The 55,544-nt window shown below is 27.2% G+C and carries 58 protein-coding genes, 2 pseudogenes and 2 riboswitches; of the genes and pseudogenes, 5 read left to right on the top strand and 55 right to left on the bottom strand.

The genetic code is table 11. From position 1 onward, the window contains the following. The 10 genes from JWF52_RS11470 to JWF52_RS11425 form a co-directional block, all read right to left on the bottom strand. Positions 1–395: S-adenosylmethionine synthetase N-terminal domain-containing protein (locus JWF52_RS11470; RefSeq protein ID WP_286184121.1), on the bottom strand; the 395-nt coding region annotated here is incomplete at its 3' end. A gap of 18 nt (positions 396–413) precedes the next feature. Beyond that, positions 414–1,298 carry an agmatinase gene (speB, locus tag JWF52_RS11465; RefSeq protein WP_208333698.1) on the bottom strand — a complete coding sequence of 295 codons (885 nt, stop codon included), beginning with the start codon at positions 1,296–1,298 and terminating at the stop codon, positions 414–416. Beyond that, on the bottom strand, positions 1,285–2,139 hold the full coding sequence (speE, locus tag JWF52_RS11460) for a polyamine aminopropyltransferase (protein ID WP_208333697.1): 855 nt from the start codon (positions 2,137–2,139) through the stop codon (positions 1,285–1,287). The genes speB and speE overlap by 14 nt, the downstream gene beginning before the upstream one ends. Positions 2,140–2,416: 277 nt before the next feature. Further along, the gene (gene speD / locus JWF52_RS11455; RefSeq protein ID WP_042275290.1) at positions 2,417–2,830 is read right to left on the bottom strand and encodes an adenosylmethionine decarboxylase; all 414 of its coding nucleotides are present in this window, start codon (positions 2,828–2,830) and stop codon (positions 2,417–2,419) included. Positions 2,831–2,857: 27 nt separating this feature from the next. Further along, positions 2,858–4,309, bottom strand: coding sequence for an aminotransferase class I/II-fold pyridoxal phosphate-dependent enzyme (locus JWF52_RS11450; RefSeq protein ID WP_208333696.1), 1,452 nt, complete (start codon positions 4,307–4,309; stop codon positions 2,858–2,860). A gap of 413 nt (positions 4,310–4,722) precedes the next feature. Next, a complete protein-coding gene (locus JWF52_RS11445; RefSeq protein WP_208333695.1) occupies positions 4,723–5,214 on the bottom strand; it encodes a hypothetical protein in 492 nt (163 codons plus the stop codon). Continuing rightward, complete coding sequence (locus JWF52_RS11440) at positions 5,202–6,725, bottom strand: TrkH family potassium uptake protein (RefSeq protein ID WP_208333694.1); 1,524 nt, start codon at positions 6,723–6,725, stop codon at positions 5,202–5,204. The genes JWF52_RS11445 and JWF52_RS11440 overlap by 13 nt, the downstream gene beginning before the upstream one ends. A 123-nt stretch (positions 6,726–6,848) precedes the next feature. Further along, positions 6,849–7,529, bottom strand: a complete 681-nt coding sequence (locus JWF52_RS11435; RefSeq protein WP_208333693.1) for a potassium channel family protein — start codon at positions 7,527–7,529, stop codon at positions 6,849–6,851. A 10-nt stretch (positions 7,530–7,539) separates the two neighbouring features. Further along, positions 7,540–7,932, bottom strand: a complete 393-nt coding sequence (locus tag JWF52_RS11430; RefSeq protein WP_208333692.1) for a potassium channel family protein — start codon at positions 7,930–7,932, stop codon at positions 7,540–7,542. 138 nt (positions 7,933–8,070) lie between these two features. Further along, positions 8,071–8,781, bottom strand: a complete 711-nt coding sequence (locus JWF52_RS11425) for a hypothetical protein (RefSeq protein ID WP_208333691.1) — start codon at positions 8,779–8,781, stop codon at positions 8,071–8,073. An 85-nt stretch (positions 8,782–8,866) separates the two neighbouring features. On the opposite strand from JWF52_RS11425, the gene JWF52_RS11420 reads away from it, so the two are divergent. Beyond that, positions 8,867–9,595, top strand: coding sequence for a M48 family metallopeptidase (locus tag JWF52_RS11420; RefSeq protein ID WP_208333690.1), 729 nt, complete (start codon positions 8,867–8,869; stop codon positions 9,593–9,595). A gap of 151 nt (positions 9,596–9,746) precedes the next feature. Next, entirely contained in the window at positions 9,747–10,661 is a 915-nt protein-coding gene (locus tag JWF52_RS11415) for a DUF2935 domain-containing protein (RefSeq protein ID WP_208333689.1), read from the top strand. 43 nt (positions 10,662–10,704) lie between these two features. On the opposite strand, the gene JWF52_RS11410 is transcribed toward JWF52_RS11415, so the two are convergent. The 7 genes from JWF52_RS11410 to JWF52_RS11380 form a co-directional block, all read right to left on the bottom strand. Further along, complete coding sequence (locus tag JWF52_RS11410) at positions 10,705–12,030, bottom strand: hemolysin family protein (RefSeq protein WP_208333688.1); 1,326 nt, start codon at positions 12,028–12,030, stop codon at positions 10,705–10,707. A 289-nt stretch (positions 12,031–12,319) separates the two neighbouring features. After that, positions 12,320–13,120, bottom strand: coding sequence for a PIG-L deacetylase family protein (locus JWF52_RS11405; RefSeq protein WP_208333687.1), 801 nt, complete (start codon positions 13,118–13,120; stop codon positions 12,320–12,322). Between the two features lie 147 nt (positions 13,121–13,267). After that, positions 13,268–13,786, bottom strand: a complete 519-nt coding sequence (locus JWF52_RS11400; protein ID WP_208333686.1) for an ECF transporter S component — start codon at positions 13,784–13,786, stop codon at positions 13,268–13,270. 28 nt (positions 13,787–13,814) lie between these two features. Then, complete coding sequence (locus JWF52_RS11395; RefSeq protein ID WP_208333685.1) at positions 13,815–14,405, bottom strand: class I SAM-dependent methyltransferase; 591 nt, start codon at positions 14,403–14,405, stop codon at positions 13,815–13,817. 236 nt (positions 14,406–14,641) lie between these two features. After that, on the bottom strand, positions 14,642–15,088 hold the full coding sequence (locus JWF52_RS11390) for a YrvL family regulatory protein (RefSeq protein WP_208333684.1): 447 nt from the start codon (positions 15,086–15,088) through the stop codon (positions 14,642–14,644). 181 nt (positions 15,089–15,269) lie between these two features. After that, the gene (locus tag JWF52_RS11385) at positions 15,270–15,944 is read right to left on the bottom strand and encodes an ABC transporter ATP-binding protein (protein WP_208333683.1); all 675 of its coding nucleotides are present in this window, start codon (positions 15,942–15,944) and stop codon (positions 15,270–15,272) included. Positions 15,945–15,954: 10 nt separating this feature from the next. Beyond that, positions 15,955–18,522, bottom strand: coding sequence for an ABC transporter permease (locus JWF52_RS11380; protein ID WP_208333682.1), 2,568 nt, complete (start codon positions 18,520–18,522; stop codon positions 15,955–15,957). Positions 18,523–18,731: 209 nt separating this feature from the next. Here JWF52_RS11380 and JWF52_RS11375 point away from each other — a divergent pair, with 209 nt between their 5' ends. Beyond that, positions 18,732–19,664: a sensor histidine kinase gene (locus tag JWF52_RS11375; RefSeq protein ID WP_208333681.1), complete on the top strand. Its 933-nt coding sequence runs from the start codon at positions 18,732–18,734 to the stop codon at positions 19,662–19,664. A 15-nt stretch (positions 19,665–19,679) separates the two neighbouring features. Next, complete coding sequence (locus tag JWF52_RS11370) at positions 19,680–20,417, top strand: LytR/AlgR family response regulator transcription factor (protein ID WP_208333680.1); 738 nt, start codon at positions 19,680–19,682, stop codon at positions 20,415–20,417. Between the two features lie 36 nt (positions 20,418–20,453). Here the strand turns inward: JWF52_RS11370 and JWF52_RS11365 are convergent, their stop codons facing one another. The 10 genes from JWF52_RS11365 to JWF52_RS11320 form a co-directional block, all read right to left on the bottom strand. Beyond that, complete coding sequence (locus JWF52_RS11365) at positions 20,454–21,869, bottom strand: spore germination protein (RefSeq protein WP_208333679.1); 1,416 nt, start codon at positions 21,867–21,869, stop codon at positions 20,454–20,456. Between the two features lie 155 nt (positions 21,870–22,024). Continuing rightward, positions 22,025–22,804, bottom strand: coding sequence for a putative ABC transporter permease (locus JWF52_RS11360; protein ID WP_208333678.1), 780 nt, complete (start codon positions 22,802–22,804; stop codon positions 22,025–22,027). Positions 22,805–22,867: 63 nt separating this feature from the next. Further along, positions 22,868–23,893 carry a DUF4097 family beta strand repeat-containing protein gene (locus JWF52_RS11355; protein WP_208333677.1) on the bottom strand — a complete coding sequence of 342 codons (1,026 nt, stop codon included), beginning with the start codon at positions 23,891–23,893 and terminating at the stop codon, positions 22,868–22,870. A gap of 17 nt (positions 23,894–23,910) precedes the next feature. Then, positions 23,911–24,501 (bottom strand): DUF1700 domain-containing protein, encoded by a 591-nt coding sequence (locus JWF52_RS11350; RefSeq protein ID WP_208333676.1) that lies wholly within the window; start codon positions 24,499–24,501, stop codon positions 23,911–23,913. Beyond that, positions 24,494–24,814 carry a PadR family transcriptional regulator gene (locus JWF52_RS11345; RefSeq protein ID WP_208333675.1) on the bottom strand — a complete coding sequence of 107 codons (321 nt, stop codon included), beginning with the start codon at positions 24,812–24,814 and terminating at the stop codon, positions 24,494–24,496. The genes JWF52_RS11350 and JWF52_RS11345 overlap by 8 nt, the downstream gene beginning before the upstream one ends. A gap of 220 nt (positions 24,815–25,034) precedes the next feature. Next, entirely contained in the window at positions 25,035–25,304 is a 270-nt protein-coding gene (locus tag JWF52_RS11340; RefSeq protein ID WP_208333674.1) for a cyclase family protein, read from the bottom strand. A gap of 106 nt (positions 25,305–25,410) precedes the next feature. Further along, entirely contained in the window at positions 25,411–25,869 is a 459-nt protein-coding gene (locus JWF52_RS11335; protein WP_208333673.1) for a GNAT family N-acetyltransferase, read from the bottom strand. A 169-nt stretch (positions 25,870–26,038) separates the two neighbouring features. Beyond that, positions 26,039–26,623, bottom strand: coding sequence for an ECF transporter S component (locus JWF52_RS11330; protein WP_208333672.1), 585 nt, complete (start codon positions 26,621–26,623; stop codon positions 26,039–26,041). A 131-nt stretch (positions 26,624–26,754) separates the two neighbouring features. After that, positions 26,755–26,873: riboswitch (FMN riboswitch) on the bottom strand. Between the two features lie 43 nt (positions 26,874–26,916). Further along, positions 26,917–29,064 (bottom strand): HAMP domain-containing sensor histidine kinase, encoded by a 2,148-nt coding sequence (locus JWF52_RS11325; protein WP_208333671.1) that lies wholly within the window; start codon positions 29,062–29,064, stop codon positions 26,917–26,919. A 245-nt stretch (positions 29,065–29,309) separates the two neighbouring features. Continuing rightward, a complete protein-coding gene (locus JWF52_RS11320; RefSeq protein WP_208333670.1) occupies positions 29,310–30,002 on the bottom strand; it encodes a response regulator transcription factor in 693 nt (230 codons plus the stop codon). A 333-nt stretch (positions 30,003–30,335) separates the two neighbouring features. On the opposite strand from JWF52_RS11320, the gene JWF52_RS11315 reads away from it, so the two are divergent. Continuing rightward, on the top strand, positions 30,336–30,746 hold the full coding sequence (locus JWF52_RS11315) for a GtrA family protein (RefSeq protein ID WP_208333669.1): 411 nt from the start codon (positions 30,336–30,338) through the stop codon (positions 30,744–30,746). A gap of 36 nt (positions 30,747–30,782) precedes the next feature. On the opposite strand, the gene JWF52_RS11310 is transcribed toward JWF52_RS11315, so the two are convergent. The 28 genes and pseudogenes from JWF52_RS11310 to flgL (JWF52_RS11175) form a co-directional block, all read right to left on the bottom strand. Next, entirely contained in the window at positions 30,783–31,400 is a 618-nt protein-coding gene (locus JWF52_RS11310; RefSeq protein ID WP_208333668.1) for a manganese efflux pump MntP, read from the bottom strand. Positions 31,401–31,614: 214 nt separating this feature from the next. Next, positions 31,615–32,424 carry an HAD family hydrolase gene (locus tag JWF52_RS11305; protein WP_208333667.1) on the bottom strand — a complete coding sequence of 270 codons (810 nt, stop codon included), beginning with the start codon at positions 32,422–32,424 and terminating at the stop codon, positions 31,615–31,617. 105 nt (positions 32,425–32,529) lie between these two features. Next, positions 32,530–33,648 (bottom strand): YeeR family protein, encoded by a 1,119-nt coding sequence (locus JWF52_RS11300; protein ID WP_208333666.1) that lies wholly within the window; start codon positions 33,646–33,648, stop codon positions 32,530–32,532. 36 nt (positions 33,649–33,684) lie between these two features. Further along, complete coding sequence (locus tag JWF52_RS11295; RefSeq protein WP_208333665.1) at positions 33,685–33,948, bottom strand: FliM/FliN family flagellar motor switch protein; 264 nt, start codon at positions 33,946–33,948, stop codon at positions 33,685–33,687. 227 nt (positions 33,949–34,175) lie between these two features. Beyond that, the gene (locus JWF52_RS11290) at positions 34,176–34,934 is read right to left on the bottom strand and encodes a flagellar hook-basal body complex protein (protein WP_208333664.1); all 759 of its coding nucleotides are present in this window, start codon (positions 34,932–34,934) and stop codon (positions 34,176–34,178) included. 13 nt (positions 34,935–34,947) lie between these two features. Beyond that, positions 34,948–35,721 (bottom strand): flagellar hook-basal body complex protein, encoded by a 774-nt coding sequence (locus tag JWF52_RS11285; RefSeq protein WP_208333663.1) that lies wholly within the window; start codon positions 35,719–35,721, stop codon positions 34,948–34,950. 14 nt (positions 35,722–35,735) lie between these two features. Next, positions 35,736–36,449: pseudogene (locus JWF52_RS11280) on the bottom strand (sigma-70 family RNA polymerase sigma factor). Between the two features lie 16 nt (positions 36,450–36,465). Next, complete coding sequence (gene flhA, locus JWF52_RS11275) at positions 36,466–38,523, bottom strand: flagellar biosynthesis protein FlhA (protein WP_208333662.1); 2,058 nt, start codon at positions 38,521–38,523, stop codon at positions 36,466–36,468. Between the two features lie 14 nt (positions 38,524–38,537). Then, complete coding sequence (locus tag JWF52_RS11270; protein WP_208333661.1) at positions 38,538–40,358, bottom strand: fused FliR family export protein/FlhB family type III secretion system protein; 1,821 nt, start codon at positions 40,356–40,358, stop codon at positions 38,538–38,540. Positions 40,359–40,366: 8 nt separating this feature from the next. Continuing rightward, positions 40,367–40,636: a flagellar biosynthesis protein FliQ gene (gene fliQ / locus JWF52_RS11265; RefSeq protein ID WP_208333660.1), complete on the bottom strand. Its 270-nt coding sequence runs from the start codon at positions 40,634–40,636 to the stop codon at positions 40,367–40,369. Positions 40,637–40,650: 14 nt separating this feature from the next. Further along, positions 40,651–41,207 (bottom strand): annotated as a pseudogene (gene fliP / locus JWF52_RS11260) (flagellar type III secretion system pore protein FliP). Between the two features lie 91 nt (positions 41,208–41,298). Further along, positions 41,299–41,508, bottom strand: coding sequence for a hypothetical protein (locus JWF52_RS11255; RefSeq protein ID WP_208333659.1), 210 nt, complete (start codon positions 41,506–41,508; stop codon positions 41,299–41,301). Between the two features lie 14 nt (positions 41,509–41,522). Continuing rightward, complete coding sequence (locus JWF52_RS11250) at positions 41,523–41,705, bottom strand: hypothetical protein (protein WP_208333658.1); 183 nt, start codon at positions 41,703–41,705, stop codon at positions 41,523–41,525. A 7-nt stretch (positions 41,706–41,712) separates the two neighbouring features. Further along, entirely contained in the window at positions 41,713–42,474 is a 762-nt protein-coding gene (locus tag JWF52_RS11245) for a flagellar motor protein MotB (RefSeq protein ID WP_208333657.1), read from the bottom strand. After that, complete coding sequence (locus JWF52_RS11240) at positions 42,464–43,282, bottom strand: motility protein A (RefSeq protein WP_208333656.1); 819 nt, start codon at positions 43,280–43,282, stop codon at positions 42,464–42,466. Before JWF52_RS11240 ends, JWF52_RS11245 begins: the two co-directional genes overlap by 11 nt. Before the next feature lie 15 nt (positions 43,283–43,297). Beyond that, on the bottom strand, positions 43,298–44,146 hold the full coding sequence (locus tag JWF52_RS11235; protein WP_208333655.1) for a flagellar hook-basal body protein: 849 nt from the start codon (positions 44,144–44,146) through the stop codon (positions 43,298–43,300). Positions 44,147–44,150: 4 nt separating this feature from the next. Beyond that, positions 44,151–44,675: a flagellar hook assembly protein FlgD gene (locus JWF52_RS11230; RefSeq protein WP_208333654.1), complete on the bottom strand. Its 525-nt coding sequence runs from the start codon at positions 44,673–44,675 to the stop codon at positions 44,151–44,153. A 10-nt stretch (positions 44,676–44,685) separates the two neighbouring features. After that, positions 44,686–45,894, bottom strand: coding sequence for a flagellar hook-length control protein FliK (locus JWF52_RS11225; protein WP_208333653.1), 1,209 nt, complete (start codon positions 45,892–45,894; stop codon positions 44,686–44,688). A gap of 13 nt (positions 45,895–45,907) precedes the next feature. Continuing rightward, positions 45,908–46,348: a flagellar export protein FliJ gene (gene fliJ, locus JWF52_RS11220; protein WP_208333652.1), complete on the bottom strand. Its 441-nt coding sequence runs from the start codon at positions 46,346–46,348 to the stop codon at positions 45,908–45,910. A gap of 15 nt (positions 46,349–46,363) precedes the next feature. Continuing rightward, complete coding sequence (fliI, locus tag JWF52_RS11215; protein ID WP_208333651.1) at positions 46,364–47,671, bottom strand: flagellar protein export ATPase FliI; 1,308 nt, start codon at positions 47,669–47,671, stop codon at positions 46,364–46,366. Further along, positions 47,668–48,444 carry a FliH/SctL family protein gene (locus JWF52_RS11210; RefSeq protein WP_208333650.1) on the bottom strand — a complete coding sequence of 259 codons (777 nt, stop codon included), beginning with the start codon at positions 48,442–48,444 and terminating at the stop codon, positions 47,668–47,670. The genes fliI and JWF52_RS11210 overlap by 4 nt, the downstream gene beginning before the upstream one ends. Next, positions 48,428–49,486, bottom strand: a complete 1,059-nt coding sequence (gene fliG / locus JWF52_RS11205) for a flagellar motor switch protein FliG (protein WP_208333649.1) — start codon at positions 49,484–49,486, stop codon at positions 48,428–48,430. Before fliG ends, JWF52_RS11210 begins: the two co-directional genes overlap by 17 nt. Positions 49,487–49,502: 16 nt before the next feature. After that, a complete protein-coding gene (gene fliF / locus JWF52_RS11200) occupies positions 49,503–51,062 on the bottom strand; it encodes a flagellar basal-body MS-ring/collar protein FliF (RefSeq protein ID WP_208333648.1) in 1,560 nt (519 codons plus the stop codon). A gap of 22 nt (positions 51,063–51,084) precedes the next feature. Next, positions 51,085–51,387 carry a flagellar hook-basal body complex protein FliE gene (gene fliE, locus JWF52_RS11195; RefSeq protein WP_208333647.1) on the bottom strand — a complete coding sequence of 101 codons (303 nt, stop codon included), beginning with the start codon at positions 51,385–51,387 and terminating at the stop codon, positions 51,085–51,087. A gap of 20 nt (positions 51,388–51,407) precedes the next feature. After that, positions 51,408–51,812 (bottom strand): flagellar basal body rod protein FlgC, encoded by a 405-nt coding sequence (flgC, locus tag JWF52_RS11190; RefSeq protein WP_208333646.1) that lies wholly within the window; start codon positions 51,810–51,812, stop codon positions 51,408–51,410. A 4-nt stretch (positions 51,813–51,816) separates the two neighbouring features. Further along, positions 51,817–52,143 carry a flagellar basal body protein gene (locus JWF52_RS11185; RefSeq protein ID WP_208333645.1) on the bottom strand — a complete coding sequence of 109 codons (327 nt, stop codon included), beginning with the start codon at positions 52,141–52,143 and terminating at the stop codon, positions 51,817–51,819. A 495-nt stretch (positions 52,144–52,638) separates the two neighbouring features. Then, positions 52,639–52,722, bottom strand: a riboswitch (cyclic di-GMP riboswitch). 199 nt (positions 52,723–52,921) lie between these two features. Next, a complete protein-coding gene (flgL, locus tag JWF52_RS11180) occupies positions 52,922–54,103 on the bottom strand; it encodes a flagellar hook-associated protein FlgL (protein WP_208333644.1) in 1,182 nt (393 codons plus the stop codon). 209 nt (positions 54,104–54,312) lie between these two features. Then, a complete protein-coding gene (flgL, locus tag JWF52_RS11175; protein ID WP_208333643.1) occupies positions 54,313–55,521 on the bottom strand; it encodes a flagellar hook-associated protein FlgL in 1,209 nt (402 codons plus the stop codon). Between the last annotated feature and the right edge of the window lie 23 nt (positions 55,522–55,544).

Raw genomic sequence — 55,544 nt, 5'->3', positions numbered from 1 at the left:
CCTTGGTCACCTGCACCTACCTTTTCTATTTCATCTTCTGCTGTTTGTCCATCTCTATTTTCTAATGCTTCATCAACACCCATAGCTATATCCCCTGATTGTTCATCTATAGAAGTTATAACCGCACAAGTGTCACAGTCAAATCCATATTTTGCTCTATCATATCCTATTTCTCTTACTGTTTCTCTTACTATTTTAGGTATATCAGCATACGCTTTTGTTGTTATTTCTCCCGCTACTAATACAAGCCCCGTTGTTACTGTAGTCTCACAAGCAACTCTTGATAGTGGATCTTGCTTTAATAATTCATCTAATATTGCATCTGATATTTGGTCACATATTTTATCTGGATGCCCTTCTGTTACTGATTCTGATGTAAATAAATGTCTTGCCATATTAACCACCATCCTTATCTATTTGTTTATATTATCACATAATACAAGTGATAACTCTCTTAATATCTTACATGCTGTTACCGTAGATACGTTAGTATTATCATAGTCTGGACTAAGCTCTACAATATCACATCCCACTAAGTTTATATTTCCATTTTTTAATATACTAAACACATTTTGAAACTCTCGATATGTTATTCCTCCAGGTTCCGGAGTTCCAGTACCTGGGAATATTGACGGATCTAATACATCTAAATCTATTGTTAAATAAACTCTCTTTCCATTTAAGCTATCTACTATATCTTTAAATGTATCTATACTTCCAACTTCCATATAAGTGTGATTTTGTTTTAACGCAAAGTCAAACTCCTCTTTAGTTCCAGATCTTATTCCAAATTGATAAATTCTATTATCTCCAACTAAATCCCATACTCTTTTTATTACTGTTGCATGTGAATTTTTGTTATTGTTATATTCTTCTCTAAGGTCTGTATGGGCATCGAAATGAAGTACACATACATCTTCATATTTCTCATAAACTGCCTTAAAAGCAGGTAGTGTAACTAAGTGTTCTCCGCCTATCATAAAAGGTATTTTTTCATCATTTACTATTTCTTTAGTACTTTCATATATTTCATCTAATACTTTTTTAGTATCTCCAATACTTAATTCTAAATCTCCAATATCACAGATTTTGAAATCTTCCAGATCTAAATCTAGCATTGGAGAATATGTTTCAAGCCCATAAAATTCAGGTCTCATAGAGCTACTTGCAAATCTTGTTCCCGGTCTATTAGAAGTAGTTCCATCAAATCCAACTCCATAAACTACTACATCAGCTTCATCATAACTTGAATCCATTCCCATAAAAGTGTTTATATGAGAAAAATTATTTACTTTCATTTAACATATCCTTCACATATTGAGGTAACATAAATGCACCTACATGTATATCGCTATTATAGTATTTAGTTTTTAAGTTTAATTTTTCCCATGCTTCTCTATTTTGATTTTTTATCGGGTCAAACTTTTTAGATGCAAATCCAAATAACCAATGTCCTGATGGATAGGTTGGTATATGAGCTTGATAAACTTTAGCTATTGGGAATAAATTAGTTATTTTTTCATTTGCTCTTTTCATTTCTTTAGCATTAAAGTCAAAATAAGGACTTTCATTTTGATTTACAAGTATTCCGTCTTCACTTAACACTCTATAGCAATCATTATAGAAATCAATTGAGAATAATCCTTCTCCAGGTCCTATTGGATCAGTTGAATCTACTATTATTAAATCATAAGATGCATCTTTTGAATTTTTAACAAATGCTACACCATCTTCGTAGTAAAGATTCACTCTTTTATCATTTAATTTACATGCACATATATCTATAAATTTTCTAGATACATCTACAACCATTTTATCTATTTCAACCATATCTATCTTTTCTATTTGTGGATAACGAGTAAGTTCTCTTACCGTACCTCCATCTCCTCCACCTATAACTAATACATTTTTTATATTCATATTAGTCGCCATAGGTGTATGAACTATCATATCATGGTATATAAATTCATCTTTATAATTAACCATCATAAGCCCATCAAGTGTTAAAAATTTTCCAAATTCTTTACTTTCAAACACATCTACTTGTTGAAAATCAGATTTATCACTAAATAAATGCTTATCTACTTTTATTGAAAAACGTACATTATCAGTCCACTCTTCTGTGTACCAAAGTTCCATAATAGTTCCTCCAAATTTATTTATATTTTCTATTTTTAAGCGTCATTTTTATCAAAACAATTATCAATATGAATGTGAATCTAATCGTTTCTATGATGTGAACGCAGTGAATTTTACCTGCACTTATTTGCGCGATTTATATATATATGGTAAAATATAAGTCCAAATTTATTTTTATTTTTTATCGCTTACTTATTTTGAGCAACGGAATAGATTGAACGTATATGAATATCTATTCGTTGGCGAAATGAGCAGAGCGAATTTTAGGTATTTTTATTTATATAGCTTCCGGCTTATGAGTAATTGTGCCTAAATCTTTTTTTGCAAATTTTTGTATCTTAGTCGTTAATCCTCTAGGTATTTCAGTTGATTCGCTTCTTTCTGCTTTTAAAAGTTCTTCTAACAATTCAAAACTTTTCCACGGATCTATATCTCCACAAGTAAAGAAGTCTGCTGATGCGTATCCATATTCTGGCCATGTATGTATTGTTAAATGGGACTCAGCTATTATTACCGCACCTGATACTCCCCATGGATTAAAATGATGGAAAACTGAATCTACTATAGTTGCCTTTGCATTTAATGCTGACTTATTCATAAACTCTTCTATTAGTTTTGGATCTCTTAAAATCTCTTCATCACAATTATAGTATTCAACTAATATATGACGTCCTAATGTTTCAAATTTCATAACTCTCACTCTCCTAAATATCTAATCTTAATTTATAACTAAAATTGTTTCTAAATTTTTGTCTTTCATATCGCATAAGTATGCATTACTATCTTTAAGTAGTTTTATATAGTCAATAATTTCTTTTGTAATTAGCTCTCCTGGTGCAACTACTGGGATTCCTGGAGGGTAAGCCATTATACTTTCACCGCTTATTCTATTAACACAATCATCAATATTTACACTTTCTTTTTTTGAATAAAAAGCTTCTCTTGGATTTATCTTTATAATTGGATTTATTTGTTTTATTTTAATCGCACCTTTACTTACATTTTTTGAACTTATTAAAGCAATTATTTCTATTGCATTTATAAGTTTATCTACGTCTTCTTTTGTAGTTCCAAGCGATATAAGTACTAGTATATTATTTATATCTCCCAGTTCCACTTGAATATCAAATCCTTTGTAAAGTAAGTCATAAACTTCAAATCCAGTTAAACTTAAATTCGATACATTTATACATAATTTCGTTTCATCAATATAATCTACACCTTTGTTTTTTAATAGTTCTTTTGATAAAACTTTTATATTATTAATTTTATTTAACCTAGACTTTGCATATCTAGCTAGTTTTATTGCATTTAGTAATTGACTTTGACCATTTTTAACTAAATTATGTCTTGCACCATCAATACTTGACATAAGCAAATAAGATGCTGACGTTGATTGAAGCATATTTATAGTTTGCTGAATTTTATCTGCATCAATATCCTTATTTATTAAAAGCATTGATGCTTGAGTTAATGCGCCTCCACTTTTATGCATACTTACAGCACTCATGTGTGCTCCTAGTTCCATAGCTGATGTTGGAAGTTCTTCATTAAACGGAAAATGTGCGCCGTGTGCCTCATCAATTAATACTAAGATATTTTTTTCCTTGCAAACTTTAATTATTTCTTCTAAGTCGCAACATGCTCCATAGTAAGTTGGATTTAATAAAAATACTGCTTTTATGTCATTTACTTCGTCTAACGCTTTCTTAATCTTGTTAGCATCAACATTTAAACTAATACCAAGTTCATTACTAAACTCTGGATCTATAAATACTGGCTCTCCTCCACTTAATATAAGTGCATTTATAACTGATTTGTGTATATTTCTTGGTAACAATACTTTATCTCCTGGATTTATTGTAGATAAAATCATTATTTGTATTGCTCCTGTTGTTCCATTAGTTATAAAAAATGCTTTATCACTTTTATATGCTTTTGCTAGTAATTCCTGAGCTTCTTTTATTATACTTTTGGGATTTGATACATTATCCATTCTTGGAGATGAATTTATATCCATATTCATTAAATCGTCACCAAAATAATTATTTAAAATCCTAACACCTTGGTTCTTTACATGTCCTGGTACATCAAAGCATGATATATCCTTCATTGAATATTTTTTCAAGTTGTATAAGAGAGGTATTTCCTCCGATTCTATATCTTTCATTTAAATCCCCCTTTATTAATAATCTATGTCATCAAACTTATTATAACTATCTTTTTTATTTACTTTTATTAAACTTACAAATCTAATTATACATTCTATATTTTTTTTGCAACCATTTTTTTATATTTTTTTATTTTTTATATAAAAGTTAAAGTTCAGTGTTTTACACATTTATTCAACTTTTACAAAAAAAAGTTTTTATTAATTTTTATAAAGTTTAGTATAACTAACTATATCCTCATATTAATTTTATTAAAAATTAGTATAGCTAACCTTTTTTATAATTTTTATACACTTTCATTCTAAGTGTTAAGCATATTAATATTTTAATTTTATTTTTCTTGTTAAACTATTTTTTCCGACAATTTTTTTATAAAAAAATAGCACCCATTTTATGGATGCTATCTAAATTCCTATTTATGTTTTTTATATAATATATAATTAACAGAAAATGAAATCATTATTAAACCTACCGCTATTAATATTTTATAACTAGGTACATCTGGCTCTGTCACAATTCCACTCTCTATAATATCTACTTTAATTGCATGTATATCAGTATCTCCCATATGTTCACTACAAGCTTTATTATATACACCTTCGACTTCAAGCTTATCTCCGATTTTGTTGTATCCACCATATACTTTTATCTTTTTTATATCTTCATTTTTCATATATACACCTATAGCATTTGTGCTGTCTTTTATATTAACCCATCCATACCTATCTCTTTTCAATGATTCTCCAATTACTTCACCTTTTACACTAATAATCTTATGATTAAATTCCTTAGCATTTGTAATTAAGTCATTTATATTAATATTTTGTGCACCTGATTTAGTTGGATATATTGCAAAAATAAATGTGCTTATTAAAATCAATATTTTCTTTATCATTTCATGCATATTTTCTTAATCCCTTCAAATGAATATCCTATAAGTACAAATACTGCCATAAATTCTAATCTTGCTACATACATAGCAAATATATAATAAAGCTTTAAAATAATAGGCATATTTGGTTCAATTATACCTATAGATAATCCAACATTTCCTGCCATTGATGCTGATTCAAATATTGATTGATTTAGTGGATAATTATAAAAGCATGCTAATAATACTCCACCTAAAAATAAAATTAAATAACAAAGTATTATTATTGCACTAGATCTAACAATTTCACTATCTAGTACATGGTCTTTTATATGGTGAAATTTAAATGTTTTTATTCTTCTTTCTGATACTAATGATTCTTTAATACTTGCTATAAACCCTTTAAATACAACTGCTAATCTAAGTATTTTAAATCCTCCAGCAGTTGAACAAGCACTTCCTCCAATTAGCATAATTATTGACAAAACTAAAATATTAAAATCGCCCCACTCATATGCAAACTGATTTGGATATGCACTCATAAATCCAGTAGTTGTATGTGCTGATAATAGAGTAAATGCACTTTTTCTAAATGTTGATATAGCATCGGGATATAAATTAAGATTATTAAGCCCCTTTGTTAATAAAAATACTCCTAAAAATATAGTAATTAAAAATGTTCTTATTTCTATATTTTTATAGATTTCACTATTATTACCTCTCCATATGCAATAATGAAGTCCAAAATTTATTGAACCTAACATTAAAAATATAGTTGCTATTATTTCATATGAAAAGCTATGATAATACATTATATTTTGACTCATTGGAGCAAACCCTGATGTACTCCATGCTGATGATATTATGCAATAACCATGGTACAAAGCTCTAACGGGAGATAATCCTATTTGAATACCATTTATCCAAAGTATAAAAGTTCCTACTAATAAAAATAATAAACTTATAATCCATATAAGTTTACTTGTATTATGTGTATTTGGTAATAATTCAATATCTTTGCCTTCTGCCACATACATTTTATAAGCACCTTGAGTTTTTTTAGTTAAAAAAGTTATTGCAAGAACTACCATTCCTTGTGAGCCTAAAAATGTTATTGTGTGCCTCCACATATTTAAACTCATACTTACATGATCTAAATCTTGTATTAAAAATACTCCTGTTGTTGTGAACCCACTCATAATATCAAATATTGCATCTAAAAAAGATAGCATATGGCCACTCAAATACAGTGGAATAGCAGCTAGTATCGTAAGTATTAACCATGATAAGGATACAGTTACCAAACCATGCTTCCATTCCATATATGTATTGTTTTTATTATTTTTCCCAATTGCCATAAGTGAAAATCCAACTATAAACGCTATATTTATACTTATTATAAAATCCATTAATGGCTCATATTCATTTAATAATAAAGCTACTATCATTGGTATTAACATAAAAAATGAGCTACCAACTACTATATACCCTGTATAATAGCTGATTACTTTTAAATCTCTACTATTTCTTTTACTTCTTCGCATTAAATCCTCCACTTACATAAACGAAGTCATAAATAACAACGCTAGTAATAACAAGATTATATATCCTATTTCCTTTACAATCCCAAGCAAAACGTTTTTAAATTTCAACATGTTAAAGCTCCTTTATATATATAAAGCTTCTTCTAATTTAGAGTAAATAAACTGACTTTTACTTTTTATATTTTCACTATCAGTTGCTATTACTACTTTATCATTATCTTTTAGCAATAAGTCTCCTTTGGGATATATCACATTAGAATCTCTGTATATATAAACAATTACAAAATCTAGTGGCATTACTAAGTCTTTTATTAACTTATTACACCAAGAAATATTTTTATCTATATATATTTCTACTAAAACCATATTTCCTCTTTCAAAAATCTGAAGTATTCTAATTTGTTCATTTTCAAATTCCCAATCTATTAAGTTGCTAATGACTTCCGTACTGCAAACTGTTTTATCTACTGATAACATTTTAAATACTTCTTGATTTTTAGGGTTGTTAATTCTCGATATGGTTTGCTTTATATTAAAATTCTCTTTTGCAACTTCACAAATAACTAGATTTTCTTCATCTTTACCTGTTGCAGCCACCACTACATCAGCTATATCTATTTCTGCATCTCTTAATACATCTAAATCAGTACCATCACCATGTATTATATCTGTATTTATTTTTTTTGATATTTTGTTGCATAAATTTTTATCTTTTTCTATAAGTGTTACATTGTGTTTTCTATTAACTAAATTTTTTGCAAGATAAAATCCTACCTTGCCTCCCCCTATAACTATAACTTTCATATCTTCCCTCTTATACTCTAGATTTTAATTCTTGTATCCCAAGCTTAATTGGGCTTATATAATTAATTCCTAATGATGTATATATGTGTTCTTTATTCATATCTACAACCCTTGCAATTACTTTATCTACATTGAATACTTTTTTAGCAATTTTGCAGGCGGTTATATTAATACTATCATTTTGTGTAAGTGCTAAAAATAGATTACAATACTCTATTCCTGCTTCTCTTAATATATCTATATCATATTCCACTCCTACTAATCTTAGCGCATTTATACCTTTTCCTAGTGATTCTAACTTTTCTTTATCTTTGTCTATTATTACTACATCATGTCCATCATCTAAAAATTCCTTTGCCATACTAGATCCTAATTTCCCACATCCTGCAATTATTATGTACATATCAATCACCTCTTGATATATTTCTCTTAAAATTATTATATTAACTCTTCATATCTGTTTCTCCTTCTTTAAAGAATGATTTAATATAAAATTTAAATTTTATAAAATAAAAAAGAAGCTAAAATGCTTCTCTTTTATTTATTTTAGATTTTTAATTATGTTATCTATTGGCATTAATCTATCAAGGTAATACCACTTACAATCAGTATCTAAAAATTTTGCATATTCTTTTTTGCTTTTGTAATCATGTGCTTTTTTAGTAAAGAATTTGTGCTCTTTTTTTCCTTCTCTGTTTTTTATAGTCTCATATTTAAGTTCATTAATAAATTTGTAATCTAAGTACCCAAAAATCTGTACTTTTTCTATATTATATAAATCTTTTATTAAATGTCTTTTTACTTTATCTTTTTTATCTTCCATTTCTAAATTTAAATGAACACCTACATAATAATTACTTTTATTATTTTCAAATTCGTCTTTATCTATTATAAGTCTAGTGTGTATTTCTTTTGCTATTGCTGTTTTTATAGCTATCTTTTTCTTATTTATAACACTTTCATCTATACCCTTACTCATTAAGTAATTTAAAAATCCACATTCAGAAACTTTCTCTACAAATATTCTTTGTTCTAACACTTCTTGCTGTAATTCTTTATTTTTTATCTCTTTAGGTATTAAATTTTTGTATTTATCAAAGTGTTTAGATTCATCTAATGCAAATTCTCTACATTCTTTTAATTGCTCTTGTGTTATATTTACAGATTTAGTAATTAATTTTTCAAATCTTTGCTTTATACCTATATTTTTAACAAATACTTCATATTTGCTACTTGCTTTTATATAATTCATGTCTTTCTCTCCTTAAAGTTTATATTATATAATAATAACATAGAAAGTAGTATTATATACACGCTTAATTTAAGGAGGATTTAATTTGCCTAAAATAAAATATAAAGATACTTTTATAAGTTACAATATAAAAAAAACAAAGCCTAAAAAAAGTATCTCAATTAAAATAAAATATCCTGATATCGTTGAAGTTTTGTCTCCTTCATATGTGTCTGATAAAGAAATACATAATTTAGTTTTATCTAAATCTAATTGGATTTTTAATAAATTAAAAGAATTTGAAGATAAAAAAGTTGAGGAGGTTAATCTAAGTTTTGAAGATAATAGTAAACTACCTTTCCTTGGAGAAAATTATATTCTAAATATTGTTAAAAGTAACCAGATTATTAATTGTAAATTAGAATTTGATAAAAATAAATTTATAGCTTATGTTCCTACATTTATGTCAATTGATAATCAAAAGAAAGAGCTTAAAAAACTTTTTATAGACTTGTTAATATGGTACGGATCTAATATCATTAATGAACGAATAAACATTTATTCAAAAAAATTAAATGTTTATTATGAAAGTTTTAAAGTTAAAGATCAAAAATCAACTTGGGGAACTTGTTCTTCATTAGGTAATATTTATATAAATTACAAAATACTACTTGCCCCTATTGACATAGTTGATTATGTAGTTGTTCACGAGCTTTGCCATCTTAGAGAAATGAATCATTCTAATAAATTTTGGTCTTTAGTTCAAAGTATTATCCCTGATTATATAATTAAAAGAAATTGGCTTAAAGAAAATGGATTTAAACTTAAAGTTTAAACCTATTTTTATGTTGACATGCACAATATATCACCTTAATAAATAATGTAAAATAGGACATTTTAAGCAACGGATTTGACTTAAACGATATCAAATGTCATATCGTTGGCGACATGATGAAATCAAATTTTTTATTTTAGGAGGAGAAAATATGTTAAGCGATCAAAAATATGTTATTTTATCACTTGAACTTCACTTGTTTTTTTCAAGAATTATGAAAGAGCATTCTCTTTTTTTAGAGGCTGGATTTACTCCTAAAGACTCGAACCTTGCTAAAGAAGCTGATCATTATAAAAGGGAGTTTGAAAAACTGTTATCATATACAGTAAGTGCCAGTAATGGTGTAATTAGACCTGATGTTTTAGAATCTGGAGAAATTGTTACTGATTACACATTAAGCACAGAGCAAAAAACACAAAATTTAACAGGTATAGATATAAATCAAAATATAACTAATTCAGAGGCAAGATTACACAGTAGAAGAAATCCTCAGGTTAGTTCTGAAATGGTAAACTATGTAAAAAGACTTAACTCTAATGCGAAGAATCTTCTTAATGGCCTTATTAATTTTAAACGAAGAGTATTAAATGGTGTGTTATCTTGTAATCTATTTACAGTTAATTATCCTCTACTTATTGACCACATAACTCGTGAAGCAATTTTATATCTTTCTTTAATAGATGATTTAGAAAATAGAATTGATATTGATTCTATAGATATAAGAGAAACAGAGCTATTTTGGGATCAAATCATGATGGAACATGCATTATTTATTAGAGGTTTACTTGATCCTTCTGAAAATAATTTAATTGAAACTTCCGATGATTTTGCTAATGAATACGAAGATTTGATTGAGGAAGCAAAAAACATGACAAATGTAACAATAAATAGTATTACAAATGAAACTCTAAACCAAACCATTCAATTTAAAGATTTTAAACAAGCAGGAACAGCTGGACTTGATCAATGTAAAATAAAATCTATAATACTTCCTCTTCTTGCAGATCATGTATTAAGAGAAGCTAATCATTATATTAGAATATTAAAAAATTATACAAAAATGTAATTTAGATATATATAAAAAAGAAGCAGATTTAATCTGCTTCTTTTTAACTTACTTTTATATCTATGCTTTCTAAATAAGTTACCTTTACATTTTCTATTCTCTTATCATTTACAGTTATAATCTTTATATTAATCCCTTCTACTTGAAGTTCCTTACAATCATTTACTTTTGGTATTTCACCTAATTTAGTAATTATATATCCATTTAATGTATCATAATCACCTTCCTCTAAGTGTAATCCAAACCTTTCATTAAACTCGGACAACCCTATACTACATTTGACCATGTAGCTATTATTTTCAGTTTTAACTATTTCTTTATCTTCTATATCATACTCATCTTCAATATCACCCATGATTTCTTCTATTAAATCTTCCATTGTCACTATCCCACAAAATCCACCATACTCATCTATTAATAACGCAATTTGAATTCTCTTTAATTGCATTACTTTAAATAATTGATTGGCCTTTTCAGTATTTAAAACGAAATATGGTTTTTTCATTATTTCTCTAATGTTTATATTTTCAAATCCTACTTTTTTTGCTTGAATTAATAAGTCTTTAATATGAACTATCCCTATAATATTGTCTATGTTGTCTTCATAAACAGGTATTCTCGAGTAAGGTAAACTTAATAATTCATCTATATAATCTTCAACATCATCATCTATATCAATCGAATAAGTATCTTTTCTAGATGTCATTATTTCTTTACATAACTTGTCATTAAATTCAAATACACTTTCTATCATATCTTTTTCATCTTTATTAATAGAACCTTGTTCTTCAGACTGTGATATTAATGATCTAATTTCTTCTTCAGATACTTGTTCTTCTGTATTCTCCTCTTTATATCCTAAAAATTTAAGTACTATATGTGTTGATAAAGATAATATTTTAATAAATGGTTTTGTAATTATTGATATAAAATAAATTGGTTTTACAGAGAAAAGTGCTATTTTTTCTGCATTTTCTAAAGCTATCCTCTTTGGCACAAGTTCTCCAAATACTAAAGTTATATATGATAGTATAAGAGTTACTATTACCATTGATATTGGCTGTGCATAAGGTATTTGTAGTTTTTCACTTAAAGTACTTGATATACCTGTTGCTGCAGATGCACTTGAGAAAAATCCTGCTAGAGTTATTCCTACTTGAATTGTAGATAAGAAATTACTTGGGTCTTCTATTAGTTTTTCTAATAATATCGCTTTTTTGTTGTTTTCTTTTGCTAAATTTTTGATTTTATTTTTGTTTGCTGATACAATTGCCATTTCTGCTGATGCAAAAAAAGCATTTACCATTGTAAGTATAAGTATTAATATTAATTGTAATACAAGCCTCTGGGGCTCAGGGTCTGGATTCATTTCATACCTCCTAAAAATTATATCGCCAATGAACTACGAATAAGGTCCATTGCTCAAATATATTGATATGATGATATCATATTTATATTTAAATTTCAATTATTCTGTGACTGATTTTATAAAAATTCATTTTAAATTTATATTTTTAGTAAAAAAGGTATTAATCCTTAATAGAATTAATACCTTTTTACTTTATTAGTTTTTATTTATGTATATTTTAATTTATTTTATTATTATATTTAATAATAACTTATCATAGTAATAAAATGTTTTATAGATTCAGACTTATTTAATAAATACTTAGAACAGATGTAAGACGTGGATCACTTAGTAGTTTATCAAAGTAGCTATGTGCAGAAGTATAACCTATACCAAATTTGTTCTTTTTCTCATCAACTTCTCTATATTCATAGCAAGCTTTTTTTACTTTGTCATGCATTTCAGAATTATTTGCTTCATATATAACCTTCTTATCCATAGGTATATCTTTTCTATATTCAGGCTTAACAAAATATAAAGCATCTTTTACTTTTTTTTCATCACTAAGTTTTTTTAATACTTCTCCATTTTTTCTATGCATTATATGATCATCATACTTATAATGATGAGCTATATGAGTAACACTTCCTAAATTTTTTTCAAAATCTAATATAGTTTTTTTCATTAACTCATAATGAGTTCCTGGCTTTTCATCTATATCTGCTAATATTTTAATATTTTCTTTTTTTACCCCTAATTGCTTAAGTGCATCTCTAAATTCATTATTTCTTAACTCTTTCTTTTCTTCTCTAGTTAAATCTTTAAATTTTTTATTATTTTTAAATACATTAACTCCAGAACCATCTGAAACTAAAACTACATATACATTATTCTCTCCAACCTCATTTACTGCCCTGGCTATTGCGCTTGCTCCCCATAAAACTTCATCATCCTGATGTTGTGGATAAAATACAACATTTTTGCTAAACTTTCTATCATAATTAGCTTCATGTTTTAACACAGAGTTGTTTGAATTTTTTTTCCAAGACACAAAACCTATTATTAATATTAGTAATACACCAATACATATTTTGAATATTTTTCCATTCATTAATAAACACCACCTAGTACTTTTTGTCGAAAACAGTCTTTTCTTCGAGTGGGTTTATATTAGCATATTTACTTTAATTTAGTCTATAAATCTAACAATATTGAAACATTTTTGTAATTTTTTAGTTTTTTAGTTATATTTTATTTTCTAAGTTAATACTTTAGATATTTCTGGGTTTTTAGTCATAAATTTAACTAATATAGGTATAAATACTATTTGTATCAACATACCTGGAATAGCTTGTGCTAAGTTTCCAAATATAAATATAACCGGATTAACTTGAGGAGCTATAGTAATAGATACTAAAAATGCACCAACCATAGCAAACAATCTCCCTCCAATCATAGCACCTATTAAAGATATATACGTATTTTTAGTTTTGTTAAATAAAAATCCTGTTATTATTCCATATGCACAGAGTTCAAAAGCCATTATAGGCATCATTGGAACTATTGGTGGCATTCCTGTCATAAGTCCACTCAGTATGGGTGTTATAAGTCCAACTAATCCGCCATAAATAGGTCCTAATAAAAATCCTCCTATTAAAACTGGTATATTCATTGGTAAAAATATTGGTCCTGCCATATTTACCGTATGAAATATCATTGGAAGTATTATACCAAGTGCTATAAAAATTCCTGATAAAACTATTTTCTTACTTTTCATAAATAACCCCCCCTCTAATTTTATATTATTAATTTCTATTTATAACTAAATAATAAATATCATCATTTTCAAAAGCCTCTACCACATTTAAACCAACTTCTTCAAACAAATTCTTTTGCATTTTAACACATATAAGCCTATCTTCCCTAACCACTTCATTTTTCTCTTTATGCATATTGTTTAAAAATTCTCTACTATTAGAATGAGCTATCATAAGCTGTCCATCCTCTTTTAAGTTATTATCTACTAGAGACTTGATAGTAGCGGTTCTATTTTGTAAATGCGGAAACATTGAATAAAGAATTATTTTATCATACTCTCCATTTACAATTTCATTTTCAATATTTACTAATTTAAAAGTTACGTTAGTCATATCTTTAAATTTCTTACTAGCAATATTAATCATTCCTTTTGAGATATCTACCCCTATTATATTCCCATTAGGATTTAACTTATTTATAAAAGGTATTAAAACCCCTGTTCCTGTACCAACATCCAATATATTAGTATTATTTTTAATATTTAATTTAGATAAAAGAGTATTTATCTTTTCTTCATTTACTTCTAAAAAATCATCCCACTGATTTGCTATACTATCAAAAAACTCTGCTTGCCCCATAATATTCCCCCTTTTTTTAATTTGAGTACAAAAAAAGCCATGAAGTATTAAAAGCCTTCATGACTTTGTTTTTTTATTATTTATCTAAGATAATTGTAGTAATATATAAACATATTTGTCAATGTGAATTCAATATAATATTATAATTTATATTTTTAATATTTAAATACATAAAAATAGAGAATGAAATTTCATCCTCTATTTTTATGTATATTTATAATGTATCTTATATTTCTCTAAAAATCATTATCTTCTTCATAGTCATCACTACTGCCAAATTTTTTATCCATAAAGTTAGATATATATCTTCTCATAATATGCTTTAGTATTGAAAATACAAAAACTGTGGTAAATGGTATTTTTACTCCTTTTATTGCTAAATCAACTAAACTTACTATAGCTACATTTATACACATTCCCATGCAAAAATTAAATATTTTATACTGAACAGGAGTAAGATGCTTTATTTCTTCTATTAGTTCTGTAAAAGCTTCGGATACTAATGTTACTGGAAAATATAATATATAGTATATTACGAAAAATATAATCACTGATTTTATAGACTCATGTTCAAATCCAAAAAAGGATAATATTCCTAAGTCAAAAATAGCCATTATTAATACTGATACTATAATTAATCCTATTCCACTCATTACTATAATTTTATGTTTATTTTTACTCATAACGGCTCTCCCCTATTTTTATATACTCTCTCTATAGTTTATTCATCTTGTTAATTAGAGATAATAACTTTTTTAATGTACAAGTTTAAATATGATTTAAATAAGCACTTATATACGTTATAGTAAAAATAAAAAAGGAACTTAATTAAAAAGTTCCTTTTTCTATAACTATAAGCTATTCTTATTTTTCTGAAGTATAAAGTTTCCCATCTACTATAGATATAGCTCTATCAGCTTTTTTAGCTATATTTTCATTATGAGTAATCATTATAAGAGTTTGATTGTATTTTTTTATAGACATCTTAAGTAATTCCATAACCTCTTCTGTTGTCTTCGTATCTAAGTTTCCAGTAGGTTCATCAGCAAGTATTATACTTGGTTTTGAGGATAATGCTCTTGCAATTGCAACTCTTTGTTGTTGGCCTCCTGATAATTGATTTGGAAGATGATTTTTTCTTTCACTAAGACCTAATAAATCCATAAGGTCATTTATATAATCTTCATCTACTTTTTTATTATCAAGTTTTAGAGGAAGTTCTATATTTTCTTTAACATTAAGAACTGGAATTAAGTTATATTGTTGAAATACAAATCCAACCTTTTGTCTTCTATATTTAGCCAACTCTTTATCACTTAAACAACATATATCTTTTCCATCTACTTTAATAGTACCATTACTTGGTCTTTCCAGTCCTCCTATTAAATGTAGAAATGTACTTTTTCCACTTCCACTAGGACCTACTACTGCAACAAATTCGCCTTTATTTATTTTTAAATTTACATCTTTAAGGGCATTTACAGATGTTTCTTTTTTTCCATATATTTTACCTAAATTAATAGTTTCTAATATCACCATAATATTCCCTCTATTCTATAATATTTATTGCTTCAACTATATTACTTTGTTTTATTTTTCTTGATGGTAAATAAGTTGCAATAAGACCTACAACTATATTTGTAATTGTAACTAGTATATAAGCTTTATATGCTAGATGAAACTCTATTCCATAGCTTTCAAATCCATAAGTTTTATACATTCTAATTTGTAATAAAACCCCTAAGACTATAACTATTATACTTGAAATTATTCCATATAATAATCCTTCAAATATTATCATATTTTTAAAGTCTTTTTCACTTATACCAACTGCTCTTAACATTCCAAATTCACTAGTTCTTGAAGTTAAGTTATAGCTTACATTGTTTATTATATTAAATATACTTATTACAAATAGAATTACTATTACTCCATAATCATAAATCTTCATTTTTTGAAGCATTTTCTCATTAGTTTCTTTCTCTTGCATCATATCAACAGTAGTAACTCCAGGTACTTTACTTCCTATTTTACCTAATTTTTTATTTATAGCTTTATGGTCTGCCCCTTTATCCATATTTGCATAAACTATATCATAATTATTTTTTCCTTCTATTTTTTCTAAATAATCAGTACTTGTTATAACATCAACACTCATATCAGCAGAGTACTGATTTTCATCAGCAAATGGATAATTAACTATTGCTCCTACCTTAAACTCATGTTCTTTATACTCATAGTTGTCTTGTCCCTTCCAATACTTTTCTCCATCTATTTTACCCTTAGGTATTTTAACTTTTACAGTATCTCCTACCTTTATATTAACAATAGGCTCTCCACCACCTACAACTACATCTCTCATTCCATAAGAAGTTTTATAAGTATGCGGCATATATATTACTGCTAAATTTTCTTTTTTCATTTTTTCTATATCTATTTTTCCACTTATTACATACTCGTTTAATGACTTTAACATTTCATCATTAAATCCTTTTAACTTTTGTTTTAGTAAATATCCATTATTTTCTTTATCTTTCATCAATAATCCATTTAAAACACTTCCGAAGTATCCGCCTTTAGCCAATTCATCAAAGAATTGCATATCTAATATATCTTTTTTTCCTAAAGGCATTCTACTATGAATTACTCTTGCAGCCTTAACTTCATTGATGCCATCTATATTTGATATTTCATTTATTTGTTCATCTTTAAGACCACTTTCCTCATCTCTAGCAGTATTTACTTTTAATACAAAGTCCCCATTCATATACATTCCTCTATTTTGATCTTCAGCCATAGCATCAGATCTAGAATATGCGTAGTTACTTTTTATAACCATTATTCCACCTATACTCATAGATAGCATAATCATTATAAATCCTTTCTTATTTCTAAATATATTTTTCATAGATATTGATTTAGATATTGGTATATTTTTACTTAATTTTGATACTATAAAATTACTTTTCTTTATCTTTTTATCTTCGCCTAAGTTTCTTCTTATTGCTTCAATTGGCGATACTTTTCTAATTTTCATATATGTTAATATACTTATAATAAATAGTACAAAAATTGTACATATTATAGAAAGTAATATTATTTTTAATGGTATAACAAAAGGTGTTACTCTTATAGTTCCTTCAAATTGAATATTCCCAACTATCTTATTAAAAACTTGGGCTCCACCCATACCAATAAGTATTCCAATTGGCATAGCTATTAAACTAAGTATTAAAAGTTCACTAATAATTAATTTAAATATTTTTAAGTTAGTTGAACCAACTGCTCTTAACATACCGTATTCTCTTATTCTTTGATATACAGATATAGTATATATACTGTATACTACAAGACCTGCAAATAAACTTATTGCTATTGCTGTATTTCTACTTGTTTCATCTAATGTCCCATTATTCCCTACTGATGATATAAGCATTTTATTTGGTCTAACTTGTTCTTCTTTATTTAGTTTAGCTTTCTTAGTTATATCAGCTATATTTTTACTTATATCACTGCCTTCATTAAACTCTACATAAGGAGTAAATTTATCGAGCTTATCTTCATTTAAAGCTAAAAACATCTCACATGCTCCAACACGTTTTTCTCTATACCTGTCTTTTAAAATTCCTACTACCTTAAAAGTTTCTGGTTTTTCCTTTTGATATAATCTAAATGTTATTTCTTGATTTACATCTGGTTCAAGACCCATACTATTTAGTATCCATTCTTCTAATACAACTTCATTATCAGCTTTAGGAAATCTACCTTTTATAAGTTTAGAATCATTAGTTAAATAATTTTCACTTGCATAATTTATATTTATAGGTAACTTTTCACCCTCATCAGTAGCTGCATAATATGAGGTTATAGATACATCTTTTATATCTTTCCCATTTTTCACAATATCTAGTTGTTCTTTATTTATGTCTCTAAAATATACATGATGAGTACCAGTTTCTCTCTTTAACCTATCTAAATCAGCTTGTTGAGCACTTCTTGATAAAGTACCTACTCCTACAATAAGGGCTGTTCCAAGCACGATACTTAAAATTATAGCAAGTGACCTTGATTTATAACTTTTTATATACTTTAATACCATCTTTAAATCATTTTCCAAATTTACCACGTCCTTTCTTTAACTTAACTAGATTATATATTTATTAAAAAAATGTAGCAAACTGTACTTTTTCAAGTTTTTAATACTTATGTGCTTAAAATTACATGATTATTTTCAAGTTTATATACTGTATTTGCATATTTTCACTTTTTACATATTTTTTTATAAATGTTATAATTCTCATATAAATTGGAAATTAGGGGTGTGCTATGGATATTATTTTTATATTTCCTATATGTTTAATTTTATTTATAATTATCAATCTAATATTAAATAAATACAAATTTTATAAGGAAATATCTGTATTAGAAAGAAGTTTAATTACTATTTTTATAGCTATTATTACTTATTTTTTACTTTATAGAGGTTACGTTTATATTTTAGTTAGGATTAAATACGATTTATTATTAAAGGGGATATTAAATTCGGTATTAGCTTTTATACTAATATGCTTATGTTTTTATATAGGATTAAAATTTATAAATATATTAAATGATAATACTTCAAAGGAAAATAAACTAAACAATCTTAATAATAAAATTGAACACAAAGAAAATATAATAGCAAAATTAAGAAGTCAAAAACATGATTATTTAAAGCATTTACAAGTTGTGTATTCACTGCTTAATACCGGTCTTAATGAAGATGCAAAGGATTATATAACAAATATATCTAATAGCTTTAGAGCTAAAACTTCTAGATATGGTAAAGTTTCATATTTAGATGCTATTGCTTCTTTAAAATATGAAGAATGTCTTATAAAAAATATTTCCTTTGATGTTTATATTCAAGATTTTATGGACAATTTGATTATTGAACCAAGTGATATGAGTTCTGTAATACTTAATATAATAGATAATGCTATAGATTCTTTATCTAATGTATGTAAAGAAAATAAATATATAAAACTGTTTATATATGAAGATGAATTTCAATATGTTATATCTATAAAAAATAATGGTCCTAAGATACATAATACTGAATCAATATTTTTAGAAGGCTTTTCTACTAAAGATGGATCTGATAGAGGATATGGACTTTATTTAGTTAAAAATATATTAGATAAATACGGATATCATATTTTCGCTAATAGTGATGATTTTTTAACTGAATTTACAATTTTAATACCAAAATACTATTAAGCTTAGGGGGTACTTATGATAAAAGTTTTAATTTGTGATGACGATAAATCTGTAAGAAATCATATTGAAGATATTCTTAAAGAATCTGGATATGTTGATTATATAAAAAAAGTTGAAAATGGATTAGATGCTATTGAGTTTATAAAAAGCGAAAAAATAGATTTACTAATTATTGATATTGATATGCCTTATAAAAATGGTATAGATTGTGCAAAAGAAGTAACTTCTATAGATAAAGACGTTCATATAATATTTGTAACTGGATTTGCTGACTATAGTTTAGAAAGTTTTAAGGTTCATCCAATAGACTTTATCGTTAAACCTTTTACAAAAGAAAAGATACTAGATTCTATAAATATAGCTATAGATCATATAAATTCTCATAAATTTGCTAAAGATAACTTTATAGAAGATACCCTGTTTGTTTATAAAGTTAGAAAGCAAATGCATATGATTAATTTTGATGATATAGTTATGTTTGAAAAAAATTCTAGAGCTATTAATTTATATACTAAAGACCATGATGTTATAAAGTTTTATGAGAACTTTGATGAGTTAGAAAAGCGTCTACCTCCAAATTTTTTTGCAACTCATAAGCAATATATAGTTAATTTAAGACTTATTCATAAGGTAATACCTATAAATAAATCATCTTTAGAAATTAGATTTATAAATTTTCAAGAAAGCGCTACCCTTAGTAAGTCTTTAGAAAAAGATTTTCTTTATAGGTTCTATAGAACTAAAAGATTTTAATATTTAAAGGTGTGAACAAAGTTCACACCTTTATTTTTATTTTCTATCAGATTTTATTGGAGTTCTAAGTAGCAAATGTTTTAAAGCTTTTCCATCAAATGGGTATAATGGGTATAAATAAGATTGACCAGTCATAGTTTTGTTTGTAGCTACTAGTAAAATAGTTATTATAATACCTGCTATGAATCCCCATATATTAAATATAGATGTAAGTATAAGTATAAGCATCCTACAAAGCTTAATTGCAAATCCAAGTTCTGTGCTTGACTGTGCAAAACCTCCAAGTGCAACAATTGCCATATAAAGTATCGTCTCTGCAACAAACCACTCTGTTTTTATTGCAAATTCCCCAAGTATTAATGCTCCAACTACAGAGAGAGACATTCCAAGAGATCCCGGTGTATTTAAGGATGCAAGTTTTAATGCATCAACAGCTATTTCAAGTAGTAAAAATTGAACAATTAAAGGCACTTGATAACCAGGATCTGGTGCTATAAACTTAAGCCATTGTGGAAGCAAATCAATATATTCTATTGCTAATAAATAAAGTGGTGTTAATATTAATGTCATTAAAAGAGTTATATTTCTTATAAGTCTTAAATAATTTCCTGTTAAAATTGGTTGATAATAGTCATCAGCTTCTTGCATAAAGTCAAATATACTTGTAGGAAGTATTATAACGTTCGGGGATGTATCTATAAGTATCGCTATTTTACCTTCTGCTATGTGAGCTGAGGCAACATCTGGTCTTTGTGTACTTTTTATCTTTGGGAATGGGTTATACCATTTTGATTTAGTTAAAGTTTCTACTAAACTTTGATCTCCCATATCTAAAGCTCTTACATCTATTTCTTCTAATTCTTTTTTTATTAAGCTTACAGTTTCTTTATTTGCAGTTCCTTCTATATATCCTATTGATACGTCTGTCTTTGATATATTTCCTATACTTGCCATTTCAAATACAAGATTTTTATCTCTTATTCTTCTTCTTATAAGTGCTGTATTCATTACAATAGTCTCAACAAATCCATCTCTTGACCCTTTAAGAGTTTGCTCTTTTTGCGGCTCTTCTGGCCCCCTAGCTGGATATGTTCTAACATCTAATATTATTGCATCTTCAAATCCATCTATAACTATTGCCATAGGTCCTGCTAATACCGCTGCTGCAATCTTATCTATATCATTCTCTTTATCAACCTCTATATGAGCTATATAATTTGCCATAAAGCTTCCCATATCAGGTACTTTATCCATTTCTTCCTTTGGAATAGTTATAAATGTGTTTAAAATTCTTTCAGTAACATCATCTTTAATAAGTCCATCTACAAAAAATAGATAGGATTTCCTTCCTCCTACACTTATTTCCCTAGCAATTAAGTCAAAACTTTTATCGATTTTTAATTTACTTGCTATAGTATCATAGTTTGTTTTAATACTTTTAGTTAGTTTCATTTTTTCACCTCATTATCTTTATAGTGGTATTTTTAGCCTAATTTAGTAAATATATTACAAAAAATAAAAGCCCTAAACTTGTTATAAGTTAAGACTTTTTATTTGTTGATTAATTATTTTATTTAATAAAAAATAATTAATTTAATTGTAAGTAATTACTTTAATTTACTACTTTTCTTATCTTTTATTATTTGTTTTAGATATACTAATCTATCTTGTTTATATTTATGCTTCATATTTGGAAATGCTTTAATAATTCTTCTTTGACAAGTTGATTTTTCTTTTATAGATTCAATTTTGTTTACTATATTTTTATTCTTAATACGCTCAAATAATTTTTTTATATTTTCTTCATCAAATTTTTCTAGATTTATATTTAATTTACTTAACTCTAATAATATTTCATCCATAAATTTTAGTTTATTATTTAATTTATTAAGTGATAATAATGTAAAATTTAAATCTATAAAAAAACATACTAAAATATTTATAACTACTACTATCAATAGTAAATCAGAAATATATACTACTAAATTATAAATATTTTTATGTATAACTTCTATCAATACTACTGACATAACTCCAAATAGTATAGAGTTTTTTAAACAAACTCTACCTCTTATGTTAAATCTTTTTTTAGAATAATCCCACCATGTTGTATTAAATAATTTTTCTAATACAACTCCTGTTATATATTCTAAAGTTGATGTTATAAACATTCCAAATATAAAAAGCAATATTAAATTACTCTGAAAGTTTTTAAGAAAAAATATAATAACTATAGCTCCAAATCCGTATATAGGGCATATTGGACCATTTAAAAAACCTCTATTTATAATTTTCTTATTTCCAATAGAACAGTATATACTCTCACATATCCATCCTAAAAAGCTATATATAAAGAAAAATAAAATAGTTTCATGTATCTCTCTCATAAAAATTCTCCTTAAAAGTCTATTATATATACTATGAAACTATTATTATTTTGTTATTGTAGCTTACCTAAAATTTAAATTAATATCTCCATTTTTGGAATTAATATTAATATTCTTGTTTGCATTATTACTTTTTTCTAAAGTTTCTCCTAATTCTTTTCCATTTATATTTATATCTCCATAACTACAACTCAAAGAATAATTATATGATTTTTCTGAATTTTCAACCAAGTAATTCACTTCACCATATGAGTTTTCTATATTACTATCAACTATATTGCTATTATTTATATTTATATCTCCATTTAATATAATAGCTTTGAGTTTATTTAATTTTGAGTCTGCTATATCTACTTCTCCATAATCATTTTCTATATCAAAATTTTGTAATACCTCTATATCGTTTATATTAGCTTCACCATTTTTAATATTTACTATAAAATCATTTGAGTTTATAGATTCAAAACTGGTATCCCCATAATCATTAATTACTTTTAATGAGCTACTTTTTATATTTTTCATGTCTATATCTCCATTTTTTGATTTTATAGACATATCGTTTGATAGCATATTATTTAAATTTATCTCTCCATAATTGCATAGTATAGATATATTATCCCCATCTATATCTTCTACTTTTAGATCTGAATTTTTAGATTCAATAACTAAATCTTTCATATTTTTATTTTTTGGTATATAAATTTTTATATAGTCTGGCTCTTTATTTATAAATCCAAAATCAAATCCAATTTCTCCTTTATTACTACTAAACTGATTTACTATTAAGTTTCCATTTTCAACTTTGTAGTTAATTTTACCCATTCTTTCACTATAGTCTACTTCTATCTTATACTCTTCACCTTTTACTATTTCAATATTATCAAGGTAATTAGCATTAATTTGTATATTTTTAAATTCTTCTAATTTTTCTTTTTCGCTTATTCTTTTATAATCACCTTTTATACTGTACCCTATCTTATTTTTTATAAGTTGAGTTTTACCTCCTGAGAAATATCCTATAGATGCAAGAACTAAACCTACTAAAATTAAACAAAGTGAAGTAATTATTATTTTTTTATATATATTCATAGATAAATTCTCCTTTACTATATTTCTCTTTTATTAAATTTATTTAGTAGTTTACTACAAGTACTAGATATTAATTTAATAGATTTTGATGCTAAGAATAACACCATTACTAAAAATAGTAAACCTACTCCTATTAATACTATTCCTGTTCCTACAAATAAAATAGTAGTAGAAAAGTCACTCAGTATAACTGATATACCTGCAACAGAAATTGCAAAACCACTAAATATTAAAGCTACTGTAGTAACTACAAATGCAAAAGTAACAGCACCTATTACAATAACCGGTACAAATAACAAAATAATCATAGAAAGTGCTAGCGGAAGTGCAATTGGAGATGCTAATATAGCAAGAACTATAAACCAAATAGAAGATATTCCTGATTTTCCAAATTTTCTACTTTCTTTATTATCTTTAATGGCGTAGTCTGCTAAAATTTGTGATGCAATACTTGATGGCGATCCAAATTCACTAACTACATTCACATCATCTCCTACAGATGCATCTTCAAAATATTCTATATAATAGCTTATTGCATTATCTATTTCTCTTTGTGGTAATCTTTTTAATTTATTTCTCAATTCTTCTATAAATTGATTTTTATTCACTTACTATCCCTCCTAATAAAATCTTATCTACCCTCAATTTATACTCTTCCCACTCTAATATATACTCTTTATATTTTGCTTTTCCTGAATCTGTAATTTGATAGTATCTTCTGTTCCTTCCTTGAAATGATTGATCATAAGTGATTAAATAACCATCCTTTTGAAGTCTTCTCAGTACTGGATATAATGTTGATTCTGATATATTCATAACTTCTTTAACCTGCTGAGTTAGAATATATCCGTATGCATCTTCTCTTGTAAGTACTGCTAAAACGCATGCATCTAATAATGCTGAACCTAATTGAAAAGACATATTTCACACCTCTACTTTCATATTATATGATGGTTCATATTATACGGCGTATAATATACCTTTACTAATACTATATGACATATAATATTGTTTGGCAACTAAATATGTTCGTTTTTTTTCGACATTCCAATATACTTTTATCACTTATATAAATTAATATATAGATAATTTTTAGTATAAAAAAAGACGTAATATATACGTCTTTAATCTGGTTATTAATTTAAAATTCTACTAGTATTCTAGCTGGATATGCATCTAATCCTTCTATTTTCATAGGTAAGCAATATACTCTAAAATTATTTTCTGGTACTTTATCAAGATTAGTTAAGTTTTCAATAGCATAGGTCTCATTTTTTCCAAGAAAAACATCTATTAGTCCATGATTTCTTCCAATTCCTAGCCCTAGTGCATCTATACCTATCATATTTACTTTTTTATCAACTAAGTACTCCATAACTTCCATAGATATTTCAGGGTGATTATTTATCATTAATTACCTCCTTATTTAATAATTCGCTTTATTATTTACTGTCTAATTTTATGAATATTAAATATATTATACATTTTGATTTATATATTTAATATAGTATTTTTTATTATAAATGCAAACTTAATCTAATCATATCTATACATTGAATTTTATTTTCGTATATTTCTTCTTCATAATGTATCTTAAAAAAATCTTTATCTATTCCTGTAATTCTAAATCCACACCTTTGATATAGTTGTAACTGTTTTATACTTGAATTTCCAGTACCTACTTCTAATACTTTAATTTTTTCTTTTTTACATCTATCTATAGCATCTTTTATCATTTTTTTAGCTATTCCATTATTTTGATAATATTCATCTACTGCAATATTTACAAGTTCCATCGTTAATGGTCTTGTATATATTAACACATAAACGCCTACTATCTTTTCCTTATATTTTGCTATATAACAACTTCCTCTATTTAAATAATCTCTTATCACACTCTCTGATGGATCCGCTAATAAAAGTAATTCCATTGGTACTTTTTTATAATCACTTATCTCTTGAATACAAATATCCATTACTTATCCTCCTGTTACATAATCATATAAAATATTAAATATAAATTTTACCATTTATAATGTGATTATATTACAAAATAATCCTATATAATTTTGTAATATAATTACATTATAAAAGGGTGTAATAAAAGTATTGGTACTTTTATTACACCCTAAGTTTACATTATAATTACTTATTATCTAAAACAACATCATTCTGAATAGGTCTATCATTAAATACAGTTACTGATAGCTTTTTATATAGCATATATGTAGCTATTGAAATTAATATCCCCTTTATTCCATTAAACGGTAATAAACCAACAGTTACATACTGCATTAAATCAGCTGGACTCATTTGCATTCCATATGCTGGTAATAAGAAGTATACATTTGCTACTATTCCTACAACTTCCATAACTACAATCCCTACTATCATACCTATAATAGCATTTCTTTTAGTTTTATTTCTTTTGTATATCATTGCTGCTGGAACAACCATAGCTATTCCTACTATAAAGTTTGCAGCTTCTCCTACAAGACCTGTTTGACTTCCTTTCATTACTACTATAAGTAAGTTTTTAATAAATTCTATAACTATCCCAACACCAGGCCCAAATGCAAAAGCTCCCATTAAAACCGGAACCTCACTTAAGTCAATTTTTAACCATGGAAACATTGGAATTACAGGAAAATCAATGTACATAAGTATAAATGCTATTGCACTTAAAAGTGCTACTTTAATAAGTGTGTTTAAATTGTTTTTTTCTTTCATTATCTCTCCTCCAAGTAACTCTTCTGGAGCTTTAGTATTAGTTTATGTATTTTCATATAAAAAATACCCTGACTAAAATTAATCAGGGTATACATATACAAATGCATAGTAAAGTACATAACGATTCTAATACTTTTCTTCTTTCATCCAGACTATAACTGTCGGCTTTGGAATTTCACCAAATCATGCTAAAATTTAGCTCGCGGGCTTTACCGCCGGTGGGGATTTACACCCCGCCCTGAAGATATTTATCATTTTAACTAAAGTATATATTAAACTTTAGTTTTATTCAACTATTTTTCTTTAATTTTCTTAAATTCTAATGTAGATTTAAATAAATCTCCATCTATATTAATTTCAAATTTTCCACCTTGAAGATTAACCAAATCCTTAGCTATAGCAAGTCCTAGACCACTTCCCTCTGTATTTCTAGATTCATCGGCTCTTTTAAATCTTTCCATTATTTCTTTAGGGTCGAAATTAAGTTCATAAGATGATATATTTTTCATACTTAGCTTTATAGCTTCTTCATTTTCTGATAAATCAATATATACACGAGTTCCATTTAATGAATATTTAGCTATGTTAGATAAAAGATTTTCAAATACTCTATACATTCTTCTACCATCCGCATATATATATATATTATTATCTGGTATATTAATCTTTATATCTAAATTAGAGTTGGATAATTTTTCTTCCATCTCTCCAATACTTTGTCTTAGAAGTTGTTTTAAATCTATTTTTTCAATATTTAATTCAATATTTCCACTTCCTACTTTACTTGCTTCAAATAAATCTTCTATCAAATGTTTAAGCCTCTTTGATTTTGAATCAAGCACATTCACGTAATCCTTTATATGATCTGGCTTTATATCTTCTTCTTTTTTTATAAGCTCTATATAGTTTATTATAGATGTTAATGGAGTTTTTAAATCGTGACTTACATTAGTAATAAGCTCTGATTTCATTCTTTCACTTTTTAATTGTTTATCTATTGATTTTTCTAATCCTTCACCAATATTATTTATATTTTGTGCAAGAATTGTAAAGTTATCATTTCCTTTTACAGGTATTTTATAATTAAGATCTCCTTCTTTTATTCTTTTAGTACCTTCAATTATTTCATTTGCATAAGATAAGGTTTTTAATGTATATACGATAAAGAATCCTAATACAATTGTTGATCCTATAATAGTAAGTGTATGACTTACAAATACTCCAAATAATACTCCTATAGCATTTATAATTAAACATCCAATTCCTATTAATGTTATCCTTCTTGCTAGAGGTACTTTTATAAGTGAGTCTTTTATAACTTTTATATTTTTTATAGAAAATACACTTAAATTTATTAGTATACTACTTTTTATTAAATCTTTTTTACTATTATAAATCTTATATTTTTTTATTGTAAAATAAGTTGTTAACATTAATAAATTTAATAATATGTATATTTCACCCATATATATTATTTTATCAACTCTGTAATTATATCCGTAATCAATATATGATAAATTTGATGCATTATCTATTGCAAGTGCTATTTCTAATAAAATTAATATACTTAAAATCTCAACGGGAATTAGTTTAACTAGCTTTAATAGCTTACTTTCTTTATCAAATAAATCTATATCTATTTTCCTATACATTACAAATGATATTATGCTTGCTATTAATGATGTTATAAATAATGGTATGCATAGTTTTACATTATTAATTGCCATATTATGTCTAGCATAGTTTTCTGAAATTTTATCTGTTCCAAAGTAGTTAAATGACTTTGGATAAGATGCATTTAAAAATGATATATAAATTTGTACATCTTCTGTATTTACTGCGTTTAAAAGTTCCCACTCTACAGTGGGATTACTAGTATATGTCTTATTATTTAAATTTTTAATATAGTTTCTATTTTTATCAGTTTTATTTATTTCTATATCTAAATGTCCATTTATATTTTTCTTAAAATCATTTAAGTTACCATATTCAGTGTTTGAGTAATATTCATTAGTTTTATTGTTTATTACAATAAATTTAATGTTTTGTAACTCATTTAATCTGTTTTTTGCATTATTTTTAAGCCCATTTATACGTTTTTGCGCTTCTTCTTTGCTTAGGTACTTAGTTTTATATGAGTCTGTTTCATTATCATACTCTTGATATGAGTTAGTCTTTATATACTCATTTACTGATTCCTCATTATATTTTACAACTTCACCTAACCAATAAGATATAGGTCTTAATGTATTATATTCAAATAAATTACTTTTATAGAAATCATCCTCAAGTATTTTCCTATCTTCATGCATGTAACTACTCCAAAGCCCATTATTTCCTCTATATTGTGAAAAAATATTAGCTAAGGAAGTTAGAGATAAAGATAAAGATATCACTAATATAATAAAAAATATTCCTTTTATTCGTTTTTTATCTTTCATAATATTCTCCCTTTTATATATTAAAAAATTTATAATTTCATTATTTATACATAATTATAGAATTTTAACTTATTATTTTTTTATAAAATGTAAAATTTATTAATGTTAAAGATAAAAGTGTAAGTATTAAATTCCCACTAAAAAATTTAAAACATATGTAAACTCCTATTAATTGACTTATCATAAATATACTTAAAATAAATAATGTATTAAACATAAGACTTTTTTCTCTAAAAAATTTACCACTATAACTTTTCAATTTTATATCCAACCCCCCACACAACTTTTAAATATCTCGGTTCTTTAGGATTTATCTCGATCTTTTCTCGGATTCTCCTTATATGAACCGCAACTGTATTTTCAACATTAAAACTCTCTTCTTTCCATACCTTTTCATATATTTCATCTATAGAAAATACTCTACCTTTATTCTGTAAAAGTAATTTTATAATCCTATATTCTATTGGGGTAATCTTAACAACTTCTCCATCTACCTTCAGTTCTTTACTTTCTAAATTCAGTTCTAACTCTCCACTTTTTAAAACACTTTTATTTTCAATACTATAATTTCCAAGGCTTACATATCTTCTTAAATTGGACTTAACCCTTGCTATAAGTTCTAATAAATTAAATGGTTTTGTTATGTAATCATCTGCCCCAATATTAAGGCCCATTATTTTATCTGTATCTTCACTTTTAGCTGATACTAAAATTATTGGTATATTTTTTTCTTCTCTTATTTTTATAGTTGCTTTTATTCCATCTAATTTTGGCATCATTATATCCATTAAAATTAAATGAATTTCTTCTTCAATTAAAATATCTAAAGCTTTAAGTCCATCATATGCTTTAAATATTTTGTATCCCTCATTTTTTAAATATATTTCAATGGATTCAACTATTTCTTTGTCATCATCCACTACTAATATGTTGTACATCTATAAATACCCCTTTTCTAACATTAAAATTATATTTAACTATATAGTCTAGATTAAAAACTATGCTTTTTCATTTTTTATTAAATGTGTCAAAAAATAATCTTTTTATTATTTCTAAAAGTATTATACACTAAATTCACATCCTTTTTGATTATATCTATATGCTAATATATAATTCTTACAATTTTACTACTGTAATTCTTACGATTTTCTTACGAAATTTAATTTAAGCATTTATTACTTTTTTGCCAATCATCGACCTAAATATTTTATAATTTATAATGTAATACTAAATTTATAGACATAATCTATCATAATAAGGAGATTGTTAAAATGTCTGAAAAAATTATCAACGTTAAAGGAAAAGTCAGAGAGTTTATAAAATTTAATATAATAGGTATAAGTAATTTTCTAGTATCACAATTACTTTATCTTACCTTGTATCTTGGCTTTAAACTTCATTATATTATTGCTTATACTATTACTAGTGTAATAAGCATAACTGCATCTTATATTTTAAATTCAAAATTAACTTTTAATGAAAATAATTATTCTTTTAAAAAATTTTCTCTTTCTGTTTTAATTTATATTTTTGAGTATCTTCTTAATATGGCAATAATTATTGGACTAGTTAATTTGTTTAATATAAGTGAAATAATAGCTCCAATAATAGCTCCTGTGTTCTCAACACCTCCTGTATTTTTTATGATGAGACATGTTATCAAAAAAAATAGTAAAGGATAAGAATGTTTTATATTCCTATCCTTTACTATTTTTAAGTTAAAATAAACTACTTATTATATTACTAAAAATTTGAGTGTGTTCATTAAATATATTTATACCAATTATAATTAATATTATTCCTCCAACTAGTTCTGCATAGCCATTAAAAATATCACCTATTTTATTACCTAATATAACTCCTATTAAGCACACTATAAAAGTTATAATACATATTGTCAAAGACGCTTGGATTATATCTACATTTAAAAATGCAAAACTTATTCCAACTGCAAGTGCATCAATACTTGTTGCTATTGAAAGCATTATAAGTTCCTTATTGGATAAGTTACTCTCATCTGTTGTTATTCCACATTCTAGAGAAACTTCTTCACCTTCTTTTTTAGATTTAATAAACTCTTGAATCATTTTAAATCCTAAAAAACTCAATAATATAAGTGCTATCCAATGATCTATTGACTTTATGTAACTTTCAAAACTAATACCTAAAGCCCATCCTAAAAGCGGCATTCCTCCTTGAAATAATCCAAAGGCTAATGCTATTTTTATAGAAATACCTTTTGTTAAGTTTTTTAATGTCATACCTTTAGTAACTGACACTGCAAGTGCATCCATAGAAAGAGCAAATGCTGTAAATAAAATTGCTGTAAAACTCATAAACATCCTCCTAAATTTCAGCGCAATAAAAAACGAGACTTATGTATGCTAAATAAGCATACATGAGTCTCGTTTTTTAAGACTAGACCAGACCGTAGTCATTATGTTGATCTAGCCACACCGATTGGTGCAAACTACTCCCTCAGGTAATAACCAAAAAAAGTATTTTGTACATTACATCTATAATACGTTATGTTTCTATATATTGTCAATATTATATTCCAACGATATTATATAGCGCCTTTGCGACCCCACTATCATCATTTCTTTCAGTCACATAATTAGCCTTTGATTTTATAAAATCATCTGCATTATCCATTGCAACTCCCATTCCAACATACTCTAGCATACTTAAATCATTATAACTATCACCAAATGCCACCGCTTCCTCTTTATTTACATCTAAGTAGTCACATAGTATACCCACGGCTTTCCCTTTACTTACACCTTTATTCATAATTTCAACATTATTTGGTCCCGATGTAGTTAGTTCTATTCCTTTTAAATCTTTTAAATCTTTTTCTATATCTCTTAAAAGTTCTTTATTATCTTCTTCAAATACTATCATTTTTAAAATATTATTATTTAGCACATCTTCTTTTAAATCATTTTTAAAAATAAGATTCATTTCTTTTTTCATTTTATCATGTAACTCTTGATATCTTTTATTCTCTTTGTTCATTTTTTTACAATATAAAACATTATCAGCATAACACTGATAATATACTTCATACTTTTCTAATATATCTATAATATCTAAGCATAAATTTGTATCCATATAATTTGAATAAATAATTTTATCTTCATATCTTATTAATGCACCATTGCAAGCTATTATAGGTATTCTTCTTTCTAAAAATGCAGTATGTAACTTTGCAGAATCATACCATCTTCCAGTTGCAATTGCTACATTTATACCTTTATTTAATGCTTTAGATAAAGCTATTTTATTATCATTAGTAATTTGATGGTCACTTCCAAGTAATGTTCCATCCATGTCTGTGATTATTAGTTTATATTTCATAAATACTCCCCCCTATATATTAGATTTTATTTTTAGTATACCATAAAGGTTTTTCTATACTTATAAATAAAAACCTAATAGATTATTAATCTATTAGGTTTTTATTTATATAGAATCAATATTATATTCACTTGTTAGTTTTTCATTGTATGATCCTACAAGTTTACTTAATCCTTCTTTTATATCATATTCACTTGGTAATACAACTGTCTTTCTTGCATCTAACATAAATTTACTTTCTTTACTTACTAAGTTATTACTAGATACTTTCTTGTTTACACTACCCTTCATATCTATAAGTAATTTTGATACTTCACCTTTTGTTATGTTTTTTAGTACTATATGAGCTTCTTTTTCTGTCAATAGATTATCATATGTAACCTTTTCTAATTCTTCATTAAACAAATCCATAATCATTTTTGTATTATGCTTTACATATTTATCAATTATACGCTTTGGAACACTCATAAAAATCCATCCTCCAGTTGATATGAAAAGCAAGTTTAATACCAAAAATAATATTTTATTATCTATTAATTTTCCAAAGTTTGTAGAAATCTGAATAAGTATTAATCCTATTAATGATCCTATAAGCCCTAATATCAAATTCATAGCACCTATATTTTTTATCTTCCCACCAATACCTTCAATCTGAATCTCATTGTCTATGGCATAATTTCTGGATTTGTATAATTTTATGTCAGTTATGTAATCCATAGTAGATACATTTTTTGCAAATCTAATATATGAATTTATATCAACGGTATTATCTAAATTTAATCCATTTATAAATTCTTCTCCATAAACTTTCATAGCTCTTATTATAGATTTTAATAATGCTTCCTTAGCTGAGTCTCCATTCCATAATGCTAATGCATATTCTATACTCCCTGACATTCCCAAAATATGGTCACACTCTACACTTCCATCAATCTCAAAAAAAGCTAATCCTCTTACTTTGCCATCAATTGCTATATTCTTTGCTTGATTATATGTAAAAGCTCCCCTCTTTAATACTTCTTTTGTCTCAACATTTTGGTGAATAATACCTTCTCTTATTCTATCTTCAAAATCACTTACAGCTTCTTCGTATTTATCACATGGTATTTCTATATTCATGGGTGAGCCATCTTCATTTATATATCTTAGCTCACCATAGTTTAAGCATGCATCAACACATCGCTCACCTGTACTATTATATTTATTTTTTAATACTTTAGCCATATATCCTTATCCATCCTTTACTACCTAGATATACTACTAAGCCAGAGTTTTTGCTAGCTCTTCTTCACCCAATATACTAGTTATTCTTACTCCAAAATTTTGGTCTACTATAACCACTTGTCCATAAGCTATTTTCTGCCCATTTACAAATATTTCGACCTCTTGATTTTCAAATGTATTTAACTCTATTAATGAACCTTTTGTTAATTCAAATATATCCTTTAAGTTCATTTTAGTCCTCCCTAAAATTGCAGTAACTTTTAGGGGTATATCTAGTACTCTTCCAAATTTATCATTCATAAATTTTACACATCCTTCTTTATGCCACTTATTATATAACACCTTTTGTATTTTTATAAAGCTTAACTTTCACTTGTAGACTTTATACTCCCCAACACCAAGTATTATATATTCCTCTATTTTTTATATTTATTAACTCATTTAAATTAATTATTACTTTTTTAAATCTATTTATCAGCATACATTAAAGTAATATGAGTAATAAGTATTAATTAATATTTTAAAAATTATCTTACTTGAAGATTATTTATCATTCCCCACATTTCATCTACTGCTTGCATACCTCTACTATTAAACTGAAATGCTCTTTGTGCCATAATCAAATCAGTTACTTCATTTTGCATATTTATATTAGACATTTCTATATATCCTTGCATTATATGAGAATTATTATTTATCTGTACATTAGCGCCTTTAATAGTTGTAAATAGACTATCCCCAACTGATATAAAATCATTGTCTCCTGTAGATGTATATATATCTATATTACCAATTTTTTCCCTATCAGAAAATACTTCTCCTGATTTATTTATGCTTAAATTATCTGCTAAATTAGTATTGTGGTATCCTCTTCCATTTTCAAATTTTATATCTAATATATTACCAATATCATCTACTAATCTTCCTGAGCTATCTAAGTTAAAGTCACCACTTCTTGTATATGCAAAACTTCCATCAGATCTTATTACTCTAAAAAATCCTTCTCCATCTATAGCCATATTTGTTTTTATTTCAGTATTTTTAAGACTTCCTTGTTCAAAATTTCTTATTACTTGAGAAATTTTAACTCCCGTTCCAGTAACAGCATCCTTTGAGTTATTCGGGTATGATTGTCTATTTAATGTCTCTGTGTATAAATCTAAAAATCCAGATTCTAACCTTTTATATCCTGTTGTATTAGCATTTGTCATATTATTAGATATAATATCTATCTTATTTTGGTGTGCTAACATTCCTGTTTCGCTATTATTCATTATATTATACATATTTTATCCCACCTTATTTAACTGTTCCTATTTCATTTGCTATTTTATAAAGTATTGAATCTATACTTTGTACTACCTTTTGATTAGCCTCAAATTCTCTAAGTGTTTCACTTAAATTAGCTGTTTCACTTATGTAATCTACATTAGATCCTTCAACGTAACCTTGCTTAACATAAAAATTATTAGCTTTAATTGGGTTTTCGCCAGAATACAAATTATCTCCAACTTTCCTTAAACTATTATAATCGTTAAAGTCTACAACACTAAAGCTATATTTATCTACACCATTTACAACTATATTATTTTCTGGAGTAACAACAAATTTATCGTTACCTACATTTATTGGCTCTAAATTACCTGTAATCTTATTCGTTCCCATTACATTATGACCTGCATTTGTTACAAGAAATCCTTGGCTGTTAATTTTAAAAGATCCATCTCTTGTAACAAATTTTTTCCCACTGAAGTCTTGTATTTGGAAGAATCCTTTACCATCTAAAGCAATATCCGTTTTATTCTCTGTAGATCTATGTACCCCTTGTTTATAATTTGTTACAGTGTCATCTATTTTTATTCCTAAACTTAATCCTCCTAATATTTGATGCTTAGGCACTCCATTTGAGTAATTATCATTATTTGATAAGATTACTTCATCAAAACTTTTTGATACTAGTTCTTCTCCCTTATATCCATTAGTCCTTATATTAGCTAAGTTACTGGTTATAATACTTTGTCTTGCTTGTAAATTTATCATAGATGAAATAGATGTATAAATTCCTCTTAACATAACTTTTCACTCCTTTAATCTATATATTTTAGCTTTTTCATATTTTCTCTTAAATTTGCTATTGCCCTACTATGTATTTGAGAAACCCTTGATTCTGACACTTCAAGTATTATTCCTATTTCCTTTAAATTAAGCTCTTCATAATAATATAAAGATATTACTAATCTATCTCTTTCTTTCAACATATCTATAGCTTTTGCTAGAACTTCTAGTTGTTCATCTTTTTCTACTAATATACTTGGTGATAGGCTCTCTTTTTCTTTTATTGTATCAATTAATTTAACTTCACTTTCTTCTTCAAAAATAGTGCTATCTAGTGATGAAGTACTTAAATTTCCTATCTTCATCTTTATATCATGCACTTCTTGTTTTGATATTTTCATATGATCTGATATTTCGTTTAGATTTGGTTCTCTAAAAAAATCATTTTGTAGTTTCTCAACTTATTTATTATATTCATTTATTTTTTTTATATATAGTCTAGATACTGGTGACTGTTTTCTTATTTCATCTATTATAAAAGATGAAATTCTAATAGATGCATATGTTGAAAATTTCACACCTCTATCAGCATCAAACTTGCTACTTGCATCTATCAATCCCATGACACCTAAACTTACTAAATCTTCATATTCTATGCCTATCTTGTTTGTATAGTATTTAGATGCTATATGCTTCACAAGAGGCATATTGTTAATTATAAATTCTTCTTGATTATACAAATTCAATTTGTTAACCCCCTTGCTATATGTTGACTACTCCTTGAGCCTTTATTTGAATATCATTAGGTATTTCATTTAATGATAATATTGTTATATTAGGAAATATCATTTCAACTAACTTTCTAAATGGTGCTCTTATTTTTGGTGATACTACTAATATCGGCCTATTGTTGTAAAAATTAATACTATCTGTTAAACTTTGGATACTTGTAAATATTTTATTTGTACTTTCAGGATCTACCGCTGGGTATGTTCCATTAACTGATCTTTGTAAATTATTACTAATTAAATTTTCTACTTCCATAGATAAAGTGGCAACGGTTATAGCGTTATTTTCATCTACTAAATCTGTACAAATACTTCTGCTCATTGCTATTCTTACATACTCAGTAAGTAGTTCAATATCTTTAGTATTCCTTGAATGATCTGCTAAAGTTTCAAGAATTGTAACTCTATCCTTTATAGCTATTTTTTCTCTTAATAAATTTTGGAATACTTTTTGCACTTCACCCAATGTCATTAAATCAGGTATTAATTCATCTACAACTGCACTGTATCTTTCTCTAGTAGCATCTATTATAGTTTTAACTTCTTGTCTACCTATCAGTTCATGAGATTTCTCTTTTATTATCTCAAGTAAATGAGTTACTAAAATAGTTGTAGGATCAACAACTGTAAGTCCATATAATTCAGCTTCTTCTGCTTTATCTTTGTTTATCCATAAGGCATCTAGTCCAAATGTTGGCTCTTTGGTTTTTATACCATCTATGTCAATATTCATCCCCATTGGATTCATACAAAGCAGCATATTAGGCATAAGGTCATATGTTACAACTATATTTCCTTTTATTTTTATACTGTATTGATTTGGATTTAGTTGAAGGTTATCTCTTATTCTTATGGGCTGAACTACTATTCCCATATCTATTGCACATTGTCTTCTAACAGACACTATTCTTTGTAATAAGTCTCCTCCGCTACTTTCATCTGCTAATGGAATTAGTCCATATCCTATTTCAATCTCTACTGGTTCTACATTTATAAGGGTCGAAACATCTTCTGCCATTTCTATTGTTCCCTCTGTAGTTTGTTCAGAGCTATTTATTTGTTCATATTCTTCTTCTATACTTTTTTCATCTTTATTTAATAAGTAAGCTATAAATATAGCTCCTAACCCTAGTGAAAAGAATGATAATTTAGGAAGCCCTGGCATAAATCCTAAAATTAGTAAAACTATACCTGTCATGGCTATTGCCTTTGGTATCGATATTAATTGTTTTCCTAATAAGTTACCAAAGTTTTCATCACTATCTGCTCTTGTTACTAATATACCTGCTGATGTAGATATTAATAATGCAGGTATTTGACTTACAAGCCCATCTCCTATTGTAAGTCTTATATAAGTTTGAACTGATTCTTGAAAGCTCATCTCAAGCATAACTATACCGATTATAATCCCACCAAGTATATTTATAGTGGTTACTATTATACCTGCTATAGCATCACCTTTTACGAATTTAGATGCACCATCCATTGCTCCATAAAAATCTGCTTCTTGTTGAAGCTCTCTCCTTCTTTTTCTAGCTGTTTTATCATCTAGCATACCTGCATTTAGGTCTGCATCTATACTCATTTGTTTTCCAGGCATAGCATCTAATGTAAATCTTGCAGATACTTCAGATACTCTACTAGAACCATTTGTTATAACAACAAATTGGATTATTACTATTATTAAAAATATAATTATACCTACAACATAATTACCGCCTACAACGAATTCTCCAAAGGATTCTATTACATTACCTGCATATCCTTGACCAAGTATAAGTCTAGTTGACGATATATTTAGAGCCAGTCTAAACAATGTAGTTACAAGAAGTATTGTAGGAAATATTGATAATTCTAATATGTTTGTAGAAAAAAGAGTTAACAATAATATTAGTACAGAAAAACCTATATTAATTGATAACATAACATCTAGTAAAAACGGTGGAAGCGGAATTATTATCATTAATACAATTCCAATAACTCCAAATCCAACTAATATATCAAATCTCTTCTTAAAATTTAACTTATCCATTTAAAACCTCTTTTTTATAACTTCTTATATCTATTTTTTATTTTATAAACAGCCACTAAGACTTCTGCTACTTCTTGATACATACCTTCAGGTATTTCTTGGTTTACCTCTATTTCTTTATATATAAGTCTAGCTAATGGTTTATTTTCTATAATAGGTATATCATGTTCCTTAGCTATTTCTCTTATTTTAAATGCTATTACATCCGCACCCTTTGCAACTATAATTGGAGTAGTATCTTTGCCTTTTTCATATCTTATAGCAATTGATATATGCGTTGGATTGGTTACAATAACTGTAGATGAAGGTACAGCCTGCATCATTCTCTGAGCTGACATTTCTCTTTGCTTTTGTTTTATTTTTGATTTTAATTGAGGATTCCCCTCTATTTGTTTATATTCTTCCTTGACTTCTTGCTTTGTCATTTTTAAATCTTTTTTATGTGTATATTTTTGATATACAAAGTCAAACACTGAAATAACAATTACTGCTAAGCATATATCTTTTAATAGTTGCTTTATAAGCTCCATCGTACTAGGCATTAAATATGGTAAGTACACATCTCCAATTTTCATAATGCCCTCAAAGTTTTTTGTCATAAATGAATATCCTATGATAAAAAGTACTACTATAATAGCTATACTTTTTATCATATTTCCTAGGGCTTTTGCTGAAAACATATTTTTAAATCCATTGATTGGATTTAACTTTGATAACTTAGGTTTCAAAGTTTCTCCTGTAAATAATAAACCTGATTGCATAATATGTCCTACAACCCCGAATACTATAATTACCAACCCTATTGGCAAGAATACCTTCATAAATGTCATACCTAAATTAGTAAATAATACTTTAAGCATATTAAAATCCATATTTGCCCCAAAATCCATGCTTAAAAATGCAGCTAAAGATTTTTTTATTTCCAATATTATATAATCTGACATGATGTAAACTATAAGCAAAATCCCAACTAATGTAAATGCTGTTGGCACTTCTCTACTCTTCGCTATATTTCCCTTTTTTCTCGCATCTTTCTTTTTTTTAGCTGTAGGTTCTTCTGTTTTATCTCCAGTAGATAACATAACAGCCATCGGTCCTATAAAACTATTTTTTAATGCGAGGGTTCCATCTAATACATCTGGTATTTTATTAAATAAATTATGTACTTGACTTAATATAAACGGTAGCGCGATAATGAAAAACATAATCCCTACTAATATTTTCAAAGGCATACCAATAACCATTACATTTAGTTGAGGGACACTCCTTGATATAAGTCCCATTATTAAATCCGCTATAATAAGAGATAATATTATAGGTACAGCTATTTTAAAACCGATGATAAAGTACTCTATAAAAACATTTATTACATATGTAAAATTATTACTAAGTATTGATTGCCCTAATGGAACTAACTTGAAGCTTTTTTGTATTCCTTCTATTAACATGTGATGACCATTCATGCTAAAAAATATTATTATACCCATCCAATATAGAATATTTTCTACTAGTGTAGATTGATCCTTACTGTTTGGATCATATATATTTACCATTGATAGTCCAAGTTGTTGGTCTATTAAGCTACCTCCTACTTTTAAACTACTGAAGCATATACTAGTTATAAATCCTAGTACTAGTCCCGTTACAGTCTCCATTGCTGAATAATTAATCAAATCTACCGTACTTGCTATGTTTACATCTATATTTATAGTAAAAGATATTACAACTGATACAAATAAAGAAAAACCAACTTTGAATATATTTGGTGTACCTGATGGAAATATAACATTTATAGAACTAAAAAATGTTATTAACCTAATAAATATAAGTATCAATTTTGTACCTATTTATTTATCATTGATATCATATTCATAATCTTTGTTGTGAATTTCATAATTTCATGTAACATCCAATTTCCACCTACTGCTAATGTTAATGCTATAACTATTAATTTAGGTACAAACGTTAATGTCTGTTCTTGTATCTGTGTTGTTGCCTGAAATATACTTATAAGTAATCCTACTACTAAAGATAGTATAAGTATTGGTCCTCCAACTAACATACTTGTAAACAAAGCTTCTTTTACTATACTCATTACTACATTTTCATTCATAGTTGTATCTCCTTTTATGAGAAGCTTAAAAGTAAAGATTTAATTAATAAATTCCATCCATCTACCATTATGAATAACAAAAGTTTAAATGGTAAAGATATCATAACAGGTGGAAGCATAAACATCCCCATAGACATTAGTGTACTTGATACTACTAAATCTATTAATAAAATGGTAAGTAAATTAAAAATCCTATTTGAAATGATGTTTTTAATTCACTTATTGCAAATGCTGGTACTAAAACATATAATGGCATATTTTTTTTTGTTAGTTCAGCTTTTTTAACATCTGCACTTTCTACAAATAGTTTTATATCTTCTTCCCTCGTTTGATTTAGTAAAAATTCTCTTATTGGCACTTCTGCTTCTTTTATTGCTTCTTCAAATTTAATTTTTTCAGCTATGTACGGTTTTACTGCATTCTCATTTATATTTTTTACTGTTGGAGCCATTATAAATATTGTAAGTGCCATTGCAATTCCAATTAACACTTGATTTGGAATAGATTGTTGAGCTCCAAGTGCTGATTTTAAAAAAGAGAATGTAATTATTATTCTTACAAAACTTGTCATCATAAATATAACAGTTGGTAAAAACATTAAAAGTGTCATCATTATAAAGAGCTGAATTAAAGGAGTAAGTTCCTGTGGATTTGATAAAAGGTTACCTAGTGTCTCCATTTTTTTTCTCCTTTAAATTTAATTTATTTAAGTTTAGTTTTTTTAAGTTTAATTTTTTTATATTATTTTTATCTATATTAAACTTAAATGCATTAACTTTTTTAATTTCTTCTTTTTTATGCTCTAAATTATTTATTTCTTCTATATTTAAATCTTTAATTTTTTCTATTGATGAAGGTGATGACATTATCACACAACCTTCATCTCCTATTTTAATACAAATACGTCTGTATCTTTATTTAAGCTTGTTCTTTCTATGACATTAACATATTTATATATACCTATACGCTCTAGGTTTGACTTGCTAAGTCTTATAGATACCACTATTAATATAATAATAATCGGTACAAATATACTTAAGTTTATTAAGTATTGTAATATATCATCCATGATGTTTTTACTTTATCTCCTTTGTTTCCTTAATCTCTTTTGTATTCTTTGTATCCTTTGTATCTTTTTTTACCTTTTGCTCTACAATAAGTATATCAACTCTTCTGTTTATAGCTCTGTTTTCAGGTGTATCATTTGCCACTAAAGGCTTGTATTCTCCATATCCTTTAACAGAAAATCTTCTTGGATCAATACTTTTTGACTCAACAAAGTGCCTTACAACGCTAACAGCTCTCGCTGTTGATAGCTCCCAGTTAGATCCATACTGAGCTGTTTTCATAGGTACATTATCTGTATTTCCTTCAATTAATACATCATTTTCTGTACTATTTATTATTGTTGTTATAGCTTCTAGCACACCTTGAGTATCTTCTTTTAACTTTGCTTTTCCTGGATCAAACAATATAGTCTCGTCTAATTGAAGCACTATACCTCTTTCTTCTTCTCTTATTTTGATAACATCTGTAAGAGCATTATCATTTATTACTTTGTTTAGCTTTTCAGATAAATTTTCGTACTCTGTATTTCCACCTTGAACTTTTAAATCTGTAATATTTTCAATTTCTGCAACTTCCACTGCCCCTGTTGGTGATAATGAATTTTGCAGAGATTTAGTAAGTTGTTTTAATTTTTCGCTATCAACAGATGAAATTGAATATAGAAGAATAAAAAATGTAAGTAATAATGTTATAGTATCAGCATAGGTTGCAAGCCAACTATCTGGATTTATATCATCGTCAAAACTTTTTTTCTTTCTTCTAGACTGCATTTACGCTCACTCCTTCACTATCAACTTCCCTAGTATAATATTTGCGCTTTTCTTCTACAGTTAAGAATGTTATCATTTTCTCTTCTATTACTCTTGTGCTATCTCCATCCTGAATACTCATTATTCCTGTTAACATCATTTCTCTATACTCTATTTCTTTTTCTCCCTTACTTTGAATATTAAATCCGACTGGATTTAATACTATATTTGCAAGTAAAGATCCATAAAGTGTAGTTATAAGAGCTACAGACATTCCACTTGCTATAGCATCTGCAGATCCCAAACCTCCTGCTAACATTTGAATAAGACCCATTAAGGTACCTATCATACCAAAGGCCGGGGCATAAGTACCCCAAACCTTAAATATTTTTGAGCCTTTATTATAGCCACCTTCTATTTCTAGCATTTCTAATTCTAATATTTCTTTTATTGTATCTGGTTCTAGACCATCTATTACTAATTCTAGGCCTTTTCTTAAAAAATTATCTTCAATTTCATTTACTTCTGATTCTATTGATAAAACTCCATCTTTTCTTACTTTTCTTGATAATTCTTTAAACTGGTCTACTAAATCTATCTTGTATATGTTGTGAGATGTAAAGCTTGTTCTTAGTATTTTTATTATCTTTTTAAGGTCATCACTAGAGAATGTTATAAGTACAGATGCAAAAGATCCTCCTATAGTTATAGCTATGGATGCAGGATCGAAAAATATACCAAGTCCTGATTTTCCTTGCATTGCTCCAAATATAACTAACCCTACTGCTAAAATTAAACCTATTGGTGTTAGGATATCTTGTTTTTTCATTTTATTCCTCTCTTACTATCTCTTAAGATTTATTATCTCTTGTAATAATTCGTCACTAGTTGTTATTACCTTACTTGCAGCTTGGAAGGCTCTAGTCGTAACTATCATCTCTGTAAATTCTTCAGATAAATCAACATTTGACATTTCTACAGATCCCTGAGTTATATGACCAAAAACTTTATTAATAACTGGTGTTCCTGAGTTAGCTGAAACTCCATATATATTTCCACCTAATAATTCTAACCCCTCTGCATTTTGGAATGTTGCTACCCCTACAACTTGTTGCTTTGTTGGGTCTACTGGAGTTCCATCTGGCTTAAGTTCTGGCATTTTTGTTCCATCTTCTAAAAGGTACGATATTTTTCCTTCTTTAGAGAAGTTAAATGAAAGTACTTTCTTTTTAACTCCTCCTGCAGTCATTTCTTTAGGTATTTCAATTGCTTTTCCATCTTTGTCTAAAACTTTATACCCTTCAGATGTTACTAAATTACCATTCATATCTAAACTAAATGATCCATCTCTTGTGTAACCTTTTTGTCCTGGAGCTGTTTCAACGATAAAGAATCCATCTCCATCTATAGCTAAATCTGTTGGTCTTCCTGTTGGTTGTAATGATCCTTGCTTCATATTTTTGAAAATTCCACTTACCTTAGCACCTATACCAACTTGACTTGGGTTAACCCCTCCTACTCCACCACCTGGAGCACTCGCATATAAAACTGATTGATTTAGTGCATCTGTAAATCTTGTTCCCGATTTTTTGAAAGCAGTAGTTCCTACATTAGCAACATTGTTTCCAACAACGTCCATTTTTGTTTGATTCGCTTTCATTCCACTTATTCCTGAATACATTGATCTTAACATTATTTTATTCTCCCTTTTTTTCTACATTTTCATTTATTTTTTTAAGAGATCCATATTCAAATGATTTTGTCTCTCCAGTTTCATCTAATTTAATGTCTAAGTAAACAACACCATCTTTGATATGTACCCCTTTAACATCACCTGTATAAGTTTTTGGTGTACTTTCAGATTCTGTTCCATCTTCCACAGGTGCATATACTTCTACATTTTTATCTATTAAAGATGATGCTGTACTTAAAGCAGAATTTGCAAGAAGTCCATTTTGCATCCCTATAAGATACTCCATCCCTTGATTAAAAGACATCATCTCTTCTAACATAGTAAATTGAGCCAACTGTGTTACATATTGAGTCGGATCTTGCTGATTCATTGGATCCGGATTTGACATTTGAGCAGATAACAGTTTGAAAAACATATTTTTATTCATTTCTTGCCCTGGCATAACTATTGGTGTTCCCTTTTCAGTTTTGTCATAAGACTTACTCTTAATCGGGGTTATTTCTTTCCCTTGAGCTATTACATTATTCATACCCACACCTCTAAATTAATATATTTATATTATCTTCATCTATATTATCTTCTTTTATAGTATCTATTTCTTCAATAGAAGATGCTTCATATTTATTTCTTCTCTTTTTATTTTCTTGATTTCTTCTACTAAATTCCTGATTTAGATTACTAGAGAAAAATTTGTCATTATTACTTTTTATATCTACAACTACTTCTTTAATCTTTATATTTGCATCAGTTAAATGTTTAACTATATCCTGAGTATTTTTATGTACCAATTCGAATACATCCTCTTTACTTATGGTAATCAATACTTTTGTCTCTTCTGGGCTCTTTACAAGCTTTATTGTCATATCTCCTAATTCTCTTGGACTTATTTTTATATTTATTTCTTCCATATTATTCGACTTTAAATATTTAACAGTTTTTATAATATCTTCGCTTATAAATTCTTGCCTTATATTATTTACTGGCAATTCTCTTAAGCTTATATCTTTTTTAATATTTAAATTGGCTGGATGTAAATTACTACTTTGCATAATAAAGTTATTATCATCCTTGTCTAAAATATTTTCTAAAGTTTTTAAGTCCTTATTATTAGAGCTAGAATCTACGTTACTTTTCAATATATTTTTTTTATTATATAAACTGCTAACTTCAAATTTGTCATATGATTCAAGCTTATAAAGTTCTTCTTTCATATCTAAACTTAGATTCTTATGGTCTGATCTTTCCAAAGGCTTTTTATCTGATAATTTTATATCTGCATTTGATTCTTTTAACTCTTTTAACTCTTCTTTTATTAAAGTAAAAGCTTTTTGTTTTACTTCAAAATCTTTTATATCTATCGAAAAGTTTTTATCTGTTTTAATTTCATCTAATAACTTATTTAATTTACCTAAAACCTCGACCTCTTTATCTGAAAGTTTTGTAAATCCATCATTATTTTTAGTAAATTGTTCTAAATTTAAAGATATATTATCCTTTATTTTTACAAATTCTTCAAAATCTATAGTTTTTAAATTAATTAACATACTTTGAAGTAATTCATCATCAATCAAGTCATCATCATCTTTTTCAATTTCTAAGTTTAAATCTTCTTTTAAATCTATTAAATCGCCAAGATTTATTGAATCATTTAAAATATCTTGAAATACTGAGCTGCCCTTATTAATATCTTGCAAATCAATTAAATTTGAGAAATTATTTAAAATTTCTGTTGATATATTTAAATCCATATTAACCATCCTTTTATGCCAACTCTACTCTATTTCTTATAAATGCATATAATGCAAATTCATCATTAATTATTTGTTCTTTTCTTTCTTCTTCTTTTTTTAATTTTTCTATTTTACTTTCTTTAAGTTTTTCTAAAGATTTTCGTTCTATCTGCTTTTCTATAAAATCATCTTTTGCCTCTTTTACTTTAATGGTCTCTTTTTCCAATTGCTCTGCTGTTGATTTTATAGACTGGGTTAAAGAAGATAAATAATTAATAGTTATTTTTTGTGTAATAACATCCTTAATATTACTTATATCTGAATGCTTGTTATAGCTTAGTTGTAAGTTAGATAAACTTTGTTCAACCGTTCGCTTTTTACTTTGAGCTTGGGTATATTTAAGCTTACTTTCTTCTTCATTTTTCAACTTTATATCTAATACTTTTTGAAGTCTGAATTTAAATTTTTCCACTTAGTCATCTCTCCTTTAGTCGAACATGGTGCTTAGCATTTGTTTGCTATCATCAAAGGATGTATTTTCTTCTACTCTTTGCTTTAAAAAACTATTTATTTTATCTATGTATGCAATAGACATATCTATATTTTTATTTGAACCTTTTTCATAAGCACCTATATTGATCAAATCTTCAGCTTCTTTATAAGTAGCAATAATATCTCTTGCAAATGATGCCGATTGTTTATGCTCATCTTCACAAATCTCGTTCATAAGTCTACTAACACTATTTAAAATATCTATAGCTGGGTAATGATTTTTATGTGCTAATTCTCTAGATAAAACTATATGTCCATCTAAAATACCTCTAACTGTATCCGCTATAGGTTCATTAAAATCATCACCGTCAACTAATACTGTATAAAAAGCTGTTATAGAACCTTTATCAGATAAACCTGTTCTTTCCATTAATTTAGGAAGCATCGCAAATACCGATGGTGTATATCCTTTCTGTGCAGGTGGTTCTCCTATAGCAAGTCCAACTTCTCTTTGTGCCATTGCAAATCTTGTAACAGAATCCATCATCAAAATGACTTTTTTACCTTGATCTCTAAAATATTCAGCTATTGAAGTAGCTGTTAAGGCACCTTTTAATCTTACTAGTGGTGATTTATCAGAAGTAGCACAAACTACCACTGATTTTTTCATACCTTCTTCACCTAAGTCTCTTTCTATAAAGTCTAATACTTCTCTTCCTCTTTCTCCTATAAGAGCAATTACATTCACATCTGCTTTTGCAGTTCTTGCAATCATTCCTAAAGTAGTACTTTTACCAACTCCACTACCTGCAAATATACCTATTCTTTGACCTTCACCACAAGTTAAAAATCCATCAATAGCTCTTATTCCCGTAGGCATTACCTGTGTAATTCTTTTTCTTTTCATTGGATCTGGAGGTTGATTAAAAAGACTATATCTTTCGCCTGACGTTATAGAACTTTCATCTATGGGATTTCCAACCCCATCAAGAACTCTTCCTAATAATTCATCACTACATTTAACACTTAATGGTATACCTCTTGCTACAACTCTGCACCCTGGTCCAATTCCTGTTAATTCTCCAAGTGGCATAAGTATAACATCCCCATCCTTAAATCCTACTACTTCGCAGTCTATTGGATGTTCTAATTGATTGTATACAGTACATAATTCACCAACGAAACTTTTGATTCCCTCTACCTCTACAGTAAGACCAATTATTTTTTTTACTTTTCCCTCAGATCTAATAGCGGGTATATCTTTAACCTTTTTTATTAATCTTTCAAAATCTATATTAATCATAATAACTCCTCTTTTATTTCTTTTAAAACAGAGTCAACTCCAATGATTAATTTACCTTTAGAAGTTTCTATTATTGCATTTCCCTGCTCAACAGATTCATCTCCTAAGACAAATATCTCACCATTAATTTTGTAACTTTCTTTAAGTTCTAAAATTTGTTTTTGTAAGCTTTCTTTATATATAGAATTTGTTTTTATAATAAAATTCTCTTTAAGTTCATACTCTTCAATTACATTAAGTATCATATTATCCATAAAAGATGTTTCTGTAAATTTTTCTCTTAAAACTTGTTCTGCTATACTTACACTTAATTCTAATATTTGTTTTTTATTTTCTTTTAGATATTCAATCACATAATTTTTAGCTTCTTCTAAAACATTATTAGCGTTTTTTAATATATTTTCAGCATCTGTTTTTGCTTTTTCAACGTTGTCTTCATAGGCTTCTTTATATCCATCTTCATAACCATTTTTACTCCCTTGGTTATAGCCTTGTTCATAAGCATTCTTTTCTATTTCTGAAGCTTTATTTTTACTTTCTTCTATAATATTCAAGCTCTCTTCATTAGCCTTTGAAAGCATTTCTTTATATTTATTTTCTGCCTCTAAAATTTTACTTTTTAGCTCTTCATCTTTTTTTGTAAGTTCTTCTTCTATATTTTTTTGTTCTTCAATTTTAACTTTACTGATAATATTATTGTGTAAAATTATTTTACCTTTAACACTTACATCCGATGAACGTATTATTTTACTCTCCTTAAATGATAAATTCATCGTCTGAACCTCTAGATAATGTTATAGCTCCATCATCTTCAAGTCTTCTTACTATATTAACAATAGTTTGTTGAGACTCTTCAACTTGAGATATTTTAACTTTACCTAATAAATCAATTTCTTCTTTAAGTGCTTGAGATGCCCTTTGTGATTGATTTTTGAATATAACATTTGCAACATCTTTTGAAGAACCTTTAAGTGCAAATGCGATATCCTTAACATTAACTTCTTTAAGTATTCTTTGAATAGCTGTATTGTCAAGTCTGACAATATCATCAAATATAAACATATTAGATTTAATTTCTTCAGCTAAATCACTATCTTTTTGTTCTATATAATTTATAATACTCTTTTCTGTTTTTCTATCTACACTACTTAATATATCTACTAAGCTATCAACTCCACCTGAGCTTTCTTTCTCTCTTTGACCTAATCTTGATAACTTATATTCAACAGCTTTATCTATAGCCTTTATAATATTTGGAGATATCGATGATATACTACCTATTTTTAAAGACACTTCATTTTTTATTTTTTCTGGCAGTTCACTTAAAATTACTGCTGCTTTATCTGGTTGAATATGAGAAAGAATTATAGCTATAGTTTGAGAACTCTCACCTTGTATACACGAAAGAATTTGTTCTGGTTCAGCTCTTCTAGCTGACATAAATAACTTTGTATAAGCATCATACTTAATACCCTCTAAAAGCTTATTAGCCCTTTGATTGCCTAAGGCACCATTAAGTAATGATTTGGCATAATCTATACCACCTTCTAAAACAAACTCTTTCCCTTTATTAAGTTCTATAAATTCTTGAAGGATTTCCCTTCTTTCTCTAGATCTTACTGTGTGTATATTCGCTATTTCTACACCTACTCTTTGTATCTTTTTGTCAGTTAAATTTTTTATTATATCGGAAGATATATCCGTTCCTAAAGTCATTAAAAGAACTGCTGCCTTTCTTGCGCCAGTAACTTTTCTTACTTTTGGTATATCACCTAAGTCAAATGCATTTCCTGATTTACTAATTTCCTTTTGCAAAATAAACAACCACCTTCTACTCGTTTAACCAGCTTTTAATTAGCTCTGTTACTTGTTCTGGATTTTCAGAAGCATAATTTCTAACTTCATCTTCTAATGTAATGTTCTCATCATCTTCTTCAACATTCTTTAATCTGTTTTGTTCCATTTCTTCTAATTTTTGATTTATTAAATCTATTTCATTGTCTTCATCTAATATTTCTTCTTTGCTTAAGCCCTTTTTCTTACGTATATAAAGAGTTGTAAGAACTGCCACTAAAAGTAGTAATAAACCTCCTACTATATAACCTGTCATCTTTAACATCTTATTTATTCCTTCGTCTTCTTTCATCATGTCTGACTTATTATCCTTAGCTGAATTCATGTTAAAGTCCATAGCTACTACTGCAATATCGTCTCCTCTATCTTTATTCATTCCGATAGTATTAGCTACCATATTTTCTATTTTTCTTGTTTCTGCTGCTCCTACGTTTCCGTCAATGGCAACTGATGCAGTTATTTTATTTACTTCACCTTGAGCTTTTATAGTCTTAGTCTCTGTTTTTCCAACTTCGTATTCTATATTTTCTTCTTTGTTGTCCAAAGTAGATTTGTTGTCCTTACCTACATTGTTCATATTATTATCAACAGCGCCACCAGTGTTTGCTGCTTCTGTAGTTTGGTTATTGCTTCTTGCTTCTTTTACTATAACTTTATTAGGATCTACTACTATTTCTGTCTTCTCTCTAGTATCAAAATTTAAATCAGCATTAACAGTAGCTTTTACCTTTCCTTTTCCAAAGATAGGCTCTAAAAGTCCAATAATAGATCTTTCTAGGTCTGAGCTTAACTCTTTTTCTGCTTTTCTAGATATGTCTAATCCATTAGAATTTGCTGCTTTTATTTTTCCATCTTCATCAAATAATCCTTCTGATAAAAGCTTCATATTTTGGTCTACAACTTCTACATTTTGCTTTGGTACATTAAGAGTACTTGCTGAAACTAGAGACATTATTGATCTTATTTGATCAGATTCTAAACTTTCTCCAGGTTTTAGATCAATAGATACAGCTGCCTTTCCTGGTATGCTTTCCTTAGCAAATACAGACTCTTTTCCTTCAGTTATATGCACTCTTGCATTATCCACTTGAGGGAATGTTTTTATTGTTTTTTCAATTTCTCCTTGAGCCATTCTTTGTTTTTTTATTTTGAATTCTTCATCCGTCATACCAAAAGATGAACCTTCATCCATAATTTCAAAACCTTTTGATCCATTTGATATATTTTTTGATAGCTCAAGTCTTAATTTATCAACTTCATTTTTTGGTACATATATACTATTACCTTTTATTTGAGTATCAACTTTTTTACTTTCAAGTTCTTTTGTTATAGATGCTGCATCATTAGAATCTAAACCTGAGAAAAGTACTTTATATTTACTTTCTTTTAAATACCCTGCTCCAAATATTATTGCTAATATACCAGCTACCACTGCAACTATAATTGCTATTTTCTTTTCTTTTTTAAGTTCTATAAACTGTTGTTTTTTAGTGCCTATAAAATCCTTTATTTTTTGTGTAATTTCTTTTAAATTCATCTACATACTCCTTGTCAATAGACTACAATTGTACCCTATTTACTTCTTGATAAGCCTCATATAGTTTATTTCTAACTTCTAACATTAGTTGCATTGAAATTTGCGACTCTTGAACTGATAACATTACTTTATGCATGCTTGATCCTTCACCCTTCACCATACCTTCTATAGAACTATTCGCATTCACTTGGTAATCATTAACTTTGTGTATAGCATTTTCTATAATTTGCGAAAAATCATTTTTTTCTTGAGTGTTTACTACCTCATTTTTTATTCCTTTTGCAAATATATTTTGATTTGTCCCTATACTTGTAATTGATTGCATAACTTCCTCCAAATTTATATTTATCTACCTATTTCTAAAGCTTTTGAAATCATATTCTTTTGAGCATTTAAAGTTTCCACATTAGATTCATAACTTCTCATTGCTGATAATACATCTGCTCGTTCTGTAAGCATATCCACATTTGGGTATTCAACATATCCTTGAGCATCTGCATCAGGATGATTCGGTTTGTATAGTTTTCTCAATGGAGATTTGTCTTCTTCTATCGCTACTGTTTTTACACCTAACATCCCTAATTTTTCATCAAAATTTTCTTGAAATACTGCTACTTTACGTCTATAAGCTCCACCATTTTTTGTTCTTGTCGTCTTTAAATTTGCTACATTTGATGATATAGTATCAATTCTCATTCTTTCTGCTGAAAGTCCACTAGCACTTATTCTCATACCACTAAAAATATTCATTTAATTACCTCCCTGATATTACACTTTTAATCATTGCTATTTTGATATTAGTTATATTAACTAGAGCATTATATTGAAGAGTTGTTGCTGCCTGATTTACTTTTTCACTTTCTAAATCAATATTGTTACCATCTAATCTAACTATTGAATCCTCATCTGTTTTGACTTCTATTTTAGCCTTATCATTCATTTTACCTTTTAGGCTTTCTTCAAAACTTACATACTTTCTTTTATAATTTGGCGTATTTATATTCGCCACATTATTTGAAATAACCTTACCTCTTAAGTCTGTTGCATCTAGACCGACTTTTAATAAATTATATATACTCATAGCCCCTCCTATTTTTTAATCTAAAAAACTACTCCGAAAGAGTAGTTTACATTATTTCATGGCATTATAATTCATGTGTAATACAATCCACAAAACTAGAACAAAATTAAAAATACATTTTACACTACACTTTTATATACTTATGTTTGGATTATTTTTCCTAAATCATATCTATATATATTATAACTCTTTTTTCGAGATAATTGTATGGATTCTAACAAAAATTTACAATTTTTATCAATTTTTATCAATTTTTTCATTTTTTGTCAATTTTTTTCATACTTCCCCTAATATATTTATATTTTTTACTATATTGTATCTTTTGCGACAAAATATATCAGCTTCTAATTATTTCTCAGTGTTTGTATAAATTTATTATGTTTATTATTTTTAAATTTGTTGTAGTAATTATAATTAGTGATTTTGATATAAAAAAAATACTCTGCAGCAGAGTATTTTTTTATATCAAAATGATAACAAAAAGTCTATTAACTCTTCGGCAGCTGGCTGGCATAGTTAAAAACGTTAGCCCCTATAGTTTTGCGTCCCTAGATTTCCCTAGGTTTGCCTATTAAATTTTATTGTTAGTTCTTTTTATACATATTTTAACATCTATACTTATATTATAACATATTTTCCTATATATATGTACATATTTTCCCATATATATGTACATATATATGATAAAATATAAAAATATTTTTCCATTCATTTATAATCAAAATAAAAATAGACATAATCTAGAATTATGTCTATTTTTGTTAAATTGTAGCTACAATTATCTTAATAATTGCATTACACCTTCTGGCTGAGCTTTAGCTTGAGCCATCATAGCTTGAGAAGCTTGAGTTAATAAGTTTAACTTAGATAAATTCATCATTTCTTTAGCAACATCTACGTCTCTTATTCTTGATTCTGCTGCTGTTAAGTTTTCACTTGAAGTACTTAAGTTAGATTGAGCAGTTTCTAATCTATTTTGAGTTGCTCCTAAGTTAGCTCTTGAAGTGTTTATTGTTTCTAATGCTTTATCTAAAGAATCTATCATAGCTCTAGCTGCAACAGTTCCATCATTTCCTTCTTTGTTCATCTTTTCTATAGCTTTTTTATCAGCACCTAATCCTAAAGATTCTGTATTTACGTTTTGTACTTTAACATTAAGTTTTTGAGAATCTGTAGTGTTAGCTCCAACTTGTAAGTTTATAGATTGACCTTTTATATCTTCTTCAGCTGCTGCCCCTATTTTAGTATCAGCTGCTACCGCTGCTGCAAGATCTGCTTTTATAGTAAGTTTTATAGTTTCTCCTGAAGCTTTCTTTAAAGTATAATCTCCTGCTTTTACTTTACCAGTAGTATCAGCACCTACTTTATCTAATTCAAATACATCTGCTCCAACTTTAAGAGTTATTTTACTTCCTGAACCAGTACCAGCTCCTGTAGTTAATTTAACATCTCCTGCTTTACCATATTCTTTTAACCCATCTACAGAGTAGTTATCTCCTGCACCCGCTTCCATTTTAACACCAATAGTTTTTCCTATTGAATCAGTTCCGTTTAATAAGTTTTTCTTATTGAATTCAGTTGAATCAGCTATTCTGTTTATTTCATCATGTAATTGAGATAATTCTTCTGTTATCTTAGCTCTATCTTCTGAAGTGTTAGTTTCATTTGCAGATTGAACAGATAATTCTCTCATTCTTTGAGCTATGTTTCCAACTTCTTCCATAGCACCTTCTGCTGTTTGAACTACTGATATACCATCTTGAGTATTTCTAGATGCTTGTTCTAATCCTCTTAATTGACTTCTCATTTTTTCTGATATTGCAAGACCTGCTGCATCATCTCCAGCTTTGTTTATTCTTTCTCCTGAAGATAATTTATTCATTGACTTACCAGATAATCCTACATTTTTTCCCATTTGGTTTAATGCTATCATAGCATTCATATTAGTGTTTATTCTCATTATGTTACCCTCCTTAGTTTATTTTAATGACATCCATGTCTTTTAATTTATGTAAAAATACTTAGTTAAGTATACTTACAATATAGTATATCGACATATTTTAATAAAACTTTACACTTTTTTATTAATTTTTTTATTTTTTTTATAATAAAGATAAAAAATAGACATAATTTAAAATTATGTCTATTTTTGTTAAATTATAGATACAATTATCTTAATAATTGCATTACACCTTCTGGTTGAGCTTTAGCTTGAGCCATCATAGCTTGAGAAGCTTGAGTTAATAAGTTTAACTTAGATAAGTTCATCATTTCTTTAGCAACATCTACGTCTCTTATTCTTGATTCTGCTGCTGTTAAGTTTTCACTTGAAGTACTTAAGTTAGATTGAGCAGTTTCTAATCTATTTTGAGTTGCCCCTAAGTTAGCTCTTGAAGTATTTATTGTTTCTAATGCTTTATCTAAAGAATCTATCATAGCTTTAGCTGCAACAGTTCCATCATTTCCTTCTTTGTTCATCTTTTCTATAGCTTTTTTATCAGTCCCTAATCCTAAAGTTTCTGTACTTACATTTTGTACTTTAACGTTAAGTTTTTGAGAATCTGTAGTGTTAGCTCCAACTTGTAAGTTTATAGATTGACCTTTTATATCTGCTTCAGAAGCTACTGCTATTTTAGTAGCTGCTTCAGAAGCTACTGCTATTTTAGTAGCTGCTGCTGCTGCTGCCATATCTTCTTTTATTGTAAGTTTTATAGTTTCTCCTGAAGCTTTCTTTAATGTATAATCTCCTGCTTTTACTTTACCAGTAGTATCTGTACCTACTTTATCTAATTCAAATGTATCAGCTCCAACTTTAAGAGAAATTTTACTTCCTGAACCAGTACCAGCAGATGTTGTTAATGCTACATCACCTTTAAGACCTAATTCTTTTATACCATCTACAGAGAATTTATCAGCAGTTGCAGCTTCAAGTTTAACATCTATAGTTTTTCCTATTGAATCAGTTCCGTTTAATAAGTTTTTCTTATTGAATTCAGTTGAATCAGCTATTCTATTTATTTCATCATGTAATTGTGATAATTCTTCTGTTATCTTAGCTCTATCTTCTCCAGTGTTAGTTTCATTTGCAGATTGAACAGATAATTCTCTCATTCTTTGAGCTATGTTTCCAACTTCTTCCATAGCACCTTCTGCTGTTTGAACTACTGATATACCATCTTGAGTATTTCTAGACGCTTGTTCTAATCCTCTTAATTGGCTTCTCATTTTTTCTGATATTGCAAGACCTGCTGCATCATCTCCAGCTTTGTTTATTCTTTCTCCTGAAGATAATTTGTTCATTGACTTACCAGATAATCCTACGTTTTTACCCATTTGGTTTAATGCTATCATAGCATTCATATTAGTGTTTATTCTCATTTTGTTACCCTCCTTAGTTTTTT

This window comes from Clostridium sp. CCUG 7971 (assembly GCF_017590215.1).
Lineage (GTDB): Bacteria > Bacillota > Clostridia > Peptostreptococcales > Peptostreptococcaceae > Faecalimicrobium.
Note: the sequence above shows the minus strand (reverse complement) of the source record. Positions and strands in the feature narration are given on the sequence as shown.

Excerpts from the sequence above, each read along its gene's own strand:
- JWF52_RS11385 (WP_208333683.1), bottom strand. The coding sequence starts at position 15,944 with ATGGTGATATTAGAAACTATTAATTTAGGTAAAATATATGGAAAAAAA.
- JWF52_RS11390 (WP_208333684.1), bottom strand. The coding sequence starts at position 15,088 with ATGAGTAAAAATAAACATAAAATTATAGTAATGAGTGGAATAGGATTA.
- flgL (WP_208333643.1), bottom strand. The coding sequence starts at position 55,521 with ATGAGAATAAACACTAATATGAATGCTATGATAGCATTAAACCAAATG.
- JWF52_RS11360 (WP_208333678.1), bottom strand. The coding sequence starts at position 22,804 with ATGAGAGAGATACATGAAACTATTTTATTTTTCTTTATATATAGCTTT.
- fliF (WP_208333648.1), bottom strand. The coding sequence starts at position 51,062 with ATGAATTTAAAAGAAATTACACAAAAAATAAAGGATTTTATAGGCACT.
- fliI (WP_208333651.1), bottom strand. The coding sequence starts at position 47,671 with ATGATTAATATAGATTTTGAAAGATTAATAAAAAAGGTTAAAGATATA.
- JWF52_RS11320 (WP_208333670.1), bottom strand. The coding sequence starts at position 30,002 with ATGTACAACATATTAGTAGTGGATGATGACAAAGAAATAGTTGAATCC.
- JWF52_RS11225 (WP_208333653.1), bottom strand. The coding sequence starts at position 45,894 with ATGGATTTAAATATATCAACAGAAATTTTAAATAATTTCTCAAATTTA.
- JWF52_RS11440 (WP_208333694.1), bottom strand. The coding sequence starts at position 6,725 with ATGCGAAGAAGTAAAAGAAATAGTAGAGATTTAAAAGTAATCAGCTAT.
- JWF52_RS11240 (WP_208333656.1), bottom strand. The coding sequence starts at position 43,282 with ATGAAAAAACAAGATATCCTAACACCAATAGGTTTAATTTTAGCAGTA.
- JWF52_RS11245 (WP_208333657.1), bottom strand. The coding sequence starts at position 42,474 with ATGCAGTCTAGAAGAAAGAAAAAAAGTTTTGACGATGATATAAATCCA.
- JWF52_RS11325 (WP_208333671.1), bottom strand. The coding sequence starts at position 29,064 with ATGAAAGATAAAAAACGAATAAAAGGAATATTTTTTATTATATTAGTG.
- speE (WP_208333697.1), bottom strand. The coding sequence starts at position 2,139 with ATGGAACTTTGGTACACAGAAGAGTGGACTGATAATGTACGTTTTTCA.
- JWF52_RS11295 (WP_208333665.1), bottom strand. The coding sequence starts at position 33,948 with ATGAATGATAAATTTGGAAGAGTACTAGATATACCCCTAAAAGTTACT.
- JWF52_RS11330 (WP_208333672.1), bottom strand. The coding sequence starts at position 26,623 with ATGAAAGAAAAAAACAATTTAAACACACTTATTAAAGTAGCACTTTTA.
- JWF52_RS11375 (WP_208333681.1), top strand. The coding sequence starts at position 18,732 with ATGGATATTATTTTTATATTTCCTATATGTTTAATTTTATTTATAATT.
- JWF52_RS11335 (WP_208333673.1), bottom strand. The coding sequence starts at position 25,869 with ATGGATATTTGTATTCAAGAGATAAGTGATTATAAAAAAGTACCAATG.
- JWF52_RS11415 (WP_208333689.1), top strand. The coding sequence starts at position 9,747 with ATGTTAAGCGATCAAAAATATGTTATTTTATCACTTGAACTTCACTTG.
- JWF52_RS11445 (WP_208333695.1), bottom strand. The coding sequence starts at position 5,214 with ATGCATGAAATGATAAAGAAAATATTGATTTTAATAAGCACATTTATT.
- fliE (WP_208333647.1), bottom strand. The coding sequence starts at position 51,387 with ATGCAATCAATTACAAGTATAGGGACAAATCAAAATATATTTGCAAAA.
- flgL (WP_208333644.1), bottom strand. The coding sequence starts at position 54,103 with ATGAGAATAAACACTAATATGAATGCTATGATAGCATTAAACCAAATG.
- JWF52_RS11365 (WP_208333679.1), bottom strand. The coding sequence starts at position 21,869 with ATGAAACTAACTAAAAGTATTAAAACAAACTATGATACTATAGCAAGT.
- JWF52_RS11230 (WP_208333654.1), bottom strand. The coding sequence starts at position 44,675 with ATGAATAATGTAATAGCTCAAGGGAAAGAAATAACCCCGATTAAGAGT.
- JWF52_RS11235 (WP_208333655.1), bottom strand. The coding sequence starts at position 44,146 with ATGTTAAGATCAATGTATTCAGGAATAAGTGGAATGAAAGCGAATCAA.
- JWF52_RS11345 (WP_208333675.1), bottom strand. The coding sequence starts at position 24,814 with ATGTCTTTTCAATTAGGTTCAGCATTATTAGATGCATGCGTTTTAGCA.
- JWF52_RS11430 (WP_208333692.1), bottom strand. The coding sequence starts at position 7,932 with ATGTACATAATAATTGCAGGATGTGGGAAATTAGGATCTAGTATGGCA.
- speB (WP_208333698.1), bottom strand. The coding sequence starts at position 1,298 with ATGAAAGTAAATAATTTTTCTCATATAAACACTTTTATGGGAATGGAT.
- JWF52_RS11405 (WP_208333687.1), bottom strand. The coding sequence starts at position 13,120 with ATGAATGGAAAAATATTCAAAATATGTATTGGTGTATTACTAATATTA.
- JWF52_RS11315 (WP_208333669.1), top strand. The coding sequence starts at position 30,336 with ATGTCTGAAAAAATTATCAACGTTAAAGGAAAAGTCAGAGAGTTTATA.
- JWF52_RS11410 (WP_208333688.1), bottom strand. The coding sequence starts at position 12,030 with ATGAATCCAGACCCTGAGCCCCAGAGGCTTGTATTACAATTAATATTA.
- JWF52_RS11425 (WP_208333691.1), bottom strand. The coding sequence starts at position 8,781 with ATGAATTATATAAAAGCAAGTAGCAAATATGAAGTATTTGTTAAAAAT.
- JWF52_RS11450 (WP_208333696.1), bottom strand. The coding sequence starts at position 4,309 with ATGAAAGATATAGAATCGGAGGAAATACCTCTCTTATACAACTTGAAA.
- JWF52_RS11305 (WP_208333667.1), bottom strand. The coding sequence starts at position 32,424 with ATGAAATATAAACTAATAATCACAGACATGGATGGAACATTACTTGGA.
- JWF52_RS11435 (WP_208333693.1), bottom strand. The coding sequence starts at position 7,529 with ATGAAAGTTATAGTTATAGGGGGAGGCAAGGTAGGATTTTATCTTGCA.
- JWF52_RS11290 (WP_208333664.1), bottom strand. The coding sequence starts at position 34,934 with ATGTATAATATAATGAATAATAGCGAAACAGGAATGTTAGCACACCAA.
- JWF52_RS11300 (WP_208333666.1), bottom strand. The coding sequence starts at position 33,648 with ATGGCTAAAGTATTAAAAAATAAATATAATAGTACAGGTGAGCGATGT.
- JWF52_RS11340 (WP_208333674.1), bottom strand. The coding sequence starts at position 25,304 with ATGATAAATAATCACCCTGAAATATCTATGGAAGTTATGGAGTACTTA.
- speD (WP_042275290.1), bottom strand. The coding sequence starts at position 2,830 with ATGAAATTTGAAACATTAGGACGTCATATATTAGTTGAATACTATAAT.
- JWF52_RS11210 (WP_208333650.1), bottom strand. The coding sequence starts at position 48,444 with ATGAATTTATCATTTAAGGAGAGTAAAATAATACGTTCATCGGATGTA.
- JWF52_RS11185 (WP_208333645.1), bottom strand. The coding sequence starts at position 52,143 with ATGAGTATATATAATTTATTAAAAGTCGGTCTAGATGCAACAGACTTA.
- JWF52_RS11285 (WP_208333663.1), bottom strand. The coding sequence starts at position 35,721 with ATGTTAAGAGGAATTTATACATCTATTTCATCTATGATAAATTTACAA.
- JWF52_RS11370 (WP_208333680.1), top strand. The coding sequence starts at position 19,680 with ATGATAAAAGTTTTAATTTGTGATGACGATAAATCTGTAAGAAATCAT.
- JWF52_RS11395 (WP_208333685.1), bottom strand. The coding sequence starts at position 14,405 with ATGGGGCAAGCAGAGTTTTTTGATAGTATAGCAAATCAGTGGGATGAT.
- fliQ (WP_208333660.1), bottom strand. The coding sequence starts at position 40,636 with ATGAATGAAAATGTAGTAATGAGTATAGTAAAAGAAGCTTTGTTTACA.
- flhA (WP_208333662.1), bottom strand. The coding sequence starts at position 38,523 with ATGGATAAGTTAAATTTTAAGAAGAGATTTGATATATTAGTTGGATTT.
- JWF52_RS11355 (WP_208333677.1), bottom strand. The coding sequence starts at position 23,893 with ATGAATATATATAAAAAAATAATAATTACTTCACTTTGTTTAATTTTA.
- JWF52_RS11400 (WP_208333686.1), bottom strand. The coding sequence starts at position 13,786 with ATGAAAAGTAAGAAAATAGTTTTATCAGGAATTTTTATAGCACTTGGT.
- JWF52_RS11250 (WP_208333658.1), bottom strand. The coding sequence starts at position 41,705 with ATGGATGATATATTACAATACTTAATAAACTTAAGTATATTTGTACCG.
- JWF52_RS11310 (WP_208333668.1), bottom strand. The coding sequence starts at position 31,400 with ATGAGTTTTACAGCAATTTTATTTACAGCATTTGCTCTTTCTATGGAT.
- flgC (WP_208333646.1), bottom strand. The coding sequence starts at position 51,812 with ATGAATATTTTTAGTGGTATGAGAATAAGTGCTAGTGGACTTTCAGCA.